This is a genomic window from Micromonospora sp. C97, assembly GCF_018070385.1.
In the GTDB taxonomy this organism is placed as follows: Bacteria; Actinomycetota; Actinomycetes; order Mycobacteriales; family Micromonosporaceae; genus Micromonospora; species Micromonospora parva.
The window spans coordinates 395,020-452,014 of sequence record NZ_JAGPXU010000002.1 but is presented as its reverse complement, the minus strand read 5'-3'; the positions used below and the strand labels follow the sequence as shown (position 1 = coordinate 452,014).

Sequence of the window (56,995 nt, the reverse complement as noted above, 5' to 3'; positions counted from 1 at the left end):
GCAGCGTCGACGGCACGGTGGTGACGTGCGACATCGTCATGTGCTGCTCCCGCGGTGGTGGTTGACAGTGCGCGCTCACGGTAGGTCGACGCGGGAGACCCGGGCAACGTATTTCGATCGGCCGGTGTCTTCGGGTCGCCGCTGGCGGCGGGTGCGGGGTGCCGCTTTCACAGCGACCCGGGCGGTGGTCAGCGGCCGGTTCAGCCGCAGGGCCATCCTGGTGGTGAGTTCGCTGTCCAGCAGCGGCCGGTTGACCTCACCGGCGACGGCCAGGGCGGGCCCGGAGACCGAGCGCCAGATCGCGGCCAGCCCGGCGCCGAGGCCCACCAGGGCGACGGTGGCCCGGGTGGTCGGTGAGCCGGCGGCCGCGGCGGCGCTCACCCCGACGACCGCGAAGAGCACCAACAGCAGGGGTACGAGCACCGGCCAGAAGATGCCCCGGGCGGCCTGCGCCACCAGCCGCCGGTCCCGGATGATCAGGTTTCTGGCGATCACCGCGTAGTCCTCCTCGTCGAGCAGGTCGCGCGGGTGCAGGCCGCCGGTGAGCACGTCCCGCCAGAGGTCACCCTGGCCGCGTAGGGCCCGGCTCAGCGCGGCCGGCGTCGGCTCGGTCGGGTCGCCGTGGCCGGCGCGGTCGACGGCGCTCGCCCAGTCGGCCAGCGACCGGCGCACCACCGCGGCCGAGTATGGCGGCAGCACGCTGGCCAGCTCGTCCAGCCACCGGCTGATCTGGACGTGCCGGCCGCCGAACTGCCGCAGCAGCTGCGTGACATCACCGGCCCGGACGGTGTCGGCCACTGATCGGCCCAACCGGTAGGCCAGCCCGACCCGGTGGTTGGCGGCCATCGCCCAGCGCAGCACCTCCACGTTGAGGTCGTCGAGGGCGAGCAGCAGCGGCACCGGGTCGGCGGGGTCCGGCTGGCCCGGGTCGGGTAGCAGGGTCCGGGCGGCCGAGGTGTCGGGCACCGGCCCGGTGTGCCGGGTGAGTTCGACGATCTGGGCCACCGCGACGTCCACCCCGTCGAGGTACATCCGCATCCGCCGGTGCGCGGACATCTCGGTGAGGTTGGAGAGCTTGGCCGGCGGTACGGCGGGGCGGGTCTCCGCGAAGGCGCGGGGCTGCGCCTGCTGCCCGTGGTGGTAGGCGTCCGCCATCCACCAACCGAGCCGCAGCGCGGTGACGATGCAGGCGCGCTCGTCGCGGATCAGCGGGTACGTGTCGTCGCGGCCGATCTCGTCGATCGACGAGCCGTGGTCCGCGCCGGCGCGGTGCAGTGGTGACATCTCCCGCTGCCCTCCCGCCCGGCCGATCGACGGTTGATCATTCGAGCGTACGGCAGCGTGCCGGGGCTTATGTGGTGTTTTGTCGATTCAGCCTGCCGGCCAGCAGCCCACGCGGCCGGATCGAGCGCACCGGCTCCGCGGCGGCGCCCTCGGCCCGCAGGATGTGGTTCGCGGCGATGATCCCGGTCGCGGCAGAGCGTTCCATCAACGCGCTCGGGAAGTCCGTGGCGATGCCGTCCCCGGCCAGGTAGACGCCGGTCGCGTCGGTGCGTACCCCCGGCCGCCAGGAGTGGCTGCCCGGCGTGAAGGCAGGCGCCTGCGCCTCCACCCGCGTGCGCAGCTCGCGGACCCGCAGGTCGCCGGCCTCCGGCCAGAGCGCGACCAGCTCGCGGCGCATCCGCTCGGCCAACTCCTCGGCCGGCACGCCGGGTTCGCAGGCGTACGCGTGCAGCTCGATGACCGACCCGCCGGTCTGCCGCGCCCAGCGGCGCGACTCGTTCTCCAACCGGTGGTAGAGCGTCACCGAGTCCAGAGTGGGCTGCCGGGACACCCCGCTGAACACCGCGCGCTCGGCGGCGACGTCCCCGTCACACCAGTACCGGGCCACCGCGTACGGCGGACCGGGGGTGCCGAAGGCGGGCATCCGTGCCGCCAGCTCGGGTGCCCGCTCGGCCAGGTCCGGCGAGGCCGCGACCAGTGCGGCGAGCGCCGGTGGGTCGACGGCGAGCACCACGTGGCCGGCCGGGTGGCTGCCGCCGTCGGTGGTGGTCACCCGCCAGCCCTCGCCGTCGTGGTGCACCCCGGTGGCGGCGCAGTCGGTGAGGATCCGACCGCCGTGCTTCTCCACGTACCGGGTCAGCGGCTGCCAGATCGCCGTGGCGTAGTCCTCGTCAGGGCAGTCGAAGGCCAACCCCTCCGGGTTGCCGAGCAGGTAGAAGTGGAACTGGGCGACCATCTCGGCCGCCGACATCTCCGCCTCGTGGTTGAAGAACGAGTGCGAGAAGACCTCGAACAGCATCGCCCGCGCCCGGTCCGGCAGTCGCAACGACGCCAGCAGCTCGTCGGCGGTGGTGTCGTCCAGGTCGGCGTAGGTGCGCACCGGGTCGTAGCTGAGCAGCGGCAGCGCGGCGTCCCGATCCATCACCCGCAGGTCGGCCAGACGCAGGCTGGGGCTGCGCAACAGCAACGCGAGCAGGTTCGCCGGTGGGGCGGGCGGCAGCTTGCCGAACTCCTCGGTGGGCCACTGCTCGCTGAGAATCGGGTAGCCCGGAATGGCCTTGAGGAAGCCCAGATCACCGTCGACCCGGCGGAGGATGGACCGCCAGTTGTAGTACTGCCGGAAGAACGCGTGGAAGCCGTGCTCGTTCTGCTGGCTGCCGTCGGCGAGCGCCTCCGGCCAGGCACCCAGTCGACCGCCCAGCGTGGGCGCCGCCTCCAGCACGGTGACCGCCACACCCCGTTCGGCGAGCACCACCGCCGCCGACATGCCGGCGATGCCGCCACCCACCACCAGCGCCGTGGTCGGTCGCGGCACCCGGTCGGCGCCACCGCCGCCCGGGTCCACCAGGTGCTGCCGTACGCCGATCAGCCGACCTACCACTTGCGACAGCGCCATGGGCCCAGTCTGCCCCACCTGCGGCCCAACGGCCTGTTCAGAGCCCTAGTCGGTCGGCAGGCATCGGCGGGGGCGGTCGGAGGCGGGCCAGACGTACTCCAGATCGTCTGGCACGTCGTCGCCGAACAGTGGGCGGTAGTGCGCCGGGTCCTTGCGCAGCAGCGACGAACGGTGACTCAGGTGCAGGTCGTCGCGGCCCAGCCAGGGTGGCAGCTCACCGGCCTCGGCCAGCTCGTCCTGGGTCCGGATGACACCCGGCCCGCAGGCGGCCGTGAGGTCGACGGTCATCGTGGTGGCACAGGTGTCGGCCCGCCCCGGCTCGGTCCAGACCGCGCACATGTCCAACCCGTAGCGGACGAGCGCCTCCTCGTACCCGGCCCACATCTTGACGGCCGGGTGGTTGCGCCAGCCGTACCCGGGTCGGGTGAGCCCGCGCAGCACCTGGATGGCCTCCACCCGCTGCTTGCCCAGCCGCTTCTGGTCCAGCGTGCGGGCGCTGGCCAGAAAGCCCGGGTACGGGAGGAACGTCTGCATGGCGCTGCTCTACCCGCCGTCGGAGTGGGCATGCCTGGCTCGGGGATGATCCGGACAGGGTCGCCCAGCATGGCCGTGCTGATTACGATCCGGGCATGGCGGAGCCGTGGCGGGACCGGGCGCGACGGGCGGTCGAGTGGAACTGGCGGCTGCGATCCGTCGGTGATCCGCGCCCGCACTACGTGATCTGCGGGAAGGACGCCCTCGCCTACTACGTGGCTCGGGCGATGCTCGAATCCGACCTGCCGGCCGGTGGGGCCCGGGTCACCGTCGTGGTGCCGGAGCGCTACCGCAGCAACGGGCCGGACGTGGCCGGGCTGCGTGGGGTCCGGGTGGTCCGCTCGGACCGGCTGGACGTGGACACCTTCGAGGCCGCCGGTCTGGCCGGGGCTGCCGGGTTGGCCCTGCTGAACCAGGACGACGTCGGCAACCTGCACGCGGCGCTCTGCGCGCAGGCCGTCGACCAGCGGGTCCGCCAGGTGCTGCGGATGTTCAACGGCACCCTCGCCGACGGCGTACGCAAACTGCTGAAGGCGCCGGTCGAGGTGCTCTCCGACGCCGAGATGGCCGCGCCGGCCTTCGTGGCCGCCGCGCTCAACGAGGTCGACCCCAGCTCCTTCCAGCATCGGGACAAGACGCTGCGGGTGGCGCGGCGAGCCGACGTCCGACCGCAGGACGTGGTCTGCGCGTTGGCCCACCTCACCGAGGCGCAGGGCGTGGAGTTGCTGCCCGCCGAGCAGGCCGGCGCGGACCTGGTGCTCGCCGAGGCGACCGGGCAGCCCCCGGGCACCGAGGTCGCCGCCCGTCGGCTGGTCCGCGCGCGCCGGCGGCGTCGTCCGGTCGCTGTGGTGATGGGAGCGGTTCGCGGCTTCGCCACCCGCAAGATCGGCGTCGCGGTGATGGCGGTGCTCGCGCTGATGGCGGTGCTGGGGGCGCTGATCTCCCGGGCCGAGGACGTCTCCCCGTTGGAGGCGCTGTACCTGACGCTGGTCACCACCCTCAGCGGCGCCGACCCGGACACCACCAAGGCACCGGACGCGCAGATCATGCAGGTGGTGCTCAACCTGGCCGGGTTGGCGCTGATCCCGCTGATCACCGCGGTCGTGGTGGACGGCATCGTCAACGCCCGGCTGGCCCTGCACACCGGCCGGCTGCAACCGGCGCGGGTCGGGCACGTGGTGGTGATCGGCTTGGGCAACGTCGGCACCCGCGTGATGGCGCAGCTGCGCGAGTACGACGTCGAGGTGGTGGCGATCGACAAGGCCCCGGAGCCGCGCGGTGCGGCACTGGCCCGCCAACTGGAGGTGCCGCTCATCGTCGGCGACGCCGCGTTGCCGGAGACGCTGGTGGCCGCCTCGGTGGCGGACTGTCAGGCGCTGGTGGTGGCGTCCACCGACGACGTGGCCAACCTGGAGGCAGCGCTCGCCGCTCGCGACCTCCGCAACGACCTGCGGGTGGTGCTGCGGTTCTTCGACGGTGACTTCGCCGAGCGGGTGGAGGAGACCTTCGCCCTCGGGGTGTCCCGGTCGGTCTCCTACCTGGCCGCACCGGCCTTCATCGGGGCCCTCACCGAACGCGCCGTGATCACCACCATCCCGGTCGACAGGCACGCGCTGCCGGTCGCCGAGGTGCCGGTCGCCGCCGGCTCCGAACTGGACGGCCGGCCGCTGGACGTGGTCAACCGGGACGGGCAGGTCCGGTTGATCGCACGCACCCCGGCGGGCGGTGCCAAGACGATCTGGTGGAAGGACCTCGACCCCCGACAGGTGATCTTCGCGGGTGACCGGCTGACCGTTGTCGCCCGGCGGCGCGGGCTGGACTGGCTGACCCGGCAGTGCGCCCCGCCGGCCCGACCGGGCCCGATCCCCCGACCGGCCGGGGCGGTCCACGGCGGGGTGCACGCCACGGCGGCGGCACCCCCCTCGGTGCCGGGCCCGACCGACTCCGAGGTCGCCGCCTCGGCGCCCGGCGCGGCGCATCCCGTTCCTGCCGCCGGGGAGGCGCCCTGGGCGACCAACGGCGACCAACCCGACGGACGTGAGCTGCCCCTCCGGAATGACGGCACCCGCGAGGAGGGCTGACGCCATCCCGACGCGGGCTGAGCCTCCCGATCCGTGAGGTCGGCTGGTCGGGCCGTGGGAACCGGCCGGCACTGCGCGACAATCCATGGCATGCGTTTCCGCATCCTGGGGCCGACCCAGGTGGTGCTTGCCGACGGGCGCGAGGTCCCCGTCGGCGGTCCGCGGCTGCGCACCCTGCTGGCGCTGCTCCTGCTCGACGCGGGCCGGGTGGTCTCCGCGGAACGGCTGATCGACGGCCTGTACGGGGAGCATCCGCCCCGGGGAGCGGCAAACGCGTTGCAGTCCCAGGTGTCACGGCTGCGCCAGGCCCTGCCCGTCGGGCACGACCCGGTCGAGTTCCACCCGGCCGGTTACCGCCTCGCCGTGGATCCCGACGACGTCGACGCGTACCGGTTCGAAGGGCTCGCCGAGGCGGGACGCCGCGCGCTCGTCGACGGCGACTGGAGCCGGGCGGCGGCCCTGTTGCGCGAGGCGCTGGAGCTGTGGCGAGGCCCTGCGCTGGCCGATGCCATCGGCGCCTCCGCGCAGGCCGCCCGGTTGGACGAGCTGCGGTTGGCCGCCGTCGAGGACCGGGTCGAGGCGGACCTGGCGTTGGGCGCGGACGGCGCACTGATCGCGGAGCTACGGGAGTTCGTGGTCGCGCATCCGTTGCGGGAGCGGGCGCGTGGTCAGCTCATGCGGGCCCTGGCCGCAGTGGGTCGGCCTGCGGAGGCGCTGGCCGAGTTCGAGGACGCCCGGCAGATCCTGGCCGAGCAGCTCGGCGTCGACCCGTCGGCGGGGCTGGCCGCGATCCACCTGGCGGTGCTGCGCGGTGCGGAACGCGGGTCCGCCCAACCGGTGCTACCCGGTCAACTCACCACCTTCGTCGGGCGGGAGGAGGAGCTCAAGCGCGTTGGCGAACTGCTCGGTGAGCGCCGGCTCGTCACCCTCACCGGCCCCGGTGGCGCGGGCAAGACGCGCCTGGCGATCGAGGCTGCCGGACACGTCGACGGGGAGGTCCGTTTCGTCGAACTGGCCGGGCTGGCCGACGGTGCGGACGTACCGCAGGCGGTGCTGAGCGCGCTCGGCCTGCGCGACGCGGGTCTGCGCGCCTCCGCCGAGCCGGGCCGGCACCCCACCGACCGGCTGGTCGAGGCGCTCGCCGAGCGGCGACTGCTGCTGGTGCTCGACAACTGCGAGCACGTCATCGCCGACGCCGCCCGGCTGGCCGCCCGGTTGCTGGGCGCGTGCCCGACGCTGCGGGTGCTGGCCACCAGTCGCGAACCGCTCGGGCTGGCCGGTGAGGCGTTGTGCCCGCTCTCCGGGCTCACGGTGCCACCGCCGGGCGCGTCCGCGCTGGACGCCGACGAGTACGCCGCCGTCCGCCTCTTCGCCGAGCGGGCCACCGACGTCGCACCCGACTTCACCGTCACGGCTGCCAACGTCGACACGGTGCTGCGGATCTGCCGCACCCTCGACGGCCTGCCGTTGGCGATCGAGCTGGCCGCCGCCCGGCTGCGCGCGTTGCCCGTCGCCGAGGTGGCCGCCCGCCTCGACGACCGGTTCCGGCTGCTGTCGATGGGCAGCCGGGCGGCGTCGCCCCGGCACCGCACACTGCGGGCCGTGGTCGAGTGGAGCTGGGACCTGCTCGGCGACGCCGAACGCCGACTGGCCCGCCGGCTGACCGTCTTCGCCGGCGGCGCGACGCTGGAAGCGGCCGAACGGGTCTGCGGCCTGCCCGGCGGGGAGTTCGTGGACGCGCTCACCGGCCTGGTCGACAAGTCCTTCGTGGAGATGTCCGGCGGCCGGTACCGGATGCTGGAGACGGTGCGGGCCTTCTGCGCCGAGCGTCTCGCCGACGCGGGCGAGGCCGACGACCTGCGTCGGGCGCACACCGCGTACTTCCTGGAGTTCGCCTGGACCGCCAGCGACCACCTCCGGCGCGCCGAACAGCTGCACTGGTTGCGACTGCTCGACGCCGAGCGGGACAACCTGCACGCGGCGTTGCGCCGGGCCACGGCCGCCGGTGACGCGTCCGACGCGGCCGGGATGGTCGCCGCCCTGTCGTTCTACTGGTGGCTGCGCGGCATGCGCGGGGAAGGGGCCCGGCTGGCGGCCGACGTCCTCGGTGTGCTCGGCCCCGAAGCGCCTGCGGGGCTGCGCGAGGAGTACACGCTCTGCGTCTACAACGCCTCGCTCGGTGGATCGGGGCCGCTGGACTCGCTGACGACGCAGCGTTCCGTCATCCGCAGTCTCGACCGTCCGCCCCGGCAACCCTTCCTGCTGTATCTGTCCGGGATCTCGGCCGGACCGCCGTCCGGCGGGTCCGAGCACGTCAACGAGCTGATGCGGGAGCTGCGGCGGCTGGTCGGCTCCGACGTGTGGATCAACGCGCTGGGCGCGATGGGCAGTGGCTCGGCGCAGATGTGGAGTGGCCGGTGGGACCAGGCCGCGACGGCACTGGAGACCGCACTCGACGGCTTCCGGCAGGCCGGGGACCGCTGGGGGTCCATGATCACGCTGGGCGTGCTCGGCGAACTCGCCGCCTGGCGTGACGATCCGGAAGCGGCGGGTGCACACATGGACCAGGCCATGAGATTGGCCGAGGAACTCGAATCGACTGTCGACCGGGCCGACATGCTGCGTACCCGGGGCGAGATCAGGCTGCGCGCCGGTGACCTCGGCGCCGCGGGCGACGACTTCGCCGCCGCCCTGCTCCTCGCGCAGCGCAGCGGCGCACCGGAGTTCGTCTCCGGCGCCCGGCTCGGCCTCGCCCAGGTTGCCCGGCTGCGCGGTGACCTGGCCGAGGCGAGGCGGTTCTGCGAAGCGGCGCTGACCGGCGGACTCACCGGCTGGTACGTCGGCGACGCCACCCGTACGGAGATCATGTTCGTTCTCGAACAGATCACCGAGGCGGAGAAGGCCGGCCCTGGTGCGCCGCCGTCAGCGGAGCGTGCGTGACCCGTCAGCGAGCCACCGCACGGTGGGGGCATGACGACATTCGACGTGGTGGCCGAAGGGCTGGGTAAGCGCTACGGCCCCACCCGCGCGCTGGACACCTTCCACCTGGCCGTGCCGGCCGGCACCGTGTACGGGCTGCTCGGCCCCAACGGCGCGGGCAAGACGACGGCGGTACGGATCCTCACCACGCTGCTGCGCTTCGACAGCGGCACCGCCAGCGTGGCCGGGTACGACGTGCTGCGCCAGCCCGACGAGGTGCGCGCCCGGATCGGGCTGACCGGGCAGTACGCCGCGGTGGACGAGACCCTCAGTGGTCGGCAGAACCTGGAACTGTTCGGCCGGCTGTTCCGGCTCGGCCGAGGGGCTGCCCGCCGACGCGCCGACGAACTGCTGGAACGGTTCGGGCTGAGCGAGGCGGCGAACCGGTCCGCGGGCGAGTACTCGGGCGGGATGCGCCGCCGGCTGGACCTCGCCGCCAGCCTGATCCGTACCCCTCGGGTGCTCTTCCTCGACGAGCCGACGACCGGCCTGGACCCGCGCAGCCGCAACCAGGTGTGGGACCTGGTCCGGGGCCTGGTCACGGACGGGACCACGGTGTTGCTCACCACGCAGTACCTGGAGGAGGCCGACCAGCTCGCCAACCGGATCTCGGTCATCGACGCCGGGCGGGTGGTCGCCGAGGGGACGCCGGACGAGCTGAAGTCGATGACCGGCGGCGACCGGATCGAGGTGGTGGTCCGCGACCCCGCCGCCCTGACCCGGGCCGCCGGCGTCGTCGCGCCGATCTGCGGTGTCGAGCCCGCTGTCGATCCGGAGATCCGGCGGCTCAGCGTCCCGGTGGCCGACCGGGTCGCCGGGCTGGTCGACGTGGTGCGGGCGTTGGACGACGCCGGGATCGCTGTCGAGGACATCGGTCTGCGGCGCGCCACGCTGGACGAGGCGTTCCTGTACCTGACCGGGCACCGGCCCGACGAGACCGGCGAGCCCGTCGGCGCCGGACGAAAGGCGGGAGTGGCATGACCACGGCGATCACCGACGGTTGGACGATGACCCGGCGGAACATGCTCCACGTGGTCCGCGCGCCGGAGGAACTGATCCTCTACTTCTCCCTGCCGATCATGTTCGTGCTGGTCTTCGGGTACGTGTTCGGCAGCGGCATGCAGGTGGCCGGCGGTGGCAACTACCGCGAGTTCCTGCTGCCCGGCGTCTTCGTGATGACGATGCTGTACGGACTCGGCGCCACCGCGACGGGCGTGGCGCTGGACCTCAGCCGGGGCGTCGTGGACCGGTTCCGGTCGATGCCGATGGCCCGGTCCGCCCTGATGACCGGTCGCAGCGCGGCTGACCTGCTGCGCGCGTTGCTGGAGATGTCCACCCTGCTGGTCTGTGGCCTGCTCGTCGGATGGCAGTGGCGACTCGGGGTGGGCAAGGCGTTGCTCGCCGTCGGGCTGCTCCTGCTGCTCCGGGTCGCGATCACCTGGGTCGGGATCTACCTGGCGTTGCTGGTCCGCAACCCGGACACGGTCGGCGTGATCGTCTTCCCGGCCGCGTTTCCACTCACCGCGATATCGAACGTCTTCGTGTCGCCCGAGCTGATGCCGTCGGTCATCGGTGCGATCTCGGAGTGGAACCCGCTGTCGGCCACCGTCGCGGCGATCCGCGAACTGTTCGGCAACCCGGGCCTGGGCGGCGACTCCTGGCCGGCGGAGCACGCCATGCTGCTGGCGGTGCTGTGGCCGGTGCTGCTGATCGCGACCTTCGCCCCGCTGGCGGTGCGCCGCTACCGGCGGTTGAGTCGCTGATCGAGGACGTGACGGGGGTCAGCGGCGGGCCCGCAGCGCGTAGACGGCCGCGCCGAGGGCGAGCACGCCGAATCCGGCGAGGACGCTGCTGAGCGGCAGGTTGACAGCGAGCAGCAGGCAGCCCACCAGACCCAGAGCGGCGAGGACCTGGACCGGCAGCCGCCGGTCCAGGTCCCGGCCGAGGGTGAGCGCCGCCGCGTTGGTGATCGCGTAGTAGACCAGCACCGTGCAGCTGGAGAAGCCGATCGCGCCGCGTACGTCGCCGAGCAGCACCACCACGATCACCACGGCGGCGACCGCCAGTTCGGCCCGGCGCGGCACCTGGTGCACCTGGTGCACGGCGGCCAGCGCACCGGGCAGGTCGTGCCGGCGGGCCATCGCGAGGGTGGTCCGGCCGACCCCGGCGACCAGGGACAGCAGCACCCCGACGACGGCGATGGTCGCACCGGCGCGGACCACCCACGCCAGGCCGGGCAGCCCGGCGGCGGTCACCACGTCGACCAGGGGCGCGGCGGAAGCGGCCAACCGGTCGGCGCCGAGCACACCCAGCGCGACCACGGCCAGCACCAGGTAGATCGCGAGCACCACCCCGAGCGCCAGCGGCACCGCACGCGGGATGGTCCGCTGCGGGTCGCGGACCTCCTCGCCGAGCGTGGCGATCCGGGCGTACCCGGCGAAGGCGAAGAACAGCAACCCGGCGGCGGTGAGCACACCCCGCGCCGAACCGCCGCTCTCACCGAGCCGGTCCAGGTGCACCGGCCCGCCCAGCAGGCCGACGACGGTGACGAGGGCCAGCACCGCGAGCACCAGCGCGACCAACGCCCGGGTCACGGCGGCGGTCTTGCCGATGCCGCGCAGGTTCACCGCGGTCACCGCGAGCACCGCGGCGGCGGCCACCAGCCGGGCCTGACCCGGCCACAGGTACGCCCCGATGGTCAACGCCATCGCCGCGCAGCTGGCCGTCTTACCGACCACGAAGCCCCAGCCAGCCAGGAACCCGGCGAACGGCCCGAGGCGTTCCCGCCCGTAGACGTAGGTGCCGCCGGACTCGGGGTACCGGGCGGCCAGCCGCGCCGAACTCGTCGCGTTGCAGAAGGCGACGAAGCCGGCCAGCACCAGCGCCGGCAGCAGGCCGGCGCCGCCGGCCGCCGCCGCGGCCGGGCCGAAGACCACGAAGACGCCCGCGCCGAGCATCGAGCCCAACCCGATGACAACCGCATCGGGTACGCCCAGTCGCCGCGCCAGTTGATCCACAGGCCAAACCTAGGAGTACGAGGTGAACGGCCGGTCCCATTCGCGTAGCCGGCCGGGAAGCGGGATGCCGTCCCAGGGCACCCGGTGCAGCAGCCGGTCCAGGAACAGCCCCAGCAGCAGCCCGGCCACCGAATCGGTCAACCAGTGCCAGCCCAGGTAGGTGGTGGTGGTGAGAACGACCAGCGGCGGCACGATGCGGATCACGGTGACGAGTCGGGCCGGTAGGTGCCGGCCGAAGCTGCGGGCCAGCGGGGCGAGCAGCAGCGCGATGACGCCGTACCAGACGATGGCGTTGGCGACGTGCCCCGACGGGTAGGACTGGGCGAATCGGACCGGCAGGTCGTCGTGGAACAGCGGCAGGGTCTGCTCGGGTGGCAGGAACGGCTCCTTGATGCTGGCGCTCGGTGCCGTCCGCGCGGTCCAGACCTTGAGCGGACCGATCGTGAAGGTGGTGACCACGAATCCGACCACCGGCAGCAGGATGGGCCGCACTGACCGCAGCCGAACGGCCAGCAGCACGCCCAGCCCGGCGCCGATCAGGGTCAGCGGGGTGCCCTGGCCGAGGAAGTTCAGCACCCGGGCGACCCAGTACGCGGCGGTCGGTCGATGCCCGTCGGCCCAGTCGGCGACCGCCCGGTCCAACCCGAAGAGCTGGCCGGTGGCGAGGGCGACTGTCAACCCGGCCAGACCGACGAGCAGGAGGGCGTCGAACCACCAGCCGGCCGGGCGGACGGGCCGTAGCCGCAGGTCACGTCGTACCGCCGTGGGTTTGAACACGCGACCACGCTACCGGCCCGGTGCGAGGCCGGGATGTGCGGCGCTGTGGGCCCAACCACGATCAGGAGCGGATACCGGGGGCGAGGCGTCATGCTTGTGCCCGTGCGGATCACGTCTGCCCTCGTGGACCCGGCGCTGCTCGACCTGCCCTGGTCGACGCCGCTGGAGGAGTGGCCTGCCCAACACCTGGTCGCGCTGCCGCAGGGCATCTCCCGGCACATCGTCCGGTTCGTCCGGTTGGGCGATTACGTGTACGCGTTCAAGGAGACCCGCGAGCGGATCGCCGAGCGGGAGTACGACCTGCTGCGGGCCCTGGAGCGGATCGACTTTCCCTCGGTCGAGGCGGTGGCGGTCGTCGCCGACCGGCAGACCGAGGACGGGGAACCTCTCGAATCGGTGCTGATCACCCGGCACCTGCAGTTCTCCCTGCCGTACCGGGCGTTGTTCTCGCACACCCTGCGGCCGGAGACGATGAGCCGGCTGCTCGACGCGCTCGCCGCCCTGATCGTGCGGATGCACCTCACCGGCTTCTTCTGGGGCGACTGCTCGCTGTCGAACACGCTGTTCCGGCGGGACGCTGGCGCGTTCGCCGCCTACCTGGTGGACGCGGAGACGGGCGCCCTGCACAACTCGCTCTCCAACGGGCAGCGCGGTGAGGACCTGGAGATCGCCCGGGTGAACATCTTCGGTGAGGCGCTGGACCTGCAGGCCGCCGGCCTGCTGCACGAGTCCATCGACCCGGAGGTGGTCTGCGAGGAGGTCGTGCAGCGTTACGAGCGGCTCTGGCACGAGATCACCTACGAGCAGGCGATCGAGCGGGAGGCCCGGCACGACATCGAGGGTCGGATCCGCCGCCTCAACGAGCTGGGCTTCGACGTCGCCGAGGTGGCCATGTCGTCCATCGACGGTGGGCGTTTCCTGGTCCGGCCAAAGGTCGTCGACGCCGGCTACCACACCCGGCGGCTGCTGCGGCTGACCGGGCTCGACGCCGAGGAGAACCAGGCCCGCAAGCTGCTCAACGACCTGGACGCCTACCGGGCGGAGAGCGACCTGATCGACGAGCAGCAGGCCGCGCACCGCTGGCTCACCGAGGTCTTCGAGCCGGTGGTTCGGGCCGTCCCCACGCACCTGCGCCGCAAGCTGGAGCCGCAGGAGCTGTTCGCCCAGATCATCGAGCACAAGTGGCTGCTCTCCGAGCAGGCCGGCCGGGACGTCGGGATGCGCCACGCGGTCCAGTCGTACCTGTCCGACGTGCTGGTGCACCGCCCCGACGAGCAGGCCGTCCTCGGCGTGGAAGTCGCCAGCCTGAGCTGAGGCCCGGCCCGGTTGTTCCTGGCCTGGTCATTACTGGCCTGCGCGGCCGGCTCGTTCATACGGTTGCTGGTCTGCTCGGCGGCCGGACTTATCCAAGCGGCTGCCTTTGGAGCTGATGCCGCAAACGATTCAGCTCCAAAGGCCCTCCAGGTGCACTGTGGGGCTAGCCGCGGGCGGGCAGCCTGCGGCCATGGGCCGACACCGGGCGCGTCACTCCACCCAGGAGCCGCCGCGCAGCACCCGCACCACGTTGAGGTCGTCGTCCAGCACCACCAGGTCGGCGCGCAGGCCCACCTGAAGGGCGCCCACCCGGTCGCCCAGGCCGATGGCCCGCGCCGGGGTGGTGGCCACCATCCGGGCGGCGTCGGCGATCGGGATTCCGGCGTTCACCGCGTGCCGCAGCGCGGCGTCCATGGTCAGCGTGCTGCCGGCGATCGCGCCGTCGCGGGCGAGTCGGGCCACCCCGTCGGCGACGGTGACAGCCTGGCCGCCCAACTCGTACTCACCGTCGGACATTCCGGCGGCGGCCATCGCGTCGGTGATCAGCGCGGCGCGATCCGGCCCGGCGGTCGCGGTGACGAAGGTCAGCATGCCGTCGTGCAGGTGCACCCCGTCGGCGACCAGCTCGCAGATCACCGTGGGCGCGTCGAGCAACGCCACCACCGGTCCCGGCTCGCGGTGATGCACCGGCCGCATCCCGTTGAACAGGTGGGTGCCGACACTGGCGCCGGCGGCGACCGCGGCGCGGGTCTGCTCGTACGTGGCGTCGGTGTGGCCCACGGCGGCCACCACCCGCTGCGCGGTGAGCAGCTTGATCGCCTCCAGCGCGCCGTCGCGCTCCGGGGCGAGGGTGACCATCCGGACCGCGCCCCGGCCCAGCTCGATCAGCTCGGACAGCTCGTCGGTCGACGGGTCGCGCAGGTACTCGGGGTTCTGCGCGCCGCAGCGGGCGGCCGACAGGTACGGCCCTTCGAAGTGGACGCCCGCCAACACGCCCTCCTCGACCAACGGGGCGAACGCCTCGGTGGCCGACCGCATCAACGTGAAGGGCGCGCTGACCAGGCTGGCCAGCAGGGTGGTGGTGCCGTGGCTCAGGTGGAAGCCGGCCGCCGCGCGGGCCTCGTCGGCGTCCCCGGTGGTGAAGGTGTGGCCGCCCCCGCCGTGCGTGTGCATGTCGACGAAACCGGGCAGGATCCAGTGCCCGTCGCGCACCGATGGATACTCGGCCACCGCCGTGATCCGATCCCCGTCCCACTCGACGCAGCCCTGTCGGACGACTCCGGTCGGGGTCACCACTCGGCCGTTCACCCGTACGGTCATCGCTTCTCCTGATGGTCACGGACACCCACGGCGTCCAGGGCGAGCAGGGCGGCACCGAGGCAACCGGCCTCGTCGCCGAGGGCTGCCGCGACCAGGTGCGGCTCCCGGTGGAAGGTCATTCGTTCTCGCATGGCCGCCCGCAGCGGGGTCAGCAGCCCGTCCCCGGCCTGGGCCAGGCCGCCGCCCAGCACGATCGTCGCCACGTCGAACAGCGCCTGCCCGCTGGCGAGACCGTCGGCGAGCGCGTCGATCGCCTCCTGCCAGACCTGGCCGGCGAGCGGTTCGCCGGTTGCGGCCCGTTCGGCCACCTCCGCCGCCGTCACCGCGGCGTCGGCGCTCGGCCCGGCGAGTTCGGCGTAGCGGCGGCCGATCGCGGCGGCCGACGCGATCGCCTCCAGGCAGCCCGGACGACCGCAGCCGCAGCGCGGACCGTCGGGCCGGACCAGGATGTGGCCGATCTCCCCGGCGGCGCCGTGGGCACCGACGGCGGCCGTGCCGTCGACGACGTGCGCGGCGGCGATGCCGGTGCCGATCGCCACGAACAACACGTGCCCGCTGCCGCGCCCGGCGCCGAGCCGGGCCTCGGCGAGACCACCGACCCGCACGTCGTGGCCGAGCGCCGTCGGCAGGCCGAGCCGCGCCACCGCCAGGTCCCGCACCGGTACGTCCCGGAAGCCCACGTTCGCCGACCAGACCGCGACGCCGCGCGCCTCGTCCACCACTCCGGGCACGGCGATGCCCACGGCGATCGGGGTGAGCCCGTCGGCGCGGGCCTTGTCGGCCAGCCCTTCGGCCACGTCGAGGATGGTGCCGACCACGGCGGCCGGGCCGCGCGCGGCGTCGGTGGGATGCCGCTCGGCGCGTACCACGACGCCGTCCGGTCGGACCACTGCGCACTTCATGCCGGTGCCGCCGACGTCCAGCGCAACGACCACGCGGTCATCGGTCATGGCGCGAGAACCACTGACCGGGTCAAATGACGGGGCGCGTCCGGGTCGAGGCCCCGGCTGGTCGCCAGCGCGACCGCGAAGCGTTGGGCCAGGATCAGGTCGGCCATCGGGTCGACCGGGGTACGGCCGGCGGACCAGCTGCCCAGCACCGTGCGCCACCCGTGTGTGCGGCTGTGCACGAAGGCCGCGCCGGTGGCGGCCACATCCTCGGGCAGCCCGTCGGGTAGCTCACCGAACGCCCACACCAGCCGGCCCGGCGCGGCGACCGAGATGGGCCCGTGCCGGTAGTCCATCGCCGGGTACGCCTCGGCCCAGAAGGTGGCCGCCTCGCGGCACTTCAGCGCCGCCTCCTGCGCCAGCCCGATCGTCCAACCCCGACCGAGGAAGGTGGCCTGCTCGATGGTGGCCGGGTCGATCGGCAACGGGGATCGCACCGCCACCTCGGCGTCGGCGGCGAGCGCGGTCACCGGGTCGCCGAGCTGGGCCCGCAGCAGGGCCAACGCGGTGGTGGCGAAGCGGGTCTGCACCACCGACCGCTCGTCGGCGAAGGGCATGGTCACGGTGGCGGTGGCCAGGTCGACCGCCGGGGAGGCCGGGTCACCGACGATGACGGTGGTGGGTGTGTGCCCGCGCAGCGCGGCGAGCAGGTCCAGCACCTCGGTGGTGGTGCCGGAACGGGTGATCGCGATCAACCGGTCGTAGCGGCGGCCGGCGGGGAACTCGGACGCCTGGAACGCGTCGGTCTCACCCTGGCCGGCCTGCTCGCGGCGGGCCGCGTACGCCATCGCCATGAACCACGACGTGCCGCAACCGACGACGGCGACCCGCTCACCGGGGCGCGGCAGGTCACCGCGTACGACCTCGGCCAGCCTGGCCGCCTCCCGCCAGCAGTCGGGTTGGCTCGCGATCTCCGCGTCCACGTACGCCATGGGAAACTCCTCGCAGGGCCGATCGGTGCGCAATACGGCTCGTTACACCCGCATTTCGCGCGTTATTCTGCGCGAACGCAGGTGACCATGGCAACCGACCAGTCGATCGCGCAGGTCAGTCTTTTGCGCCAGCCTAGTTTCGCGCACTAGTGTGCACGCAATCAATCACCGTCCGTGCAGTTGCTGGGAGGGCCCCCGCGGTGGACCGGTACGCCAGATGGAACGCCCTGCTCGAAATGCTGACCGACAACGGCCGGGTCAGCGTCGAGGCGGCGGCCGAGCGGCTTGACGTCTCCCAGGCCACCATCCGGCGTGACTTCGACCAGCTCGCGCAACAGCAGATGATCACGCGGACCCGGGGCGGCGCGGTCGCCAACGGCGTGTCGTACGACCTGCCGCTGCGGTACAAGACGGCCAAGCACTCGGCCGAGAAGCAGCGGATCGGGGCGGCCGCCGCGGCGCTCGTCACGCCGGGCACCGTGGTCGGCCTGAACGGTGGCACCACCAGCACCGAGGTGGCGCGGGCGCTCGCCGTCCGGCCGGATCTCAACACCAGTGCCGAGGGCGCCCAGCTCACCGTGGTGACCAACGCGCTGAACATCGCCAACGAGCTGCTGGTCCGATCCCGGATGAAGGTGGTGGTGGCCGGCGGCGTGGTGCGTCCGAAGTCGTTCGAGCTGGTCGGCCCACTGGGTGGGGCGTTGCTGCGCGAGGTCACCCTGGACGTCGCCCTGCTCGGTGTGGACGCGATCGACCCGCAGCTCGGCGCCGCCGCCCACCACGAGGGGGAGGCGGCGATGAACAACCTGATGGTGGCCCGCGCCAAGCGCGTGGTGATCATCGCGGACTCGTCCAAGCTGGGGGGTCACGCCTTCGCCCGGATCTGCCCGGTCGAGCGGGTGGAGACGCTGGTGACCGACTCCGGTGCCGCGCCGGAGATCGTGGACGCGTTCCGCGCCGCCGGAGTGCAGGTCATCTGCGCCTGACCGGTCACGCTCCGTCAATGAAATAACCTGATCGGCGCGTCAATGCATACCGCGTATTGCGTGGCCCTGCATACCGCGTATGGTGTCGGCTGTCACGCCCACCCATCGGGGGAGGTGCAGCTTGCCAGCTGTCCTGGAGATCGAAGGTCTACGTAAGACGTACAAGAGTCGTCGACGCGGCACCCGCAACGCGCTCGACGGCTTCGACATGCGGGTCGACGCGGGGCAGGTGCACGGCTTCCTGGGTCCCAACGGGTCCGGCAAGACCACCACGCTGCGTACCCTGCTCGGCCTGATCCGACCCGACGGCGGCCGGATGGTGCTGCTCGGGCACGAGGTCCCCGACGCGCTGCCCGCCGTCGCCGGCCAGGTCGGCGCGATCGTGGAGAGCCCGCAGTTCTTCCCGCACTTCACCGCACGCGACACGCTCTCCCTGCTCGCCGGGGCGGGCGAGGTGCCGGCCACCCGGGTCGACGAGGTGCTGGAACTCGTCGGGCTGCGCGACCGGTCCGGCGAGCGGGTCAAGACGTACTCGCTGGGCATGAAGCAGCGGCTCGCGGTGGCCTCGGCCCTACTGAAGAACCCGAAGCTGCTCATCCTCGACGAGCCCGCCAACGGCCTCGACCCGGGCGGCATCCGGGAGATGCGCACGCTGATGCGTAACCTCGCCGAGTCCGGAATGACAGTGGTGCTGTCCAGCCACATCCTCGGTGAGATCCAGCTGATCTGTGACTCGGTCACCATCATCTCGCTGGGCCGGCGGGTCGCGTTCGGCCCTGTCGACGAGGTGCTCGCGCAGCACTCGTCCGGTGCGGTGCGGATCCGGCTGGAAGCGGTCAGCGACCTGCCGGTCGCCACCGACGTGCTCACCCAGGCGGGGATCCGGGTCACCGGTCACCCCGACCACCTCATGCTGGCCGGCGTCGACAAGCCGGCGTCGGTGACCCGGCTGCTCGCCGAGAAGAACCTCTACGTCAGCGAGTTGGCGCCGATCGCCGTCGACCTGGAGAGCGTCTTCCTCGAACTGACCGCCACCGCGCCGGTCCCCGGCCAGCACCGGCAGGTCGACGAGTCCATGAAGGTCGGCGGGACGGCTCAGCCCGGTCCCGCCGGGGGAGGGTGGGGCGCGTGAGCCTCTTTCGTACCGAACTGCGCCGGCTCAGCAAGCGGCGCTTCACCCGTTACATGACGCTGCTCGGCCTGGTGGTGCTGGCCGCGGTGGTGGTCGGGGTGTTCTTCACCAACCAGAAGATCGACGCCGGTCAGCTCGCCCGGGCCGAGCGTCAGGCCGACCAGCAGTACCAGGAGCAGGTGCGCTGGAGCGAGCAGGAGCGCGCGGCCTGCGAGCAGGCCAAGGCGGCCGGCACTCCGAGCGACGGCCGCTACCCGGACGACTGCTCGATGATCGCGCCGCCGCCTCGGGACCAGATCGAGGCGAAGTGGTTCCTGCCCTCGACGTTCAACTTCAAGGAGACGTTCGACGAGACGCTGATCCCGTTCGCGGCGATCCTCGCCCTGGTCGGGTTCGTCATCGGCGCGTCCTTCGTCGGCGCCGAGTGGAGCACCGGCGGCATGATGAACCTGCTGCTCTGGCGGCCGAAGCGGCTCACCGTACTGCTCACCAAGCTGGCCGCGCTGCTCACCGGCATCCTGGCGGTGACGCTTCCGGCCGCGGTGCTGTGGTTCGCCGGGTTCTGGGCGGTCGCCACGTTCCGGGGCAGCACCGAGAAGATGACCTCGGGGGTCTGGCAGTCGTTCGTGCTGACCGGCGTACGCGGCGTCGCGCTGGTGGTGGTGTTCACCACCATCGGGTTCGCCCTCGCCTCGCTGGGTCGGCACACCGCGATGGCCCTCGGTGGCGTGGTGGCGGTGATGGTGGTCGGCCAGTTCGGCCTGGGCATCCTGCTGGACATGGCGGGAGTGCGTTTCGCCGAGGCCTGGCTGCTGCCCACCTACGCGCTGGCCTGGATGACCAAGAAGATCACGTTGGAGGACTGGAACGCCTGCAACGCGACCTACTACGGGGAGTGCAAGCCGGCCACGATGGACATCACCTGGCAGCAGTCCTCCGTGCTGCTCTCGGTCGGAGTGGTGGTGATCCTCGGGGCGGCGCTCTGGGCGATGCGCCGCCGCGACATCTCCTGACGTTCGGCCCCCGACGGCCCCCGGCGCGCGCCGGGGGCCGTCGGGCGTGCGGCACCGCCGCGCCGGCTGCTGCGACCCGGGCCCAGGCTGGCTAGGCTGAGCGAATGTCCGCCGACGCCACCACCCCGGAGCCGTCCACCGACGCTCGTCCGGGTGGCGTCGGCCAGACCGTTCCGACTCCCCGGCCCGCTCCTGCGATCGAGACCGCCGACGAACCGGCGTTGCCGGTCGAGCCGGTCGAGACCGCTGACGATCCGGCGTTGCCGGCCGAACCGGTGGACGTCCAGCCCGTCGACCCGGCGGCGGCGTTGACCGAGCGGGAGCGGGCCATCCTCGCCTTCGAGCAGCAGTGGTGGCGGCACGCCGGCGCCAAGGAGCAGGCCGTCCGGGACACCTTCGGGCTCTCGTCGACCCGCTACTACCAACTGCTCAACGGTCTGCTGGACAATCCCGCCGCCCTCGCCGCCGACCCCGTGCTGATCAGCCGACTCCGCCGGCTGCGCTCGTCGCGCGCCCGCAACCGTCGCCGCTGACCGAACGCCCCGCGATCTTGCACCTTCTGCGGCCGTTTCGCGCCTTCTGCACGCCTTTGTCGCGACTCAAAGTGCAAGATCGCCGGCGGCGGTCGTGGGCCCTGCTGTTGGCGGCCCGCCGTCCGGCGGTCGGCCCAGCCGCATGCCGCCTGACCTGGCGGGTAGGCGGGAGGCGTTCCGGGGTCGCACGCGACCTCGGGCCCAGGAAGGGAGCGGGGTATGACGGCAACGAACCAGAGCGGTACCGGACAGCAGGCGCGACAGGAGGCCTCGCGGGTCGGCCAGCAGGCCGCGCAGGCCGGGGGTCAGGTCGCCCACACCGCCGCTGCGCAGGGCGGGCAGGTGGCCGCAGAGGCGCGGCGACAGGCCCCAGCAGTTGACCGGGGAGGCCACTGGGCAGCTTCGGGATCAGGCGCAGACACAGCAGCGGCGGGCCGCTGCGGGACTGCGCGACCTGGGCCAGAACCTCAGTTCGATGGCCGAACGGGACGGCGATTCCGGGCTGGCCGGTCAGGTGGTGCGCAGGGCCGCCGACGCCGCCCAGCAGGCCGCCGGCTGGCTCGACGAGCGCCAGCCCGGCGAGGTGCTCGACGAGGTCCGCACGTACGCGCGGCGCCATCCGGCGACGTTCCTCGCGGGCGCGGCGGTGGCCGGGCTGCTCGTCGGGCGGCTCACCCGTGGCCTGACCGCGCCGACCTCGGCCAACGGTCAGGGCGGCGGCGCGTCCGGTGCTCCGTCACCAGCGCAGGGCGCACCGATGGACGCCGGTCAGCAGCCGTACGTGGGCACGGCCCGGGCGCAGAACGTCTCGCCGGCCGGTCAACCGGCGCGGGACCTGCCCGGCGGGGTGGCACCGTGAGCGCCCCGGAGAAGGAACGGACCCAGGCGTCGGTCGGCGAGCTGATCGGCGACGTGAGCCGGGACATGTCCACCCTGGTGCGCAAGGAGATCGAGCTGGCCAAGGCCGAGCTGCGCGAGGAGGCCGCCCAGGCAGGCAAGGCCGGCGGGATGTTCGGCGGCGCCGGACTGGCCGGGTTCCTGGCGGTGCTCTTCGTGTCGTACGCCCTCTGGTGGGGGCTGTCCAACACGATGGACCAGGGGTGGGCGGCGCTGATCGTCGCGGTGCTCTGGGCCGCCGTTGCCGGTGGCCTCTTCATCAACGCCCGGACCCAGCTGAAGCGGGCACGTGCGGTTCTGCCTCGAACAAAGCAGACTGCCCGGGAGTTGCCGGACGCCCTGCGGGGCCGGTGAACGAGTCGGGAGGAACAGATCATGTCCACTGATCCGGATCGGATCCGGCGGGAGATCGAGACCACCCGCAACGAGTTGAGCAGTGACGTCGACGCGTTGACCGACAAGGTCAACCCGCGTCGGATCGCCGGTGACCGCGTCGGGCAGGCCCGCGGGGCGTTCACCCGAGCGAAGGAGAAGATGATGGGCAGCTCGAACCACTTCGGGCAGGAGGCCAGCCAGCGGATGTCGCACGCGGTCGGCTCGGTACGCGACGAAACCCGTTCACTCGGGCAGCACTCCCGCGAGCAGGCTCAGGGCAACCCGATGGCAGCCGGCCTGGTCGCCTTCGGAGTCGGTCTGCTGGCCGCCTCGTTGATCCCGCCGAGCGGGCGTGAGCGGCAACTCGCCGGACGAGCGCGGACCATGGTGAGTGAACATTCCGATCAGCTGCGTGAGCAGGCGAGCCAGGTCGGCCACCAGATGCAGGACAACCTCCGGGAGCCTGCGCAGCAGGCGGCGCAGTCGGTGCGGTCCAGCGCCCAGCAAGGCGTGTCCGCGGTCCGCGACCAGGGCCGTTCGGCCGCCGGTCGGGTGCAGGGAGAGACGCATGCGGCCGTCGACGACCTTCGACAGCGCTGACCCGGTCGGCGTGCCGGGGCCGGCGTCGATGATGCGGGTACGCTCCGCGTCCGCGCCGGCCCCGGGCCGGCCGGTCAACGAGGATCTGGTCTTCCGGTTCGGCCCGCTGGTCGGTGTCCTGGACGGCGCGACGGTGCCGGACGGCTTCGACACCGGCTGCGTGCACGGGCCCGAGTGGTACGTCCGGCACCTGGCCGCCCGGATCGGCGTCGCCGAGGCGGTACGCCCGGCGGCCCGGCTGACCAGCAACCTGGCCGCTGCCATCCTCGCGGTGCGCGCCGACCACGGCGGTCAGTGCGACCTCGACCATCCGGGCACCCCGTCCAGCACGGTGTGCCTCCTGCGGGACTGCGGCGACCAGGTCGACTACCTGGTGCTCTGCGACAGCCCGCTGGTCCTCGACGCGGGCGGGCAGGTCAGCGTGGTCACCGACAACCGGCTGGACGCGGCGATGACGGAGCTGCGGGAGACCGTGGCGATCGTGCCGGGCGGCGCGGCGGACCCGGTCACCCGGTTCCGGCACGCGGTGAGCGTCCAGCGGGAGCGGATGAACCGCACCCACGGCTACTGGGTGGCCGCCGCCGACCCGGACGCGGCCTTCCACGCGGTGACCGGGACCGCACCCCGGTACGGTCCGGGGGCGCTGCGTCGGGCGGCGTTGCTCAGCGACGGGGCGTCCAGCGCGGTGGAGCAGTTCGGTCTGACCGACTGGGCCGGTCTGCTGGACCTGCTGAGCGTCGACGGTCCGGGCGCGTTGATCGACCGGGTGCGGGACGCCGAGCGCGACCACCCCGACCGACTGCGCCGGCACAAGTCCACCGACGACGCGTCGGTGGTGTTCTGCGAGTTCGGGTAGGCGGTTCGCGCGTTAGACACCCGGTCGGGTGACAACAGAGCGTGATGCGGAACACCCATACCGCCCGACCGGCCGGTACCGCTGTCCGGACCGCCAGTGGATGGCCAATGGGGTGGACTTCGGCCGATGAGGGCGGCAGACTGCGGCACGTGGCGGGTGCGGTCCGGCTGGAGCCGGTGGACGAGCGAAACCTGGAGCCGTTGCTCTCCGTAGCGGCGGCCGAGGCGGAGCCCGGCGACGTCATGCCCCCGGTCGAAGCGCCCGCCGGCTGGTCACTCGCCCGTCGCGAGGCGTTCCGGGAGTTCCACCGAGCCAGCTTCGGCGGACTGGACGGCCCGACCCGTTCACAGATGTACGCCATCCTCGTCGGCGGCGAGGTGATGGGCATGGTGCGGATGACGCGCTGTGACGAGCCCGGCACTGTGGAGACCGGGATGTGGCTCGGCCGCTCGGCACGCGGGCAGGGGATCGGTGCGGCAGCCCTGCGGGAGTTGCTGAACGCCGCCGCTCGGGCCGGCATGCGGGTGGTGGTCGCCGAGACCACCCCGGACAACATCGGTGCGGTCGCCGTCCTGGAGAAGTGCGGCGCGAAGCTGCACGAGGACGACGGCAAGATCCGCGCCCAGATCTGCCTCGATTCGACGCCGCCCACCTTCTGAGCTGCCGTTGGGCCGGCGGTGACCGCAGGGCCGCCGCCGGCCGCCCCGGCTCAGGCCGGCAGCCGGACGATGTCGTAGTCGGTGCTCGGCGTCGACTCCACGTCGAAGCGGCCGTTCACCACGTACAACGCCGAGCCGAGCAGGTCGCCGGTGGCCGGGGACCGCAGCTGCGGGCCGGTAATCTCCCGCTGCACCACCCCGGAGGTGTACCCGGCGTTCAGCCGGACCACCGCGACGACGTTGGACAGGTTGCGGATCACGTGCAGGGTGCGTCCGCGCAGCACCAGCCCGTCGGCCCGGTCCACCGAGTAGCCGCCCAGGTCGAACAGGGCGCTGCCGCCGGTACGCGGGTCGACGCGGACCAGCTGCCCGGTCAGCATCTGCGCGACCAGCAGGTCCCCGTTCGGCAGTGCCACGATCCCGTTGTTGAACGCGTCCGGCGTCGCGCCCGGACCGGTGAGTGGCAGCACCCGGAACGCGTCCGGGGCCGGCAGTCGACCACCGGGGCCCAGCGGCACCACGTACAGCACCGGGCGGACGGAGTCGGTGAAGTAGATCGCCCGCTCGGTGATCACCATGTCGTTGACCAGGGTGTTGGCGTCGGTGGTGAACTGGTAGTGGGCCAGCCGGGCGCCGCTGCCCGGGTCGTACACGCTGGCCCCACCGCCGAAGAAGTCGGCGCTCCAGAGCCGCCCCTTCGCGTCGAGCTTGATGCCCGCCTTGGCGGTGCCCGGGGTGCCGGGGATCAGCACCGAGCCGCGTCCGGTGCGTAAGTCACCCCGCCAGACGGCACCATCCAGGACGGAACCCACGTAGACGGTGGTGCCCCGGCCGATCGTCAACCCTTCCGGGGTGAACCCGTCCGGCAGCGCGATCCGGGCCGGGAACGGCTTCGCCGGATGAGCCGTCGCCGGTGCGCCGACCGAGACCAGCGTCGCCGCCGCCACGAGGGGGACGAGGAGAAGAGAGAGCCGCTTGCGCACCGAACACCACCTGACGTCGCAGTGGATGACTCCACTGAGGAATGTGACGTACTAGGAACGTTCGGGGCGCGACAAAAGGTTGTGCTGGTCTGATCACTCCCGGTTGGCGGCGTACGCGGCCAGCCAGGCCACCTGGGCCGGGTCCAGCGACGGGCGTACCCGGGACCGGGCCGCCGACACGTGCTCGGCCGTGACGGTGGCAGCGGCGAGCGACTCGCGCATCGCGGCCAACGCCGCCTCGCGGACCAGCGCCGCGCAGTCCGCTGCCGAGAAACCGGTCAGCTCGTCGCCCAGGGCGGCCAGGTCGACGTCCGGTGCCAGCGGCACCTGCCGGGACGCGGCCCGCAGGATCTCCGCCCGGGCCGGCCCGTCGGGCGGTGGCACGTAGACCAACCGTTCCAACCGGCCCGGCCGCAGCAGCGCCGGGTCGACCAGGTCCGGCCGGTTCGTCGCGCCGACCACCACCACGTTGCGCAGCGTCTCGATCCCGTCCAACTCGGTGAGCAGGGCGGCGACCACCCGGTCGGTGGTGCCGCCGTCGGTGGCCTGACCGCGTACCGGGGCCAGCGCGTCCACCTCGTCCAGGAAGATCAGGGTGGGAGCTGCCTCCCGGGCTCGACGGAACAGCTCCCGGACCGCGCGTTCGCTCTCGCCGACCCACTTGGAGAGCAGTTCGGCGCCCTTGACCGACAGCACGTTGGCCCGCCCCGACCCGGCCAGCGCGGTGACCAGGTAGGTCTTGCCGCAGCCCGGCGGCCCGTAGAGCAGCACACCGCGCGGCGGCTGCACGCCGAGCCGGGCGAAGGTGTCCGGGTAGGTGAGCGGCCAGAGCACCGATTCGGTCAGGGTCTGCTTGACCTCCTCCAGCCCACCCACGTCGTCCAGGGTCACCGACGCCAGATCCAGGGTGGAGGACGCCATCGTGGTCGGCCGCACCACCTCCCGGGCGGCGGTGAAGTCCGCCATCGACACCGTCGGCGTCTCGGCGGACTTCTGCCGCAGCGCCGCGCGTACCCCGGCCTCCCGGACCAGTGCGGCCAGGTCCGCCGCGACGAACCCGGGGGTACGCGCGGCCACGTCGTCCAGCCGGACGTCGTCGGCCAACGGCACCTGCCGGGTCAGCACGGTGAGCTGTTCGCGGCGCAGCGCCTGATCCGGAAGCGGGACGCTGATCCGCAGCGACAGCAGGTCGGGCGCGCGCAGTACCGGGTCGACCGCCTCCGGTCGGCTGCTGGTGCAGACCACTGCGACGCCCGCGCGGACACTCTCGGCGAGCACCTGACGGAACACCGTCGCCACCGGGCCGGGATCGTCAGCGGGTGCGAGCGCCTCGACGTCGGTGACCAGCAGCACCGCCGGGCCGCCGGCTCGGGCCGCCGTCGCCGCGTCCCGCAACCGCTCGGCGGCGGCCTGACTGGCCAGCGCCGCCACCTCCGGGGCCCAGAGCGGGTGCACGCGGGCACCGACCCGGGCGGCCACGGCGCGGACCAGCGCCGCCTTCCCGGAACCCGCCGGACCGACCAGCAGCACCCCCAGCGAGACGGTGGTGCCGAGGCGGCCCAACACCTCCCGGTGGTGGAAGCCGAGGTCCAGCAGCTCGGTCAGCTCCTCGGCCTGGGCCCGCAGCCCGGGCAACTCGTCCACGTCCGGTGCGTCGTCCGGCGCAACGGCGTCGGCGCTCGCACCCGGCCGGGCCGGCGCCGCGCCGCCCGGAGCAGGCCCGCCGTGGGTGCTCGCGCCGTGCTGCCAACCGACGGACGTGCCCATGGTGACCAGCGCGCCGGCCGCCGGCTCGACAGCGACCACGGTGAGCAGGGTGCTGGTCCAGGCGAAGCCCACGGTGTTGGCGAGGCTGTGCCGCGCCGCCTCGACCAGGCTGCGGACCGAGGCGTCCGGCAGCACGTCCTGCGGCAGCAGCGACACGTCGTCCCCGACGGTGAGCACCTTGCCCAGCAGCGCGAGCCGGAGCATCTCCGGGCTGACCGCCGCGACCACCCCCGCCGGCCCGGCCAGGACGACCCGGCTCGCCGGGACCAACGGCACCGGGCTCACCCGCACCTGACCGCCGTCGCGCAGACCCAGGTTGCCCAACGTCAGGTCGTCGGCGTACAGCAGAGCGCTGCTCGCGCCCGGCCCGGCAGCCGCCGCGATGCCGGCCGTCTCCCGGCGGCCGGCGAGGCGGACCGGGTCGCCGGGGCGCAGCCCCAGCGCGGTCAGCGCCTCCGGGTGCAGCCGCACGATGCCCCGTCGGGCGTCCAGCGCCGCCGGTCGCAGGCTCGCCGTCAGGGTCAGGTCGGGTTGCGCCACCGCCCGACCGTAGCCGCCCGCGGCCAACCCCGTCGGTCAGCGCCGCGGATCCAGCTCGTCCAGCAGCGTCGGATCGCGCCGGATCAGCTCGGCCAACCGGGCCGCCGGGTCCGGGCTCAACCCGTCCGGGCCGGGCGCCCAGGCGGGCACCGTCCGCCCGGAGAGCGGCCAGGCCGGCGGGGGTTCCACCGGGGTCGGTGCGGGGACCGGTCCGACCGTGACCGCGGGCCCGTTCCAGGAGACCCGCATCGGGTACGCCCGCCCGCCGTGCTCCACCTGCACTGTGACCGCCAGCCCGGGGTGGGCCCCGACGACCTGACGGACCGCCTCGGCCACCTCCTCGACCGGTCCCCATCCGGCCACGTCGCTCGGGGCCTCCACCCCCGCGTGCCGCGGGTCGTGCCGGCCCGAGGTGTTGCGGGTGCCGCTGCCGGGCGGGCTCGACGGTGCGGTGGTGTCGTCACGGTCGGCGGCCCGACGGCGCGACGCCTCCTCACGTCGGGCCAGCCGGGCCAGCGTCTCGTCCAGGTCGCCCCTCACCAGATCACCTCTTCCCGCCACGGCCGGAGCTGACCAGCTCAGGCCTTCCTCTCCCGGGTAGCACGGTCCAGCGCGCGGTCCAGGACGACCAGGAGGGCGTCCCGCACCGAGAGTCGGTCGCGGGCATCGAACTGCACCAGAGGTACATGATCGCCGATGGCCAACGCCCAACGGATCTCACCCAGCTCCAGGGCCAGCCGCCCGTCGAAGGCGTTGACCCCGACGACGAACGGCAGCCCGGCCCGCTCGAAGAAGTCGATGGCGGGGTAACAGTCGTCCAGCCGTGCGCTGTCCACCACCACCAGCGCGCCGAGTGCTCCCCGCGCCAGGTCGTCCCACATGAAACCGAACCGGGTCTGCCCCGGCGTGCCGAACAGGTAGAGCTTCAGGCTGCGGTCGATCGTCACGCAGCCGAAGTCCATCGCCACCGTGGTGGTGGTCTTGGTGGACCGGACACCCGGGTCGTCCACGCCGATCCCGGCGCTCGTCATCTCGGCCTCGGTGGTCAGCGGCGCGATCTCCGAGATGGCCCCCACGGTGGTGGTCTTACCCACCCCGAACCCGCCGGCGATCAGGATCTTGACCGGGATCGGCGGTGCGGCCGGCCTACCGACCGGAGGCGGCACCGACCCCTGCTCCGAGGAGGGCCGGTACGGCGGCGGTGCGGTCGGCGGTGGCCCGGCCCGACCGACTATCGGCCCGGTGCCCGAAGACATGCCGTAACGCGCGGTGGCGCTGTTCGCGGCGACCCCGCCGAGCGGGGCGGCCGGCCATTCAGGAGATCGCACGGAGTCCATCAATCACTCGCAGGATGAGATCGGGGTCGACAGCGTCGTCGGTGTCGGTGACGTGCACGTCCAGGTGCCCGGCGGCGCGCAGGTCGCCGACCAGGACCCGGACCACGCCGAAGTGCAGTCGGGCGCGGGCCGAGATCTCGGCCACCGAGATCGGCTCGACGCACAACGCGATGATCGTCTGAAGTTCCGGTGCCAGCAGGGCCCCGGTCGGGCCGCCCCACCCGGGGCTGTCCATGCGAATGGTCACCTGGGTCTCCAGCCCGATCGCCGGGTCGGCACCCGCCACCCGCCCGGCGGTGAGCACGAACGGCCGGGGACCGGCCGGCTGGTCCCCGGCCGGCTCCGGCCGCCCCGGTGTCGCCGCCGCGCCGTCGCCGAGCGATGGTGGCGTGCGCAGGTACGGGCGGATCCGAACCCTGGGTTCCGGATCCGGATCCTCGCCGGCGACGTCGGGGGTCACTGCTGAACGGCGTTCTTCAACTCGACGATCAGTCGCGGGGTCAGGGCGCCACCGGCCCGCCCGGCGAAGAGCGTCATCTCGTACGCGACGGTGCCCAGGTTCGCCGACCGGTCGGCGACCACCCCGAGCACGGAACCGCTGCTGATCGCGCTGATCAACAGATAGCCGTCGGCCATGTCGACGATCACCCGGTTCAAGCCGCCGAGCGCGTACCAACTGGCGGCCCCACCGGCGAGGCTGGTCATCCCGGACACGACGGCGGCCAGCCGTTCCGCGTTGGACCGGTCCTTGATCGCCGACATGGCCATCAGCAGACCGTCCGAGGAGACCGCGATCGCCTCCAGGACCCCGGCGGTGCTGGAGGTGAAGGAGTCCAGCAGCCAGTTGAACGTCCGGGCCTCCGGGCTGAGGTCCCCACTGGCGCTGGGTTGGGTCTGGTCGACGTTTTCGTGCAGGAAGGGGCTGGTCACCGTGATGATCCTTCTTCGTTCCGGTGGTCGGGGCTGACTTCGCGGAGAGCGCGGGCGACGCCCGCCTCGAACTCGCTGATGAGGTCGCGGACCTCGGCCGGGTCGCCGAGGTGGGTACTGGGCGGTTGGCAGGCCGGGACGGCCGTGAGGTTCGCCCCCGGTACCCGTCGGCTCAACCGGGGCCGCCCCGCGGCGGCATCTGTCGAACCGTCACCGCCGGGCACCGTGGGGCCGGCGCCTCCCGGTGTGCTGGGCAGGTCCGCTGTCGTGTCCGGGTCCACCACGGCCGCCCCGGCCCGGGCCGACGGGTCGCTGGTCGTCCGCGCCGACGCACCGTCGGGGGCGGGTGCCCCGTGCAGTTCGGCACGGCGTACACCGGCTTGGAAGGCCTCGACCAGCGCGCGGGCGGCGGCCGGGTCCGCCCCGGTGGCGTCCACCGGCCGGGTCGTCGCAGCGGTGGTGTGCAGAGTGGCCCCCGGCACCCGCTGCCGTACCCGTGGCGTGGCCGGCTTGTCCGCCTGCTCCGGGCTCTGGGGTTCGGCAACGGTCTCCTCCGGCTGGCCCCGACCGAACGCGTTCCAGGACGGGCCGGCGTCCAGGCTGCGGGTGGCCCGACTGAGCAGGTCCGAGTCGAAACGGGCCGGTACGGCGACGGCCGCCGTGCGGGGCTTCTCGGGATCGCGGGTCGCAGTGGTACGCCGATCCCGATTCGGCACCGCGGCGCGGGCCACGGCGGCCCCGGCGCGGTCGGCGCGGCGCAGCACCAGCGACGCCGACGGGATCTCCAGCTGTGCTGTCACCCCACCGCCGCCCGTGGCGGCCAGGGCGACCTGCCAGCCGTGCCGACGGGCCAACCGGCCCACCACGAAGAGGCCGAGCACCTCGGTCGGGGCCAGGTCGAGCCGCTCCCGGCGGGTGAACCGGGCGTTCTCCTCAGCCAGCCGTTGCTCGCTCATGCCGATGCCGTGGTCCACCACTGTGAGCCGCGCACCGAGGCCGGACGTCTCGGCGCTGACCAGCACCCGGGTGTGCGGCGGGGAGAAGACGGTGGCGTTCTCCATCAGCTCGGCCAGCGCCAGGACGAGGTCACCGACCACTGCCGGCGCGGCCGAGACGCCCGCCGGCACCTGCACATCCACCCGGGTGTAGTCCTCGATCTCGCCGAGCGCCAACCGGACCACGTCGGCCAGCGGCACCGGCGCGGTGTGCGCGTCGGCCCCGGCCGAGCCGGAGAGCACCACGAGGCTGCCGGCGTTGCGCCGCAACCGGCTGGAGATGTGGTCGAGTCGGTACAGGTGCTCCAGGCGGCCGGGGTCGGCCTCCTGCTGCTCCAGCCGGTCGATCAGCGCGATCTGCCGACCCACCAGGTTCTGGGTACGCCTCCCCACGTGGCCGAACATCTGCGCCACGTTGCGTCGGCCGGCGACCTGCCGCTCGACCAGCTGCGCCGCGGTGTTCTGCACCCGGTCGAAGGCCCGCGCCAGGTCGCCGATCTCGTCGTTGGCGCGGATGTCCACCGGCTCCAGCCGGACCGACTGATGTTTCTCCGTCTCGTCGTCGGTGACCCGGACCAGCTCCTCCTCGGCGACCCGGGCGACCCGGTCGGCCGAGCGGGTGAGTCGGGTCAGCGGTCGGGCCACCGTCCGCGCCACCGCCACGCTGAGCAGCACCACCAGCGTGAGGATCAACGCCGCCAGGGCACCGACCAGGTAGGCGGCGGTCAGCGCCCGCCGCTGCTCGGCGGTCACCTCGGCGAGCACGTCAGCGACCAGCTTCTTCTCGACGAACTGACCGAGCCGGATCATCGTGCGGACGGCCGGGAAGAGCGCCTCCATCGGCACGTCGCGAACCGCGGCGGCCGGATCCCGGGCACTTCTGACCAGGAAGTCGGGGCTGGTACGCGCGGCCACCGCGGCGTCGTTGAGCTGGGACACCGTGAGCTGCTCGGGCGTGATCAGGCTGCGGAAACGCGAGTTGTCGACCTGGAGCGCGGCGATGCACGCCACGTACCCGGCGGTGGTGTCCGGGGTGCCGATCGCCTTGACCAGCAGGCTCAGGGTGGCGCAGGCACCCAGCCCCTCGTCGGCGCGCAGCAGCCCGTCGAGGGCGAGCACCTGCCGGCCCGGCAACGTGTCGGTGTCCACCCCGAACACCAGCCGCAGTGACTCGATGATGCCCTTGTTGACCGGGCCGAACGTGTCCATCACCTGACCGGGGTTGGCGGCCCTGGCCAGGACGGCGGTCCGCAGGTCGATGAGGCTGGACACCCGGTCGAGGGCGCTGTCGACCTCGTCGGTCAGCGCGTCGCTCCGCGCCGCCCGGAGGTCGGCCACCCGGTCGTCCACGTCGGCGGACTTACGGATCAGCTCGCTGCGTTCGACCCGGCCGAGCAGGAGGCCGACGGAGAGGATGCGTTCCTGCTGGAGATCCTGGACCAGGCTGCCGACCCGGCTGGCGAGCCGGACCCGTTCGGCGGTGTCGCCGGCCCGCTGTGCCGCGGCGACCCGGTCGAGCATCACCGGCACGGCCAGGCCGACCATGCTGAGCAGCGGAATCACCACGAGCAGTGCGAGCTTGCCGCGGATCCGGAGCCTACTGAGCATCGAACGCCCCCCACTGTGTGCTCTCCGGATCACGGGCCGCGCCGACCGGTTGCAGCGCCCGCGACTCGTCGGCAAGCGGTTGCCAGGGGTCGCGGTGCGGCGGGGTGTCGGCGCCTTCGGCGTGGGTCGCGGCCAGGGCGGCCCGACGCCGGGCCCGGCGGCCGGCGGCGACCTGCAACGCGGCGAGCCAGCCCAGCAACAGCGCGGCGACGACCGCCGCCCCGGCGGTCAGCCAGCGGTCCCGGTTGAGCCGGTCGATGCGCTCGACCAGCAGGGCGTCCAGCTCGGTGAGGATGACCGGCTGAAGTTGGCGGGCCGAGCGGTGCGAGTTGAGCGCGGCGGCACTCAACTGACCCGGGCTGACCACGCCGCTGTCCTTGTCCGGCAGGGAGTACCCGGCAAGCGCCTCCACCGACCGCTGGTAGGTGTCCAACGGGGTGAGCACGTTGGCGCCGAGGTCGGTGCTCTCCGAGCCGTCCACGGCCGAGCGCAGGTTGTCGACGAGGTCGGTGGCGGGTGTCAGGGCGGACACCCGGACGCCGCTGAGCTCCATCAGGCCGCGCGGCTGCTGGGCGGCCGGCCGGCGGGAGACCAGCACGCCGAGGTCGGCGAGCCGACCGGCGGCGACCACCGCCTCGGGCAGCTCCTCGCCGGCGCTGTCCTGGAGGAAGAACGAGTCCGCCTCGGGGTCGCGGACCAGCCCGGAGCTTTCCCGGACCTTCCGGTGCAGGGCCAGCAGCAGGTCGGCGACCTCGCCGTAGGCGGTGTAGGCGGCCTCCGGGTCGGTGGCGCTGCGGCCGCGCAGTGCCTCCAACTTGGCCCGTACGCCGGCCCAGCGTTCCTGGCTGAGCAGTTCCCCGCCGATCCGGGCGTCCACCGCGGCGGCCTCCTCGACCGCGTTGTCCAACGCCTCGCGTGCCGCGGGGCGGCCGTTGACCGCGTTGGACTGGGCCTCCACGAGGGCGTCGGTGACCGCCGCCAGCGCGGTGAGGTACTGCACGCCGAGCCGTTCCCGGGCGGCGAAGTCCCGATCGTCGGTGATCCGCCCCCAGTTCGAGGTGGCGAGCAGGCCCAACGGTGCCAACAGTGCTCCGATGAGCAGCAGGGGCAACAGTCGGCCCAGCATGGACGGCCGTCGACGGGCCCGCGGCGCGGGGACTGTCATGTGTGTCTCCTCCGGCGTGGGCGCGAATCGGGGCGGCGTCGGGCTAGCCCGACAAGTCCCGTCCACCGGACCGGAAAACTAATCGAACCCCCGACTGGTCAGACCCGACTGAACGAGTCAGGTTCGCGTCAGTTCGAGTCATGTCACCATTTGTCCGCGTTGCCAGCACGCTCTGTGTCAGCTGTGTGTGTGACATGGAGGGATCGAGGTGGATATCCGCGGAAGATCGGAATTCACGAAATCCGAACTCAACTCGCTGTGCCGCGTCGGACGTTGCGCGCTCGCACCCCCACCCGGCACCGATCGGGGCAACCGGACAGACGTACGGCGGATCTCAGCCAACGCTCAGCCTCCGCGCCGTACCGTGTGCCGCATGACATCGCCGTCGCCGGCCGCGTGGTTCCGGCGTGCCCTGCCCACCCGTCGCCGCGCGACCGCCGCCGCGGTGGTCGTCGTACTGTTGGCCGCCGCCGTGACCTGGGCGGTGTGGCCACAAGGGTCGGGCGTACGCGCCGAGAGCGCGATGCTCACCGTCCGCTCCGGACCGTCCGGCGACGAGCCGGTGGACCTGGACACCACTCTCTACCTGCCGGCCGACGCCTCATCCGCCCGGAAGGTGCCGGCGGTGCTGTTGGCGCACGGGTTCGGCGGCACCAAGGAGTCGGTGCGCTCCGACGCGGAGGAGTTCGCCGGCCGCGGCTACGCGGTGCTCACCTGGACCGCGCGCGGGTTCGGTAGGAGCGGCGGCGAGATCCACCTGGACAGCCCCGACTACGAGGTCCGCGACGCCGAGCGACTGCTGGACTGGCTGGCCGCTCGGCCGGAGGTGCGCACCGACGCCGCCGGCGACCCGAAGGTCGGTGTGGTCGGCGGCTCGTACGGCGGCGGTTTGGCGTTGCTGCTGGCCGCCCAGGACCGGCGGGTCGACGCGATCGTCCCCATGATCACCTGGAACGACCTGTCCCGGGCGTTCCTGCCGGAGAGCACCGGCGGGGCGCCAACCGAGGGCGTGTTCAAGAAGGGTTGGGCCGGCCTCTTCTTCGGCGGGGGCGGCAACGTGGGCTCCGGCCCGGCGGGGCTCTCCGGCGGGACCGCCGCCGCGCCGCAGGGCGCACCGGAGTCGGCCGGCCCGCCCAGCCCCGGGCCGGGTGCCGGCCCGGGTACCGCCCCCGGTGGTGCCCCAACCGGTGCCGCCGACCCGTCCTGCGGTCGGTTCGCCGCCGACGTGTGCGCCGCGTACCTGCGGATCGCCACCACCGGTCAGGCCGACCAGGCCGCCGTGGACCTGCTGCGCCGCTCCAGCCCGGCCGGCGTGCTGGACCGGATCAAGGCCCCCACCCTGCTGGTGCAGGGCGAGGCTGACACGCTCTTCCCGCTCGGCGAGGCCGACGCGAACGCGAAGGGCATCGCCGCCGCCGGCACCCCGGTGCGGGTCGCCTGGTTCACCGGCGGCCACGACGGCGGAGCCGGCCCCCGCTCGGACTCGGACCGGGTGAAGTTCCTGACCGTCCAGTGGCTCGACCACTACGTCAAGGGCGAGGGGGACGCGCCCGGCGACGACTTCACCTGGTCGCGGATCGCCGGCTTCGACGCGCTCGACCGGGGCCTCGTCGCCACCGGTTTCCGCCGCGCCGACTACCCGGGCCTGGCCGGCACCGACCGCCGGGAGGTGACTGTCACCGGCCCGGCGCAGCCGATCGCGAACCCGCCGAACGGCAACCCGGCCGCCATCTCCTCGATCCCGTTCGCGGGCGGGCTCACCTCGCTGCTGGACGGGGTGGCCAGCGACGTGCCCGGCCAGCACGCCCGGTTCGAGTCGGCCCCGCTGACCGAGGCGGTCGACGTGGCCGGTGCGCCCACCGTCACGGTGCGGGCGGCGTCGCCCACCGGCGAGGCGGTGCTCTTCGTGAAGCTCTACGACGTGGACAAGGACGGCGCGGCCACCCTGCCGAACGGCCTGGTCGCCCCGATCCGGCTGACCGGCCTGCCGCAGCGGGCGCAGGACGCCCGCCCGGTCACCGTCACGCTGCCCGCGATCGTCCGCCGGGTGGAGGCCGGGCATCGGCTGCGGCTGGTGGTGGCCAGCTCCGACCAGGCGTACACCACCCCCGCCGAACCCACCGTCTACACGGTGGCCGCGGACGGCCCCGTCAGCCTGCCCACTGTCGCCGGCGAGCCGATCCCCACCGCGGCCACGGTCTGGCGTTGGGTGCTCGCCGGCCTGCTCGCCGCCATCGTGATCGGGCTCGTCGTGGTCGTCGCGGTGGTCCGCCGCCGGCACCGCCGCCAGGACCGCTCCGTGCATCCGGAGTACGCGGACACCCCGCTGGCCGTGCGCGCACTGCGCAAGGAGTACGCGGACGGCTTCGTCGCGGTGTCGAACGTGGACTTCGAGGTGCACCCGGGTCAGGTGGTGGGTCTGCTCGGGCCGAACGGTGCCGGCAAGACCACCACCCTGCGGGTGCTGATGGGGCTGACCCAGCCGACCGCCGGGGAGATCTACGTCTTCGGTCGGCGGTTGGTGCCCGGCTCGCCGGTGCTGTCCCGGATCGGGGCGCTGGTGGAGGGGCCGGGCTTCCTGCCGCACCTGTCGGGCCTGGACAACCTGAAGGCGTACTGGCGGGCCACCGGGCGGCCGTGGGAGGACGCCCAGTTCGACGCGGCGCTGGAGATCGCCGGGCTGGGTGACTCCGTGCACCGGAAGATCAAGAACTACAGCCACGGGATGCGTCAGCGTCTGGCCATCGCCCAGGCCATGCTCGGCCTCCCCGAGTTGCTGGTGCTGGACGAGCCGACCGACGGGCTCGACCCGCCGCAGATCGCCGAGATGCGCCGGGTGCTGCAGCGGTACGCCACGGACGGCCGGGCGGTGCTGGTCTCCAGCCATCTGCTGGCCGAGGTGGAGCAGACGTGCACCCACGCGGTGGTGGTGAACAAGGGCCGGATCGTGGCGTCCGGACCGGTGGAGGAGATCGTGGGCGAGTCGCCGAGCGTGCTCTTCGACGTCACCGACCCGGTGGCGGCGCGGGCGGTGCTGGACCGGCTGCACGGCGTGCGGGTGTTGCCGGAGAGCGACGGCCAGTTGGTGGTCGACACCAACGGCACGGCCCGCAGCGAGGTGGTGGCCGAGCTGGTACGCGCCGGCATCGGGGTGGACCGGGTGGTGCCCCGGCGGCGCCTGGAGGACGCGTTCCTCGCCCTGGTGGGCGACAACTCTCGGGGAAGCGGTGACCGGTGATGGCAGTTGTCGACGCAGGTGAGGCACGCGGCTACCGGCCGTCGGCCACGATGCCGTTCAAGGCGGAGTTCCGCCGGCAGGCATCCCGACGGCGGACCCAGCTGGCGCTCGGGTTCATGGTGCTGCTGCCGCTGATCATCCTGATCGCGTTCCAGTTCAACTCGGGTGGCGACGACGACAACGGGCGCAACGAGTTCTCCAGCCTGGTCGACCTGGCCACCACGGGTGGGCTCAACTTCACCCTGTTCTCGATCTTTGTGTCGGCGTCGTTCCTGCTGGTGGTGGTCGTCGCGCTGTTCTGCGGCGACACGGTGGCCAGCGAGGCGAGCTGGGGCAGCCTGCGGTATCTGTTGGCGATCCCGGTGCCCCGGGCGCGGTTGCTGACGGTGAAGCTGGTGGTCGCGCTCGCGTACTCGGGACTTGCCCTGCTGCTGTTGGCCGGCACCGCGTTGCTGGCCGGCACCCTGCGCTACGGGTGGTCGCCGCTGCGCAGCACCGTCGCCGCCGAGCTGGAACCCACCGAGGGGTTGCTCCGGTTGCTGGCCGTGCTGGGTTACCTGGCGATCGTCCTGCTGGTGGTGGCCGGCCTGGCGTTCCTGCTGTCGGTGACCACGGACGCCGCGCTGGGCGCGGTGGGTGGTGCGGTGCTGCTCTGGATCCTGTCGAGCATCCTGGACCAGATCACCGCCCTGGGCGCGTTGCGTGACTTCCTGCCCACCCACTTCAGCACCGCCTGGCTGGGGCTGCTGTCGACTCCGGTGCAGACCGACGACGTGGTGCGCGGCTGCATCTCGGCGATCAGCTACGCGACGTTGTTCTGGGGATTGGCGTTCTGGCGGTTCACCCGAAAGGACATCACGTCGTAGCGGGGCGGCTCACAACCGGCTGTCGGGTGGGCTCACCGACGACGGCACCACGCTCGGCGCCGGCGGTGGGGCCGGCCGGGTCGGTACCGGCGCGGACGGGTCGGCCTTCTTCCAGGCGCTGACGCCGATCCGGCCGGTGTTGCCGAGGTCGATCGGCCCGTCCGGGTCGACCTCCTCGGCCGGCTGCCCGGCGGCAGGCGCCACTGTCAGAAACGCGCCGTTGGTGGCCACCACTGTCGAGTCGGTGACCAGGTTGCGCCAGAGCACCACGGCGGTGGCCCGCTCACCGGCAGCGAGGGTGATCTTCCGGGGCGGTTGGTCGAAGCCCATGGTGATCTCCTTGGCGCCGTTGACCACCCGAAGCATGATCGGCTCGCGTTCCTCGTCGAACACGTGCAGCACCGGGTAGCCGTTGAGCTGGTAGGGATGCTCGCCGCAGTTGACCAGCTCGATGCCGAGGGCGCGCAGGCCCGAGGCGGCGTCCCCGCCGGTCGCCCGGATCCGGACGCCGGAGGCCGGACACTCGGCCACCGGAGCGACGCTGGGCGACTGGGTGGGGCTCGACGGGGTCGGTGGCGGGCCCGTCGGGTCCCCACCCTGGCCGCGATGGTCACCGGGGGTGCAGGCGGCGAGTGCGAGAGGCACCGCGACCACTGCGCTGAACCATCGCCGTGCTGCCGTGCAGCTGAAGATCATGTGTCGATCCTCACCCATCGAGGTGCCTCACCGCTGCCTGGCCCCGCAGCAGCGCTGGTGTGCACCTGCCGTCTGCTGGTCCGGGCCTCTGGAGCTGCCCCGGATCCGGGGCGGTGACGCTGTCCCTGGCCGGCTGATGTGCCGTCCCGGTATGCCTTTCGAGCTGAATCGTTCAGGGCATCGCTCGGGCGTCCGCCCAGCTCGGCCAGCGCCGCGAGCAGCCGGTCCGCCGGTGTCTGAGGTGGGGTAACCGGCCGTACCCACACTGTGGGAGCGTGCCCATGGCGGTCGGAGCGACGCGACATCGATTGTTTTCGCAGCTCAGGGGATCGGGTGGCCGGCTCCGTGAGGCGGCGAGCGCTCGACGAGGGCCCTGCACGCCGGTACATTCCAACCGGGGACTTTCCCACTAACAAGGAATCTATAACCTTCGATACTTTCATGCCTCACATTGAGGGAATCCAATCCCTTCGATGGAGGTACCGATGAACGTTTCTCGGCTCGGCGGGCCGACCCTGTCCCTGTTCCGCATCGTGATCGGCCTGCTGTTCGCTTTGCATGGTGTGACCTCGGTGTTCGGGTTGTTCGGCGGCAACCCCGTGACCGGTGCGGCGATAGCCCCCGGCACCTGGCCGGGCTGGTGGGCCGCGTTGATCCAGCTGGTCTGCGGCGCGCTGGTGCTGGCCGGCCTCTTCACCCGACCCGCCGCTCTGCTCGCATCCGGCTCGATGGCGTACGCCTACTTCGTCGTGCACCAGCCGGATCATCTGCTGCCGCTGCACAACGGTGGTGAGCTGTCGGCACTCTTCTGCTGGTCGTTCCTGCTGATCGCGGCCCTCGGTCCGGGTTCCTGGGCGCTCGACACGCTGCTCGCGCGTCGCCGCGAGGTTGAGTCCGCGCCGGCGACGCCGATGGCTGAGAGCAGCTCGATCGTCGTCTGACCGCACCCGTTCCGCGTCGCCGGGGCCTCGACGAGGCGGCCCCGGCGACGCGCCGGTCAAGGGCGGTCGTCCGCAGCCCCGGCTCTGTGCCCCGCGCGCCGGCCCGGCTCTGTGCCCCGCGCGCCGGCCCGGCTCTGTGCCCCGCGCGCCGGCTCCCAGCTGGGCGCTGATGTCGTAAACGATTCAGCTCCAAAGCGTGCGCGAATGGTAGGTGTCACCCGCTCCGCAGCCGTGACCGTCAGCGACACGTGCGGGAGGGGCCGAGGCGGGAGCGTCAGGCCGGTCGGTGGTGGGCGAGGACCGCGTCCAGCAGGCCGGGGTAGAGCTTGTCCAGCTCGTCGCGGCGCAGCCGGACCAGCCGGCTCGTGCCGGCGGCGCGGGTTCGGGTCAGGCCCGCCTCGCGCAGCACCTTGAGGTGGTGGCTGCGGGTCGCCTTGGAGACGCCGAAGTCGAAGCTGCCGCAGGGGGACTCGCCGCCCTCGGCGAGCGCCCGGACGATCTGTAGCCGCACGTCGTCGGCGAGCGCGGCCAGCACGCTGGTGACCGGTACGGCGGTCAGGTCGGGTTCGTGCGGCTCCATGTGACCAGTGTAACCGTTGTTCGACAATTGTCGAACAAGCTCCTACTGTCGGTGTCGTTGGTTCGACGATACTCGAACATTGGAGTTGCCGATGCGATCCCGCGCCACCGCTTACCCACTGGTCGCCGTGCTCGGCTGGGGCGTGATGTTCCCGATCCTGGCCAGCGCGCTCGACCGGGTCGACCCGCTCAATTTGACCACCGCGCGCTACCTGCTGGCCGCCGTCGTCCTGGTCGCCATCCTGCTGCTCCGCGAGGGGGCCGGCGCGCTGCGGCACGGTGGAAGGGCGCTGGAGGTGGTGGTGCTCGGCGTGGTCGGCTTCGCGGGGTTCAACCTGCTCACGAACCTGGCGCTCGAACACGCCGCCCCGCAGCAGGTCTCCCTCTTCGTGGCCACCACCCCGGTGATCACCCAGCTCGTCCGCTGGGCTCGCGACGGCGTACGCCCGAAGCCGCTCCTGCTGGCCCTCTCCCTGGTGGCGCTCATCGGAGTCGGCCTGGTGATCACGCGCGGCAGCCTGGCCGGGCTCGGCCAGTTCGGCCTCGGCGGGCTGATGATGATCGGCGCGGTGCTGGGCTGGGCCATCTACACCCACGGCGCCAGCCGGTTCGGCGAGTGGACGCCGCTGCGCTTCACCACACTGACCGCGCTCGCCGGCACGGCCGCCATGCTCGTCCTGAGCATCGGCGCCGACGCCGTCGGCTGGCAGCACGCGCCAGGCGCCGCCGACCTCGTGGCGGTCACCCCGCAGCTGGCGTACGCCGTCGTGGTGGGTGCCGTCATCGCGGTCCTGGCCTGGAACACCGGCGTGCAGCGACTCGGTGCCGCCAACGCCGCGCTGTTCATGAACCTGGTTCCGGTGACCACCTTCGCGGTGCAGATCGCCCGTGGCTACCGCCCGGAACCCGTCGAACTGGTCGGGGCCGCCATCACGATCGCCGCCCTGATCGCCGCGAATCTCGCCGCCCGCCCCCGGACCACGCCGCTGCCCCAGTCGGGTGCGGTGACGGACCCGATCGCGGTGACCGACCCGGTGGCCGTGAACGCCCGCTGACCCACTCCCTGGGATTCGCCCTGGAGGCCACGGCCAGCTTTGCCTAGACTCGGCGGCACAACTGAATACCTCATCCAGAGGGGCTGAGGGATACGGCCCGACGACGCCCCGGCAACCACCCCGCGCGCTCACCGCTGAGCGACCCGCGGGGCAGGTGCCAATTCCGTCCCCGCCGCACGGTGCGATGCGGGGAAAGATGAGAGGACTCTCGACATGACGTCGACGCTCGTCAGCTCCGGCATCGACACCTCTGCCAGCCCGGCCCGCGCCCTGGTCTGCCGCGCCTGTTCGGCCCGCTACCCGCTCGCCGCCCAGCACGCCTGTTACGAGTGTTTCGGCCCGCTGGAGGTCGACTACGACACCTCCGCGCTGGCCACCGTCACCCGTGAACAGATCGAAGCCGGCCCGGACAACATCTGGCGGTACGCTGCACTGCTGCCCGCCGGTCAGGACCCGGCCAGCCGGGTCACCCTCGACCCGGGGCTGACCCCGTTGGTGGCGGCCCCGCACCTCGCCGCCGAGTTGGGCATCACCGCGCCGCTGTGGGTCAAGGACGACAGCGCCAACCCCACCCACTCGTTCAAGGACCGGGTCGTCTCGGTGGCGCTCACCGCCGCCAAGGCGCTCGGCTTCACCCGGTTCGCCTGCGCGTCGACCGGCAACCTGGCCAACTCGGTGGCCGCCCACGCCGCCCGCGCCGGCGTGCCCTCGGTGGTCTTCATCCCCAGCGACCTGGAGCAGGGCAAGGTCATCACCACCGCCGTCTACGGTGGCGAACTGGTCGCCATCGACGGTTCGTACGACGATGTCAACCGGCTCTGCGGCGAGCTGGTGGAGACCGACGAATTCGAGGACACGGCGTTCGTCAACGTGAACGTCCGGCCGTACTACGCAGAGGGTTCCAAGACCCTCGGCTACGAGGTGGCCGAGCAGCTGGGCTGGCGGATCCCGGCGCAGGTGGTCATTCCGATGGCCAGCGGCGAGCTGCTCACCAAGATTGACAAGGCGTTCTCCGAGCTGGTCGAGATCGGCCTGGTCGAGGCGCCGGCCGGCGGCTGGAAGGTCTTCGGTGCGCAGTCCGCAGGCTGCAACCCGATCGCCACCGCCCTGCACGGCGGGACCGACACGATCATCCCGGTCAAGCCGACCGGCATCGCCAAGTCGCTCAACATCGGCGACCCGGCAGCCGGCCTCTACGCCCTGGAAGCGGTCCGCCGCACCGGCGGCTGGATGGAGTACGTCGACGACGACGAGATCCGGGCGGGCATCCGCGACCTGGCCCGCACGACCGGGGTCTTCGCCGAGACCGCGGGTGGGGTGACAGTGGCCGTGCTGCGCAAGCTGGTCGAGTCCGGTCGGCTCGACCCGTCGGCGGAGACCGTCGTGTTCAACACCGGCGAGGGTCTGAAGACCATCGACGCGGTGGCCGGCCAGGTTGGCCCGACCCACCACATCAAGCCCTCGCTGCGTGCCGCCCGCGACGCCGGCCTCCTCGGCTGACCCACGGGCCAGGTGGATCAGCCAGTAACTGGGTTTTCGCTGTGAGTGTGGAAAACCCGCCGCTACGGACTTGACGGCAGGAACCGGACGGCGCAAGATGCTCCGTGCGGGAGGGCATTTCGCCGAAGACTTTTGAAGTTCTTGCGACCCAACGCCGGAGGCGTTGTGCGAGTGTCCCTCCCGACCACGTTCGATCGGGCCAGCGATTAATTCGCTGGCCCGATCGCTTTTGCCTGGTGCACCCTCAGCGCAATGAGCATCACTATCGCGTCGTTCGACGGCGCCGACCGGACCGCGGTCGACGAGGCGTACCGGATCGGGTCAGCGGTCAACCACGCCGACCTGCCGGACTTCCCGCCCTCCTGCCGGCGCCGCTTCGACGCGCTGTTCCACACGCCGATGCCCGGCACCCGGTCACTCTGGGCGCTGGCCCGACTGGACGGCGTGCCGGCCGGCTACCTCCAACTGGACCTGCCGCAGCTCGACAACACCGACAACGCCACCGCCGACCTGCTGGTGCATCCCCAGCTGCGGCGTCGTGGAGTCGGCCGGGCCCTGCACGAGTACGGCGTGCGTCTGCTCCGCGAACACGGCCGCAAGCGGGTGGTGGGGATGGCGGTCTCCGCGCTGCCCGGCGGGCCGGCCCGAAGCGTGGCCGGTGACGCGTTCGCCGCCGCTACCGGAGCGCAGCCCGCCCTCGCCGAGGTGCGCCGACGGCTCGACGTCAGCAAGCTCGACCGGGTCGCGCTGCGGGCTTCGCTCGCCGAGGCCCGCCCGCGGGCCGAGGGCTACCAGTCGGTCTGCTGGCAGGGGGCCACCCCGCCGGAGTACGTCGCCGACATCGCCTACCTCGACGGCCGGCTGCTGATGGACGCGCCCATGGGCGACGTGCAGTGGGAGCCGGAGCGGGTGGACGCCGAGCGCATCCGCGGCAACGAGCGGGCGCTGGACGCCCGGGGCCGGCGGCGCTACCACCTCGGGATGCGCCACGAGGCGTCCGGTCGACTTGTCGCCTGGACGCTGCTGGACGTGGGTGCCTCCGCCGACTGGCACGCGTTCCAGCAGATCACCATCGTCGACCCGGCCCACCGTGGGCACCGGCTCGGCCTCATCGCCAAGGCGGAGAACCTGCACCACCTGCTCACCCACCAGCCGGCGATACAGGTGATCGACACCTGGAACGCGACAAGCAACAGCTACATGGTGGCGATCAACGAGCAGCTCGGCTTCCGCCCGGTGGACTCCTGGACCGACTGGCAGCTCACCCTCTGACAGGTATCGGCGCTACTGCTCGCGGACCTGACTCAGGCATGCGCCGCTGCCGGGCATTCGCGCTACTGCTCGCGGACCTGACTCAGGCATGATGGCGGGCATGACGGAGACCCCGCATCCCCTGTACGACAGGCACGCCGACACCCTCAACCGTGCGCTGACCGCGATCACGGAGCGGGGCTACTGGTCCGCCTATCCTGAATCCCCCAGCCCCCGGGTGTACGGCGAGACCGCCGCCGCCGACGGTAAGGCCGCCTTCGAGGCGTACCTCGGTGGTGATTTTCCGCTCGACCAGCCCGGCAGCGGCGCTCGGGTCGCCACCGAGACGAGCCCGTTCGGTGTGGAGTTGGCGGTGCGGTACCCGCACGCCGGCCCCGGCGAGCTGGTCAGCGCCGCCTCCGCCGCGCTGCCGGCGTGGCGTGACGCCGGCCCGCAGGCCCGGGTGGGCGTCTGCCTGGAGATCCTCGACCGGCTGCACAAGAACATCTTCGAACTGGCCAACGCGGTGCAGTTCACCAGCGGGCAGGCGTTCGTGATGGCCTTCCAGGCCGGTGGCGCGCACGCGCTGGACCGGGCGCTGGAAGCCCTGGCGTACGCGTACGCCGAGATGACCCGGCACCCGGGCACGGCGGGCTGGGAGAAGGCCGCCGGCAAGGGCGACCCGCTGCGGATGACCAAGACGTTCCACGTGGTGCCGCGTGGGGTGGCGCTGGTGATCGGCTGCAACACCTTCCCGACCTGGAACTCGTACCCCGGGCTGTTCGCCTCGCTGGCCACCGGCAACCCGGTGATCGTCAAGCCGCACCCGCGCGCCGTGCTGCCGCTGGCCATCACCGTGAAGTACGCCCGGGAGGTGCTCGCCGAGGCCGGCTTCGACCCGAACCTGATCATGTTGGCGGCGGAGGCGCCCGGCGAGAAGCTCGCCAGCGACCTGGCCCTGCACCGGGCCGTGAAGATCGTCGACTTCACCGGCTCCACCGAGTACGGCGACTGGCTGGAGACGCACGCGCGGCAGGCCTCGGTCTACACCGAGAAGGCCGGGCTGAACACCGTCGTCATCGACTCCACCGACGACTTCGCCGGCATGTGCCGCAACCTCGGTTTCACGCTGACCCTCTACAGCGGTCAGATGTGCACCACCTCGCAGAACATCCTCATCCCGGCCGGCGGCATCGAGACCGACCAGGGGCACAAGAGCTTCGACGAGGTGGCCGGCGGGATCGCCGCCGCCGTCGGCAAGCTCACCGCGGACCCGGCCCGGGGTGTCGAACTCACCGGCGCCATCGTCAACGACGGGGTGCTGGAGCGGCTGGCCGAGGTGACCAAGGTCGGCGAGCCGGTGCTTCAGTCGCGCGCCGTGGAGCATCCGTCGTACGCCGACGCGGTGGTGCGTACCCCGACGATCGTGAAGCTGACCGCTGACGACGCGGAGACGTACGGCCGGGAGTGGTTCGGGCCGATCTCGTTCGCCATCGCCACCGACTCCACAGCACACAGCCTGGAACTGCTGCGCCGGACGGTCGGCGAGAAGGGCGCGCTCACCGCCGGGGTCTACTCCACCGACGAGGCGGTGCTGGACGCGGCCGAGGCGGTGGCGGTCGAGGTCGGGGTGCACCTGTCCTGCAACCTCACCGGAGGTGTCTTCGTCAACCAGTCGGCGGCGTTCTCCGACTTCCACGGCAGTGGGGCCAACGCGGCGGCCAACTCGGCGCTGACGGACGGGGCGTACGTGGCGAACCGGTTCCGGATCGTGCAGTCCCGGCGGCACGTCTGAGCCTCGGTCGCGGTTGAGGGTTTCCGGGGCTGCCTCGCGTTTCCTTGCGGTTGAGGGTTTCCGGGGCAGCCCGCCCCGCTCCGGGCGGTCAGGCTTGATCCCTGCGCGGGTCGGGCTGCCCCGGAAACCCTGACGTGGGCACGGTTGTCGCTGACGTGTCCGGCCGGGGCCTCTTTCTATCCATGATCGTGCTCGATCCAGGGTCTGGTGGCCTTCCGGCGAATGGTTACCACTACATCGCAGATCGAGCACGATCATGGTGCTCCGGCATGCTGCGCGACCGGGGCGGCGGGGGAGCGGGGTGTGGTGGCTGTGCGGGTCTAGGCGGGGCGGCGCATGTGCAGTTCGGTGAGGGCTGGGATGGTGGGGTGCGGGACGCGTACCCCGGTGTCCTGGAAGCCCAGGCGCTGGTAGGCCCGGTAGGCGCGGTCGTTGCCGACCACCACCTCCAGCAGCAGCTCCGGTCGGCCACAGGCGCGCGACCAGGCGGCCACCCCGTCGATCAGCTCGCCGAGCAGCCCGCTGCCGCGCCAGGTCGGCGTGACGTAGACGGCGTAGATCACGGTTACGCCGGGTTCGTTCGGGGCGGTGGTGCCGCCGGCGTGCCCGACCAGCCGGCCACCGGGGTCGGCGATGAACTGCGCGTTGCTGGAACCGGCTGAGGTGTACGCGACCCGGGCGGCGTACTCGTTGTGTGGCCGGGCCGCCGCGTCCGCCAGGGTCTCCAGGAAGGCCAACGGCGCGTCGGCCAGCATCTCCAGGCGCAGCGCCCGCATCCGGGCGGCGTCCTCCGGCCGGACCCGGCGGATCTCCGCCAGCCGCACCGCCGGCGAGCCCATGTCGGTGGTCATGTCCGCATGCCTACCACAGGGGATGGCCGCCTTCTCGTGAGCTGTGCCCGCTCGCCGTCACCTCGGCGCGGCCCCGGAGTGTGTCCGATTTGTGGCCGTGCGCGGCCGTCACTCCTCGTGTAGCGTGCGATTTCGGTCACCTCACTCAATGGCGGTCATCGATCGCTGAGTCGGTGGTCGGGGCGCCCGGCTGCGCCGTGCGCCGGGTCAGGCAAGGCCGCGCGAGTAAGGGAAGTGCACCGTGGCACAGGGCACCGTGAAGTGGTTCAACGCCGAAAAGGGCTACGGCTTCATTGCCGTCGACGGCGGTCAGGACGTGTTCGTCCACTTCTCCGCTATCGAGATGGACGGTTACAAGGCGCTGGACGACGGTCAGCGGGTCGAGTTCGAGATCGCCCAGGGTCAGAAGGGTCCGCAGGCCGAGCACGTACGCGTCACCGGCTGAGCTTTCGGACTGATCGGCCCCGGTGAGTCGGGGCTGCGGCAGGGGCACCCAGCCGGGAAGATCGTGACCGTTCCAGCCGATGCCGAGGAGCGTTCATGACCGACCAGCCGCCCCCGCCCACGTCGTCCGCCGGGTCCGGGGAGCCGGACCCGTCCTCGCCCGCCGGCAGCCCCGGCCACTCCGGTCCGCCGCCCGGCTGGGGCCCGGGCCTGCCCCCGGCCGGCCCGCCGCCCGGCTGGGATCCCGTAACCGGGTCCTGGGGCGCCGGTGCGCCTCAGCAGGGTTGGACGTTCCCGCCCACCGGGGGCTACCCGCCCGGGTCGGGCCCCTACGGCGGGCAGCCGTGGTATCCGGGGCCGCCGGCCGGCTGGTACCCGCCGGGTTACGGGTTCGACCCGAACGACGCACTGGTCACGCCGCCCGGCGCCGGCCTCGGCGGTTGGTTCGACAGATGTGGCGCAGCGTTGCGCCGGGGCTGGCGGCAGTTGGTGCCGATCGTGCTGCTCACCCAGGTGCTGCCGGCGGCGGTGCTCTCGGTGATCTCGCTCGGGCTGGACCCGTCGGCGCAGTGGGCCGCCCAGGCCGAGTCGAGTCCAAACCCGGCGCTTCCTGACAACTTCGCCGCCGAGCTGCTGAACCTTCTGGTCCTGCTGGTCGGCGGCAGCCTGCTGGTCGGGTTGGTGCAGGCCGTTGGATGGGCCGCCGGCACCTGGGTGATCACCAAGCAGGCGGCCGGTCAGCCGGTCAGCCTGGAGTCGGCACTGCGCTACGGCCTGCGCCGGGCCCTCGGGCTGTGGGGTTGGACCCTGCTGATCGGCCTGCTGATCGGCGTGGGCCTCTGCTTCTGTGTGCTGCCGGGCATCTACCTGGCCCTCGCGCTGAGCATGGCCGGCCCGGTCTATCTCTTCGAGCGGCACAACCCGATCGGCCGATCGTTCCGGATGTTCCATGATCGGCTGGGCCTGCTGCTCGGTCGGGTCGCCCTGGTGGCCGCGGCGGTGATCGTCGGCACGGTGATCCCCGGTGTGCTGGAAGGGGTGGGCACCTCCCCGCTCGGAACGGATCCGTTCGCCTCGGCGGGCACCGCGGTCGGCGCGGTGGTCGTGATCGGGATCACCGCCGTGCTGGCCCTGCCCGCTCACCTGGCCCAACTCATCGGTCTGCTGGTGACGTACGCCGAGCAGCGGGCCCATGAGGCGCCGGTGAACACCGCCGTACTGGCTGCGGAACTCGGCTGAGCGGCGGCATCGTGCTTGCACTCGGCATGGGAGAGTGCTAAACAAGTCATTGGCACTCGCATACCGTGAGTGCCAATGGTCGGGACGGTGGGGCCAGGTTGCACCGGCGTGGAGACGCCGGGGTGACACATGGCCGGTCGTCGCGGGCTATCCGGCCCGGCCGAAGGACGTCGTCGTCGCCAGGTGGCGACGTCCCAAGGTGCGTACACCAGGCGGCCCATCCGGGGCACACATCTCGGGTGGCCCGTGAGTGTCCAGGAGGACAACGCCGTATGGCCAAGATGATCGCGTTCGACGAAGAGGCGCGCCGCGGCCTCGAGCGGGGCATGAACCAGCTCGCCGACGCCGTAAAGGTGACCCTCGGCCCCAAGGGCCGCAACGTCGTGCTCGAGAAGAAGTGGGGTGCCCCCACCATCACCAACGATGGTGTGAGCATCGCCAAGGAGATCGAGCTCGAGGACCCGTACGAGAAGATCGGCGCTGAGCTGGTCAAGGAGGTCGCCAAGAAGACCGACGACGTTGCCGGTGACGGCACGACGACGGCGACCGTCCTGGCCCAGGCCCTGGTTCGCGAGGGCCTGCGCAACGTGGCCGCCGGCGCCAACCCGATGGCCCTGAAGCGGGGCATCGAGGCTGCTGTCGCGAGCGTCTCGGAGGAGCTGTCCAAGCTCGCCAAGGACGTCGAGACCAAGGAGCAGATCGCCTCCACCGCCTCCATCTCCGCTGGCGACAGCACCGTCGGCGAGATCATCGCCGAGGCGATGGACAAGGTCGGCAAGGAAGGCGTCATCACCGTCGAGGAGAGCAACACCTTCGGGCTGGAGCTTGAGCTCACCGAGGGTATGCGCTTCGACAAGGGCTACATCTCGGCCTACTTCATGACCGACCCGGAGCGTATGGAGGCCGTCTTCGACGACCCGTACATCCTGATCGCCAACAGCAAGATCTCGTCGGTGAAGGACCTGCTCCCGATCCTGGAGAAGGTCATGCAGTCGGGCAAGCCGCTGCTGATCATCGCCGAGGACCTGGAGGGCGAGGCCCTCGCCACCCTGGTGGTCAACAAGGTCCGTGGCACCTTCAAGTCGGTCGCCGTCAAGGCGCCGGGCTTCGGTGACCGCCGCAAGGCCATGCTGACCGACATCGCCATCCTCGCCGGTGGCCAGGTCATCAGCGAGGAGGTCGGCCTCAAGCTCGACGCCGCCAGCCTCGACATGCTGGGCCGCGCCCGCAAGGTCGTGGTGACCAAGGACGAGACCACCATCGTCGACGGTGCCGGTGACGCCGAGCAGATCCAGGGCCGGGTCAACCAGATCCGGGCCGAGATCGACAAGAGCGACTCCGACTACGACCGGGAGAAGCTGCAGGAGCGGCTGGCCAAGCTGGCCGGTGGCGTTGCGGTCATCAAGGTCGGCGCGGCCACCGAGGTCGAGCTCAAGGAGCGCAAGCACCGCATCGAGGACGCCGTTCGCAACGCGAAGGCCGCCGTCGAGGAGGGCATCGTCCCGGGTGGTGGCGTCGCGCTGGTGCAGGCCGGCAAGACCGCCTTCGACAAGCTCGACCTGGTCGGCGACGAGGCGACCGGTGCGAACATCGTCAAGGTCGCGCTGGACGCCCCGCTGCGGCAGATCGCCGTCAACGCCGGCCTTGAGGGCGGCGTCGTGGTGGAGAAGGTCCGTAACCTCGAAGCGGGTCACGGCCTCAACGCCGCCAACGGCGAGTACGTCGACCTGCTGGCCGCGGGCATCATCGACCCGGCCAAGGTGACGCGCTCGGCGCTGCAGAACGCCGCTTCCATCGCGGCGCTCTTCCTCACCACCGAGGCTGTTGTCGCGGACAAGCCGGAGAAGACCCCGGCTGCCCCGGCTGGCCCGGGTGGCGGGGAAATGGACTTCTGAGTCCAGTTCCGACACACCGAACGGGGCGGGCCGCTGACGCGGTCCGCCCCGTTCGTCGTCAGGTCGGTAGGGGGCGCTGGTTGCGCCGTTTCTGTGCCCTGCTGTACGGCGGAAGCAGTTGGATCGGCGCGTCCACCATCTCCTGAGGTTCCTCGGCCATCGACGGCTCACCGTCGGTGGTCATCTCGGCCAGTTGCTCGGCGTCGCCGTAGTCGAGCCGGTCGAACGGCAGTTGACCGGGGAGTTCACCCACCGGCTTCCAGGTGATCGGCGGGCCGTCCTCGGTCTGGTTGTCATCCGTGGTCATGGCTGCCTCCTCTACCGAAACGGTAGGGGGCGTCGATGGCCGACGCGGGCGAAAGGATCTACGTCCTGTTTGCCCCGGTTAGGTGGTTGGTAGGGCTCGCCGGTACAGGAAGAAGACCCGCTCGATCCGTGCGCCCGCGCTGCCCGAATAGAACGGCACCGGCCCGACCCAGCCAATCTGTGCCCGGTCCAGCCCCGCCGCCCGCAGGTCGCGCAGGCAACGCCGCAACAGCACCCCACCGATGCCCGACCCCTCGGCGGCCGGCGCGGTGCCCATCGGCCCGAACCAACTCGGCCGCGACGACCCGTACGCCGCGAAGCCGAGCAGCTCGCCGTCCCGCTCCGCCAGGTGGCAACCGGCGTCCGCGCGCCCCACCGACCCGGCCAACTCACCGTCCCAGGTACCGCCGAAGGTGGACCTGGCGAACGCCGTCAACGCCGGCAGGTCCGCCGGCTCCGCCCGCCGTACGGTGACGCCCTGGTCGGCCAGCCGCCGCTGGGCAGCCTCGGTGGACCGCAGTGCCGGCGACCCGTCGTACGACAGGTCCGCTGTCATGTTCCAGGCGGTCCGGTCCTGCTGGTAGCCGAGCGCGAGGGCGGCGCAGACCGCCGGCGTGTAGCGGACGTCGATGCCCGGCCACGCGTAGTACGGCGGATTCCCGGCCAGCAGCACCTCGGTCACCCCCCGCTCGGCGAGCACCCGCTCGGCCCGCTGGAGCAGGGCCCGGCCGACACCCCGACGCCGCTGATCACTGTGAACCGCGACCAGGTCCACGTGCCCGATCCCCGGCTCGGCCGACGACACCGAGCAGATCAGCACCCCCACCAGGTCCGCGCCCCGGTACGCGCCGAGCCCGACCACCGGCCGGTCGGCGGAGGCCCGCGGCCAGAGCACGTCCACGATGGAAGCCGCCTCGGCGGCGTCCTCGGGCAAGTCGAGCGCCTGCTGGCAGAGCCGTACCACGGTGGGGGCCAGGTCGGCGGTCAGCTCGGTGACGGTGATCTCGGCGTCCATGGTCGCCGACCCTAGATCACCGGCTGTCGGGTCGCACCCCCTACTACCGCCGGGCGGCGCGCACGGCGGCGTACGCGTCGACCTGGCCGGCGCCGGTCACGTTCGACGGCCCACCGCAGGCGTCGGAGGGGCTGTCGGAGCGGTAGGTGGGCGTCGCCGCCGTGGCGGTGTCCCGGAGGATCTGCCGGGTCCGGTCCACGTCGCCGACCAGCGCCGGGTTCGCCGACCACATCAACGCGACCACCCCGGCCACCTGCGGGGTGGCCATCGACGTGCCGTCCAGTGCGGCGTACGTGCCGCCCGGCATGGCCGACACCACACCCACCCCCGGTGCCAGCACGTCCGGCTTGCCCGAGCCGCCCGGCACCGGCCCGCGCGAGGAGAACTCCGCCACCCGCCGCTGGGCGTCCACCGCGCCGACGGTCAGCACGTCCGGGTACGGGGCGGGCGGGTCGTCGATCGAGGCGCACCAGGGGCCGGTGTTGCCAGCCGCGGCGACCACGAAGATCCCGGCCGCGTCCAGGGCGGCGGTGGCCGGCCGCAGGACCCGCTGGTCGCAGCCCTCAATAGGCGGGCAGCCCCACGAGTTGGTCAGCACCTGCGGGGCGCGCTCCGGACGGCCGTCGGTGAACGGGTCGCCACCTGCCGGGAACGGCGCCAACATGAACTGGAGGCAGTCCAGGTAGTGCGCGGGGCTGCCGAGGTTGCGGTCGAGGTTGACGCAGCCCACCCACTTCGCGTCCGGTGCCACGCCGATGCCGTCCCGCCCGACCGCGCTGCCCACCGTGTGGGTGCCGTGCCCGCCCTGGTCGGTCGGGCTCCGGGTGTCGTCCCACGGGTCGTACCAGGAGTCGTCTCCACCACGGAACCCGGCGCTCAGCGCGGGATGGCTGCCGTCCACCCCCGAGTCGGAGCTGCCCACCACGATGCCCGTGCCGGTGACCCCGAGCTGGGACCAGACCCGGTCGGCACCGATCTGGCGGATGTTCCACTCCGGGGCGGTGGGTCTGGGCACGTCGCCCCGGCTCTGCCCGGCCGGGGCCGGCAGCGGGCGTAGACGCTGGCTGACCAGCACCCGCGCGACCTCCGGCCGGCCGGCCAGCCAGGCCCGCACCGCCGGGCCGCCGTCGACCTCCACCGCGTTGACCAGGTAGTACGACACCGGGTCGAGGCGCAGCCGGTTCACCTCCCGCAGCAGGTCGCCCTGGCTGCGTTCGGCGGTCGTCACGAGCCGCCGGTAGACCTCCGCCGCGCGGGCGTCCCGCCCGGCCTGACCCGGCGCGCCGGCCGGAAGATCATTCAGGTCGGCCTGGGCGCGCAGCACCACGAACAGCCGCTCGCCGTACAGGCCCGGCTGGCCGGGGCCGAGGTCGACCACCCCGAACGCCACCAGCAGCACCACCGCCGCCACCGCGGCGACCCGCCGGTTCGGGGTGCGTGCCGTCGGCCGGGCGAGCAGCACCGCGTACCCGATGGCGACCACCACCGCGACGGCGAGCCCGACGCCGGCCGCGGCCGCCACCCAGAACGGGATGTCCCGGGTGCCGACCAGCAGCAGGGTGATCTCTTCCGGGTCGGTGAAGGCCAGCGGGCCGAGCGCGGCCAGGCCCACGAGCCAGCCGGTCGCCGCCCGACCCGCCCGCCTGGCCTCGGCCGGATTGGCGCCGGACCGCCAGGTCGCCGCCCAGAGCGCGGCCAGCGCGAACCCCACCGGCGGCACTGTCAGCAGCCCGGGAAGCTGTCCGCCGGACTGGCCGGCCCCGGCCGCGAGCAGCAGCAACGCCACCCCGGCGACCAGGCCGCCGACCAGCACCAGTCGAGCCGGCCGGGGCGGTCGACCAACCGCGAACACGGACCAGAAGGGGGCATCCAGCAGGGTCGCGGCGAGCACTCCCAGCGCGGCGGCCGCCAGCAGCGCGAGCGCGGTCTCCAGGAGGCCACCGAGCGCACCCAACCACGCCCACGGCAGCAGCAGCGCCAACCCGGCGGCGACCGCGAGCAGCGGCACCGGGCCGGGCCGGCGCGGGCGTCGCTGGGGTGCGACCGGCTCCGCGTTCCCGGTGGCCTCGGGCCGGGTGGCGTCGCCGTTCCCGGTGGTCTCGGGCCGCGTGGCGTCGCCGTTCCCGGTGGGTGCCGGGCCGCCGACCGGGCCAACCAGCCCGGGGTACGCCCACCGGCGCGCCGCCCAGCGGACGGCGAGTGCACCGAGCAACGCGACGCCGGCCAGCGCGGCGAGGTACGCCTCGTGGTGCACCGGTGGCACGACCCGCAGCAGGGTGAGCACGCCGAGAGCGAGTGCGCCGAGCAGCCAGACCCGCCCGGTGGCCCGGACCGCCGCCGACCGGGGTGCAACGGCAAGCAGCAGGGCGGGCGTGCCGAGCAGCGCCACTGTGGCCAGGCCGAGCACCGGCCAGAGCCAGCCGAACCGGTCCCGTCCGAAGCCCAGCAGCACCTGGTCGGTGAGCCAGCCGCCGGTCTGGGTGCCCACGGTGACCGCTACCGTCCAGCAGCCGACCAGCACTGCCGCGACCACCGGCCATGGGGACGTTCGAGAGCTGACTGCGGGGTACCCGGGTTGACCGTGCATCCGAGAACCTTACGACCACGGTGAACGGTTCCGGACCGAGTGCCACCTCGAAGAATCGTCGAGATCTTGGACAGTTTCCGTTAGCAGCTAACGGAAACTGTCCAAGATCTCCGACAGGCGAGGGTCGCGAAATGGGCATTTGGGGCTATGCGGCGCGGGCGGCGAAATGTCGACACGTCGGCCCGGCGGTTACGGTGGACGGGTGCGCGACCCCAATATCTCCCGATCCGTCGCCGGTCAGCTCTCACCGGTCCGCCGTGCGTCCGACCTGCGTCGACTACGTGCCGAGCGCTTCGATGTGCTGGTCATCGGCGGTGGGGTGACCGGTGCCGGTGCCGCGCTGGACGCGGCGTCCCGGGGCCTGAAGGTGGCGCTGGTCGAGGCGCGTGACCTCGCGGCGGGCACCTCCAGCCGGTCCAGCAAACTCATCCACGGTGGCCTGCGTTACCTGGAGCAGTTGGAGTTCCACCTGGTCCACGAGGCGCTCACCGAGCGCGGCCTGCTGGCCACCCGCCTCGCGCCGCACCTGGTCCGCCCGGTGCCGATCATGGTGCCGCTGCCGGCGGGGCGGGGCCTGCGGGACCTGCCGGCCCGGGTCTTTCGTCGCTCGTACTACGGCGCGGGCGTGGCCGCGTACGACGCCTTCGCGGGGGTCTTCGGCGGTGGCCGGGGTATGCCGCTGCACCGTCACCTGACCCGGGAGGGTGCCCGGCGGATCTTCCCGAGTCTGCGGGCCGACGCGCTGGCCGGGGCCATCCGCTACTACGACGGGCAGGTCGACGACGCCCGGCTGGTGGTCACCCTGGCCCGCACCGCGGCCAGCCTGGGCGCCACCGTGGTGAGCAGTGCCCGCGCCGTCGGGCTGATCCGGCAGGCGCGCGAGGTGACCGGCGTCCGGGTCCGGGACCTGGAGGCCCCGCCCGGTTCACCGGACGCGGAGTTCGAGGTGCAGGCCCGCACCGTCATCGCCGCCACCGGTGTGTGGAGCGACGACATGTCCCGGATGCTCAACGACGTGGGCCTGCGGCCCGGGGTCCGGGTGCGCGCCTCCAAGGGGGTGCACCTGGTGGTGCCCCGCTCGGCGATCACCGGCGAGACGGGGCTCATCCTGCGGACGGCGAGTTCGGTGCTCTTCGTCATCCCGTGGGGCGGGCACTGGATCATCGGCACCACGGACACCGACTGGCGGCTGGACCGCTCCCACCCGGCCGCCTCGGCCCGGGACATCGACTACCTCCTCCAGCAGGTCAACACGGTGCTGGACCGGCCGCTGACCACCGCCGACATCGAGGGGGTGTACGCCGGGCTGCGGCCGCTGCTGGCCGGCGAGGCCGACTCGACCTCGAAGCTCTCCCGTGAGCACGCGGTCTTCGAGCCGATGCTCGGGCTGTTGCTGGTCGCGGGCGGCAAGTACACGACGTACCGGGTGATGGCGTCGGACGTGGTCGACCGGGCCGCTCGCCGCCTCGGTGGGGCCCGCGCGTCGCGCACCGCCGACCTGCCGCTGCTCGGCGCCGACGGCTACCCGGCGATGTGGCGGGACCGGGCCGACCTGGCTCGCCGGCACGGCGTGCCGGTGGGCGTTGTGGAGCACCTGCTGGAGCGGTACGGCACCCTCACCCTGGACCTGCTGGCGCTGGTGGACGCCGATCCACTGCTGGCGTCCCCGCTGGCCGGTGCTCCGGAGTATCTGGCGGCCGAGGTCGCCTACGCGGCGCGGGCCGAGGGTGCGCTGCACCTGGAGGACGTGCTGACCCGACGGACCCGGATCTCGTTCGAGACCAGCCACCGGGGGTTGGAGTCGGCGGAGCACACCGCCGAGTTGATGGGGGCGGTGCTCGGTTGGGATGCGGCCACCCGGGCCCGCGAGGTCGAGCACTACCGCGCCCGGGTGGAGGCGGAGCGGCAGTCCCAGTTGATGCCGGACGACGCGGCGGCGGACGCCGCCCGGTTGGGCGCTCCGGACGTCCGGGGTTACGCGGCCGACCGGGGTGGTGACGGTCAGGCGGAGCTGCGACAGTCCGCTCGGTGACGAATTGCGACGTTACCAATGGGTAACTATCGATACCGACCCGGATGGTGGTTTCGAACGCTACCTACGGTGGGGTAGGTTTCCGCGCGTGCAACACCGCGCCCGCCCTCGTCTGCTCGGACCCCTGCTCGCCGTCGCACTCGCCAGCGCCCTGACCGGGTGCTCGCTCTTCGACCGGGACAAGCCGAGCAGCTCGGTGGAGCAGACGACGGGCACGGCGGGTGGCGGATCGCAGCTGGAGATCCCCACCACTGTCGCCGCCGGCCAGGTCAGCCTGCTCCAACGCCTCGGTGAGGACGGGCCGATGCGCACCCTGAGCGTCGAGCGCAACGGCGCGTGGCAGTGCGTCGACTGCGCCGGCGACGGGGTGACCTCCCGGGGCACCCTCGCACCGGAGTTGACCGAGCGGCTCCAGGTGCTGCTGGCCAACCCGGCGCTGGCCGACGAGACCGATCAGGCCCGGCGGTACCGGACCACCTGCATCGACGCGCTGACGTCCAGCCTCATCACCTCGACCGGGCTGATCACCTCACAGGACTGCCCCGGTGAGGAGCTCACGCCGGTCGCCGGGGAGATCCTGCTGCTGCTGACCCAGGCCACCCCGGCCGAGGTCAAGGGCTGACCGCAGCCGGTCAGAGCACCTTGCCCGGGTTGAGCAGGCCGGCCGGGTCGAGCGCCGACTTGATCGCCTGATGTACCCGGACGCCGACCGGACCGACCTCCTGGGCCAGCCAGTCCCGCTTGAGCAGCCCCACCCCGTGCTCGCCGGTGCAGGTGCCGCCCAGGTCCAGGCCGAGCCGCATGATCTCGTCAAAGGCTCGCCGGCCCCGCGCCACGCTCGCCGGGTCGGCCCGGTCGACCACGATGTTCGGGTGCATGTTGCCGTCCCCGGCGTGCCCCACCACGCCGATCGGCACCTCGCACTCGGCGGCGATCCGGGCGACCCCGTCCAGGAGCGCGGCGAGTGCGCCCCGCGGCACCGCCACATCGTCGATCACCAGGCCGCCGTTGCCGCCCGGGTAGGTGTCCGCCGCGAACTTCTCCATGGCCGGGTGGGCCAACCGGCGGGCCTGTAGCAGTGCCGCCGCCTCCACCGCGTCGGTGGCCGCGTAGACCTCGTCGGCACCGACGGCCTCGCACACCTCGGCCAGCACCGCCAGGTCGTCCGCCGCCCGGGTGCCGGTGTCCGCGGCGGCCAGCAGCAGGGCCTGCGCGTCGGTCCGCAACCCCATCGGCTGGTACGCCTCGATTGCCCGCAGGTGGGTCTGGTCCAGCAACTCCAGCAGGCTGGGGGTGAGTCCGCGAGCCGCGATCTCGGCCACCGCCGCGCCGGCAGTGGCGACGGACGGAAAGACCGCCACCAGGGTCAGCGAGTCGGCCGGGGCGGGCCGCAGCGCCACGGTCACCTCGGTGATCACGCCGAGGGTGCCCTCCGAACCGACGAACAGCCGGGTCAGGTCGTAGCCGGCCACCCCCTTGGCCGTCCGCCGCCCGGTGCGCAGCACCTCGCCGGAGGCGAGCACCACCTC

Annotated in this window: 49 protein-coding genes and 1 riboswitch (1 of these 50 cut by a window edge); of the genes, 26 read left to right on the top strand and 23 right to left on the bottom strand. The window is 72.6% G+C overall.

Annotation, left to right across the window (positions count from 1 at the left end):
* Nucleotides 1-75: 75 nt before the first annotated feature.
* The 3 genes from KBX26_RS05285 to KBX26_RS05275 form a co-directional block, all read right to left on the bottom strand.
* Nucleotides 76-1,284, bottom strand: a complete 1,209-nt coding sequence (locus KBX26_RS05285) for a hypothetical protein (RefSeq protein WP_051708116.1) — start codon at nt 1,282-1,284, stop codon at nt 76-78.
* 67 nt (nt 1,285-1,351) lie between these two features.
* The gene (locus KBX26_RS05280; protein ID WP_210864835.1) at nt 1,352-2,899 is read right to left on the bottom strand and encodes an FAD-dependent oxidoreductase; all 1,548 of its coding nucleotides are present in this window, start codon (nt 2,897-2,899) and stop codon (nt 1,352-1,354) included.
* A 45-nt stretch (nt 2,900-2,944) separates the two neighbouring features.
* Nucleotides 2,945-3,433, bottom strand: a complete 489-nt coding sequence (locus KBX26_RS05275) for an MSMEG_6728 family protein (protein WP_030327842.1) — start codon at nt 3,431-3,433, stop codon at nt 2,945-2,947.
* Nucleotides 3,434-3,528: 95 nt separating this feature from the next.
* Between KBX26_RS05275 and KBX26_RS05270 the strand changes: the two genes are divergently transcribed.
* The 4 genes from KBX26_RS05270 to KBX26_RS05255 all read left to right on the top strand — a co-directional run bounded on the left by KBX26_RS05270 (nt 3,529) and on the right by KBX26_RS05255 (nt 10,256).
* Nucleotides 3,529-5,514, top strand: a complete 1,986-nt coding sequence (locus KBX26_RS05270; protein ID WP_051708115.1) for a TrkA family potassium uptake protein — start codon at nt 3,529-3,531, stop codon at nt 5,512-5,514.
* 90 nt (nt 5,515-5,604) lie between these two features.
* Entirely contained in the window at nt 5,605-8,454 is a 2,850-nt protein-coding gene (locus KBX26_RS05265; RefSeq protein WP_210864834.1) for a BTAD domain-containing putative transcriptional regulator, read from the top strand.
* Nucleotides 8,455-8,484: 30 nt separating this feature from the next.
* Nucleotides 8,485-9,474, top strand: coding sequence for a daunorubicin resistance protein DrrA family ABC transporter ATP-binding protein (locus KBX26_RS05260; RefSeq protein ID WP_030327839.1), 990 nt, complete (start codon nt 8,485-8,487; stop codon nt 9,472-9,474).
* On the top strand, nt 9,471-10,256 hold the full coding sequence (locus KBX26_RS05255; RefSeq protein WP_210864833.1) for an ABC transporter permease: 786 nt from the start codon (nt 9,471-9,473) through the stop codon (nt 10,254-10,256). The genes KBX26_RS05260 and KBX26_RS05255 overlap by 4 nt, the downstream gene beginning before the upstream one ends.
* A gap of 18 nt (nt 10,257-10,274) precedes the next feature.
* Here the strand turns inward: KBX26_RS05255 and KBX26_RS05250 are convergent, their stop codons facing one another.
* Nucleotides 10,275-11,510, bottom strand: coding sequence for an APC family permease (locus tag KBX26_RS05250; protein ID WP_210864832.1), 1,236 nt, complete (start codon nt 11,508-11,510; stop codon nt 10,275-10,277).
* 9 nt (nt 11,511-11,519) lie between these two features.
* Nucleotides 11,520-12,257 carry a phosphatase PAP2 family protein gene (locus tag KBX26_RS05245; protein ID WP_210858069.1) on the bottom strand — a complete coding sequence of 246 codons (738 nt, stop codon included), beginning with the start codon at nt 12,255-12,257 and terminating at the stop codon, nt 11,520-11,522.
* A 120-nt stretch (nt 12,258-12,377) separates the two neighbouring features.
* Here KBX26_RS05245 and KBX26_RS05240 point away from each other — a divergent pair, with 120 nt between their 5' ends.
* A complete protein-coding gene (locus KBX26_RS05240; RefSeq protein WP_051708113.1) occupies nt 12,378-13,601 on the top strand; it encodes a DUF4032 domain-containing protein in 1,224 nt (407 codons plus the stop codon).
* Between the two features lie 210 nt (nt 13,602-13,811).
* On the opposite strand, the gene nagA is transcribed toward KBX26_RS05240, so the two are convergent.
* From nagA to KBX26_RS05225, 3 genes are read right to left on the bottom strand one after another with little or no spacing between them, the layout of a single operon-like run.
* Nucleotides 13,812-14,921: an N-acetylglucosamine-6-phosphate deacetylase gene (gene nagA / locus KBX26_RS05235; RefSeq protein ID WP_210858063.1), complete on the bottom strand. Its 1,110-nt coding sequence runs from the start codon at nt 14,919-14,921 to the stop codon at nt 13,812-13,814.
* The gene (locus tag KBX26_RS05230) at nt 14,918-15,871 is read right to left on the bottom strand and encodes an ROK family protein (RefSeq protein WP_210864831.1); all 954 of its coding nucleotides are present in this window, start codon (nt 15,869-15,871) and stop codon (nt 14,918-14,920) included. Before KBX26_RS05230 ends, nagA begins: the two co-directional genes overlap by 4 nt.
* Nucleotides 15,868-16,800 carry an SIS domain-containing protein gene (locus KBX26_RS05225; RefSeq protein ID WP_030327832.1) on the bottom strand — a complete coding sequence of 311 codons (933 nt, stop codon included), beginning with the start codon at nt 16,798-16,800 and terminating at the stop codon, nt 15,868-15,870. Before KBX26_RS05225 ends, KBX26_RS05230 begins: the two co-directional genes overlap by 4 nt.
* A 200-nt stretch (nt 16,801-17,000) precedes the next feature.
* Between KBX26_RS05225 and KBX26_RS05220 the strand changes: the two genes are divergently transcribed.
* The 9 genes from KBX26_RS05220 (at nt 17,001) to KBX26_RS05180 (ending at nt 23,851) form a co-directional block, all read left to right on the top strand.
* On the top strand, nt 17,001-17,786 hold the full coding sequence (locus tag KBX26_RS05220) for a DeoR/GlpR family DNA-binding transcription regulator (protein WP_030327831.1): 786 nt from the start codon (nt 17,001-17,003) through the stop codon (nt 17,784-17,786).
* A 121-nt stretch (nt 17,787-17,907) separates the two neighbouring features.
* Nucleotides 17,908-18,918, top strand: a complete 1,011-nt coding sequence (locus KBX26_RS05215; protein WP_036410615.1) for an ABC transporter ATP-binding protein — start codon at nt 17,908-17,910, stop codon at nt 18,916-18,918.
* The gene (locus KBX26_RS05210) at nt 18,915-19,931 is read left to right on the top strand and encodes an ABC transporter permease subunit (protein WP_210864830.1); all 1,017 of its coding nucleotides are present in this window, start codon (nt 18,915-18,917) and stop codon (nt 19,929-19,931) included. Before KBX26_RS05215 ends, KBX26_RS05210 begins: the two co-directional genes overlap by 4 nt.
* Before the next feature lie 104 nt (nt 19,932-20,035).
* Nucleotides 20,036-20,464 carry a DUF3263 domain-containing protein gene (locus tag KBX26_RS05205; protein ID WP_210858066.1) on the top strand — a complete coding sequence of 143 codons (429 nt, stop codon included), beginning with the start codon at nt 20,036-20,038 and terminating at the stop codon, nt 20,462-20,464.
* A 475-nt stretch (nt 20,465-20,939) separates the two neighbouring features.
* Nucleotides 20,940-21,323, top strand: a complete 384-nt coding sequence (locus KBX26_RS05200) for a hypothetical protein (protein ID WP_210864829.1) — start codon at nt 20,940-20,942, stop codon at nt 21,321-21,323.
* Entirely contained in the window at nt 21,320-21,715 is a 396-nt protein-coding gene (locus tag KBX26_RS05195) for a phage holin family protein (protein ID WP_210864828.1), read from the top strand. Before KBX26_RS05200 ends, KBX26_RS05195 begins: the two co-directional genes overlap by 4 nt.
* Before the next feature lie 21 nt (nt 21,716-21,736).
* The gene (locus KBX26_RS05190) at nt 21,737-22,336 is read left to right on the top strand and encodes a DUF3618 domain-containing protein (RefSeq protein WP_210864827.1); all 600 of its coding nucleotides are present in this window, start codon (nt 21,737-21,739) and stop codon (nt 22,334-22,336) included.
* A complete protein-coding gene (locus tag KBX26_RS05185; RefSeq protein ID WP_210858068.1) occupies nt 22,305-23,192 on the top strand; it encodes a hypothetical protein in 888 nt (295 codons plus the stop codon). Before KBX26_RS05190 ends, KBX26_RS05185 begins: the two co-directional genes overlap by 32 nt.
* Before the next feature lie 149 nt (nt 23,193-23,341).
* Nucleotides 23,342-23,851 carry a GNAT family N-acetyltransferase gene (locus KBX26_RS05180; protein ID WP_030327823.1) on the top strand — a complete coding sequence of 170 codons (510 nt, stop codon included), beginning with the start codon at nt 23,342-23,344 and terminating at the stop codon, nt 23,849-23,851.
* 50 nt (nt 23,852-23,901) lie between these two features.
* Here KBX26_RS05180 and KBX26_RS05175 read toward each other — a convergent pair whose 3' ends face one another.
* The 8 genes from KBX26_RS05175 to KBX26_RS05140 form a co-directional block, all read right to left on the bottom strand.
* Nucleotides 23,902-24,834 (bottom strand): superoxide dismutase, encoded by a 933-nt coding sequence (locus tag KBX26_RS05175; RefSeq protein ID WP_156057235.1) that lies wholly within the window; start codon nt 24,832-24,834, stop codon nt 23,902-23,904.
* Nucleotides 24,835-24,927: 93 nt separating this feature from the next.
* Nucleotides 24,928-27,141: an AAA family ATPase gene (locus KBX26_RS05170; protein WP_030327821.1), complete on the bottom strand. Its 2,214-nt coding sequence runs from the start codon at nt 27,139-27,141 to the stop codon at nt 24,928-24,930.
* Between the two features lie 36 nt (nt 27,142-27,177).
* Entirely contained in the window at nt 27,178-27,681 is a 504-nt protein-coding gene (locus KBX26_RS05165) for a hypothetical protein (protein ID WP_030327820.1), read from the bottom strand.
* Between the two features lie 38 nt (nt 27,682-27,719).
* Nucleotides 27,720-28,478, bottom strand: a complete 759-nt coding sequence (locus KBX26_RS05160) for an ATP/GTP-binding protein (RefSeq protein ID WP_209444459.1) — start codon at nt 28,476-28,478, stop codon at nt 27,720-27,722.
* Nucleotides 28,456-28,938 (bottom strand): DUF742 domain-containing protein, encoded by a 483-nt coding sequence (locus KBX26_RS05155; protein WP_030327818.1) that lies wholly within the window; start codon nt 28,936-28,938, stop codon nt 28,456-28,458. Before KBX26_RS05155 ends, KBX26_RS05160 begins: the two co-directional genes overlap by 23 nt.
* A complete protein-coding gene (locus KBX26_RS05150; protein ID WP_030327817.1) occupies nt 28,935-29,408 on the bottom strand; it encodes a roadblock/LC7 domain-containing protein in 474 nt (157 codons plus the stop codon). The genes KBX26_RS05155 and KBX26_RS05150 overlap by 4 nt, the downstream gene beginning before the upstream one ends.
* Nucleotides 29,405-32,011, bottom strand: a complete 2,607-nt coding sequence (locus KBX26_RS05145) for a nitrate- and nitrite sensing domain-containing protein (RefSeq protein ID WP_210864826.1) — start codon at nt 32,009-32,011, stop codon at nt 29,405-29,407. The genes KBX26_RS05150 and KBX26_RS05145 overlap by 4 nt, the downstream gene beginning before the upstream one ends.
* Complete coding sequence (locus KBX26_RS05140; protein ID WP_210864825.1) at nt 32,001-33,176, bottom strand: hypothetical protein; 1,176 nt, start codon at nt 33,174-33,176, stop codon at nt 32,001-32,003. Before KBX26_RS05140 ends, KBX26_RS05145 begins: the two co-directional genes overlap by 11 nt.
* Before the next feature lie 373 nt (nt 33,177-33,549).
* Here KBX26_RS05140 and KBX26_RS05135 point away from each other — a divergent pair, with 373 nt between their 5' ends.
* On the top strand, nt 33,550-36,414 hold the full coding sequence (locus tag KBX26_RS05135) for an alpha/beta fold hydrolase (protein ID WP_210864824.1): 2,865 nt from the start codon (nt 33,550-33,552) through the stop codon (nt 36,412-36,414).
* Complete coding sequence (locus KBX26_RS05130) at nt 36,414-37,280, top strand: ABC transporter permease (protein ID WP_051708110.1); 867 nt, start codon at nt 36,414-36,416, stop codon at nt 37,278-37,280. The genes KBX26_RS05135 and KBX26_RS05130 overlap by 1 nt, the downstream gene beginning before the upstream one ends.
* A 9-nt stretch (nt 37,281-37,289) precedes the next feature.
* Here the strand turns inward: KBX26_RS05130 and KBX26_RS05125 are convergent, their stop codons facing one another.
* Nucleotides 37,290-37,976: a DUF4232 domain-containing protein gene (locus tag KBX26_RS05125; protein WP_245233486.1), complete on the bottom strand. Its 687-nt coding sequence runs from the start codon at nt 37,974-37,976 to the stop codon at nt 37,290-37,292.
* Between the two features lie 485 nt (nt 37,977-38,461).
* On the opposite strand from KBX26_RS05125, the gene KBX26_RS05120 reads away from it, so the two are divergent.
* Complete coding sequence (locus KBX26_RS05120) at nt 38,462-38,917, top strand: DoxX family protein (RefSeq protein ID WP_210861511.1); 456 nt, start codon at nt 38,462-38,464, stop codon at nt 38,915-38,917.
* A 274-nt stretch (nt 38,918-39,191) separates the two neighbouring features.
* Here the strand turns inward: KBX26_RS05120 and KBX26_RS05115 are convergent, their stop codons facing one another.
* On the bottom strand, nt 39,192-39,497 hold the full coding sequence (locus KBX26_RS05115; protein ID WP_210862139.1) for a helix-turn-helix transcriptional regulator: 306 nt from the start codon (nt 39,495-39,497) through the stop codon (nt 39,192-39,194).
* 91 nt (nt 39,498-39,588) lie between these two features.
* On the opposite strand from KBX26_RS05115, the gene KBX26_RS05110 reads away from it, so the two are divergent.
* The 4 genes from KBX26_RS05110 to paaN all read left to right on the top strand — a co-directional run bounded on the left by KBX26_RS05110 (nt 39,589) and on the right by paaN (nt 45,097).
* Nucleotides 39,589-40,551: a DMT family transporter gene (locus KBX26_RS05110; protein WP_051708109.1), complete on the top strand. Its 963-nt coding sequence runs from the start codon at nt 39,589-39,591 to the stop codon at nt 40,549-40,551.
* Between the two features lie 67 nt (nt 40,552-40,618).
* Nucleotides 40,619-40,754, top strand: a riboswitch (SAM riboswitch).
* Between the two features lie 10 nt (nt 40,755-40,764).
* Entirely contained in the window at nt 40,765-42,051 is a 1,287-nt protein-coding gene (gene thrC / locus KBX26_RS05105; RefSeq protein ID WP_030327808.1) for a threonine synthase, read from the top strand.
* A 252-nt stretch (nt 42,052-42,303) separates the two neighbouring features.
* Nucleotides 42,304-43,323: a GNAT family N-acetyltransferase gene (locus tag KBX26_RS05100; protein ID WP_030327807.1), complete on the top strand. Its 1,020-nt coding sequence runs from the start codon at nt 42,304-42,306 to the stop codon at nt 43,321-43,323.
* 100 nt (nt 43,324-43,423) lie between these two features.
* Nucleotides 43,424-45,097, top strand: coding sequence for a phenylacetic acid degradation protein PaaN (gene paaN / locus KBX26_RS05095; protein WP_210860658.1), 1,674 nt, complete (start codon nt 43,424-43,426; stop codon nt 45,095-45,097).
* Nucleotides 45,098-45,417: 320 nt separating this feature from the next.
* On the opposite strand, the gene KBX26_RS05090 is transcribed toward paaN, so the two are convergent.
* Nucleotides 45,418-45,948 (bottom strand): GNAT family N-acetyltransferase, encoded by a 531-nt coding sequence (locus tag KBX26_RS05090; RefSeq protein WP_030327805.1) that lies wholly within the window; start codon nt 45,946-45,948, stop codon nt 45,418-45,420.
* 241 nt (nt 45,949-46,189) lie between these two features.
* Here KBX26_RS05090 and KBX26_RS05085 point away from each other — a divergent pair, with 241 nt between their 5' ends.
* The 3 genes from KBX26_RS05085 (at nt 46,190) to groL (ending at nt 49,526) form a co-directional block, all read left to right on the top strand.
* Nucleotides 46,190-46,393 (top strand): cold-shock protein, encoded by a 204-nt coding sequence (locus KBX26_RS05085; protein WP_030327804.1) that lies wholly within the window; start codon nt 46,190-46,192, stop codon nt 46,391-46,393.
* A 95-nt stretch (nt 46,394-46,488) separates the two neighbouring features.
* Nucleotides 46,489-47,631 (top strand): hypothetical protein, encoded by a 1,143-nt coding sequence (locus KBX26_RS05080; protein WP_210864823.1) that lies wholly within the window; start codon nt 46,489-46,491, stop codon nt 47,629-47,631.
* Nucleotides 47,632-47,903: 272 nt separating this feature from the next.
* Nucleotides 47,904-49,526, top strand: coding sequence for a chaperonin GroEL (gene groL, locus KBX26_RS05075; RefSeq protein ID WP_030327802.1), 1,623 nt, complete (start codon nt 47,904-47,906; stop codon nt 49,524-49,526).
* A gap of 58 nt (nt 49,527-49,584) precedes the next feature.
* Here the strand turns inward: groL and KBX26_RS05070 are convergent, their stop codons facing one another.
* The 3 genes from KBX26_RS05070 to KBX26_RS05060 form a co-directional block, all read right to left on the bottom strand.
* Complete coding sequence (locus tag KBX26_RS05070; RefSeq protein WP_030327801.1) at nt 49,585-49,833, bottom strand: hypothetical protein; 249 nt, start codon at nt 49,831-49,833, stop codon at nt 49,585-49,587.
* Nucleotides 49,834-49,911: 78 nt separating this feature from the next.
* On the bottom strand, nt 49,912-50,847 hold the full coding sequence (locus KBX26_RS05065) for a GNAT family N-acetyltransferase (RefSeq protein ID WP_030327800.1): 936 nt from the start codon (nt 50,845-50,847) through the stop codon (nt 49,912-49,914).
* Nucleotides 50,848-50,890: 43 nt separating this feature from the next.
* Complete coding sequence (locus tag KBX26_RS05060; protein ID WP_210864822.1) at nt 50,891-53,434, bottom strand: S8 family serine peptidase; 2,544 nt, start codon at nt 53,432-53,434, stop codon at nt 50,891-50,893.
* Nucleotides 53,435-53,651: 217 nt separating this feature from the next.
* On the opposite strand from KBX26_RS05060, the gene KBX26_RS05055 reads away from it, so the two are divergent.
* Together KBX26_RS05055 and KBX26_RS05050 are read left to right on the top strand one after the other, a co-directional pair.
* Nucleotides 53,652-55,466, top strand: a complete 1,815-nt coding sequence (locus KBX26_RS05055; RefSeq protein ID WP_210864929.1) for a glycerol-3-phosphate dehydrogenase/oxidase — start codon at nt 53,652-53,654, stop codon at nt 55,464-55,466.
* 88 nt (nt 55,467-55,554) lie between these two features.
* Nucleotides 55,555-56,088 (top strand): hypothetical protein, encoded by a 534-nt coding sequence (locus KBX26_RS05050; protein ID WP_210864821.1) that lies wholly within the window; start codon nt 55,555-55,557, stop codon nt 56,086-56,088.
* A 10-nt stretch (nt 56,089-56,098) separates the two neighbouring features.
* Here KBX26_RS05050 and KBX26_RS05045 read toward each other — a convergent pair whose 3' ends face one another.
* Nucleotides 56,099-56,995 carry the 3' portion of an FAD-binding oxidoreductase gene (locus KBX26_RS05045; RefSeq protein WP_030327796.1) on the bottom strand. 504 nt of this gene lie beyond the right edge of the window, so 897 of the gene's 1,401 nt are visible here — the last part of the coding sequence; its start codon lies off the right edge, out of view; it ends in the stop codon at nt 56,099-56,101.

Coding starts and splice junctions, on each gene's coding strand:
- paaN (WP_210860658.1), top strand. CDS start 43,424: ATGACGGAGACCCCGCATCCCCTGTACGACAGGCACGCCGACACCCTC.
- KBX26_RS05145 (WP_210864826.1), bottom strand. CDS start 32,011: ATGCTCAGTAGGCTCCGGATCCGCGGCAAGCTCGCACTGCTCGTGGTG.
- KBX26_RS05060 (WP_210864822.1), bottom strand. CDS start 53,434: ATGCACGGTCAACCCGGGTACCCCGCAGTCAGCTCTCGAACGTCCCCA.
- KBX26_RS05185 (WP_210858068.1), top strand. CDS start 22,305: ATGCGGCCGTCGACGACCTTCGACAGCGCTGACCCGGTCGGCGTGCCG.
- KBX26_RS05270 (WP_051708115.1), top strand. CDS start 3,529: ATGGCGGAGCCGTGGCGGGACCGGGCGCGACGGGCGGTCGAGTGGAAC.
- KBX26_RS05070 (WP_030327801.1), bottom strand. CDS start 49,833: ATGACCACGGATGACAACCAGACCGAGGACGGCCCGCCGATCACCTGG.
- KBX26_RS05260 (WP_030327839.1), top strand. CDS start 8,485: ATGACGACATTCGACGTGGTGGCCGAAGGGCTGGGTAAGCGCTACGGC.
- KBX26_RS05265 (WP_210864834.1), top strand. CDS start 5,605: ATGCGTTTCCGCATCCTGGGGCCGACCCAGGTGGTGCTTGCCGACGGG.
- KBX26_RS05240 (WP_051708113.1), top strand. CDS start 12,378: ATGCTTGTGCCCGTGCGGATCACGTCTGCCCTCGTGGACCCGGCGCTG.
- KBX26_RS05115 (WP_210862139.1), bottom strand. CDS start 39,497: ATGGAGCCGCACGAACCCGACCTGACCGCCGTACCGGTCACCAGCGTG.
- KBX26_RS05255 (WP_210864833.1), top strand. CDS start 9,471: ATGACCACGGCGATCACCGACGGTTGGACGATGACCCGGCGGAACATG.
- KBX26_RS05090 (WP_030327805.1), bottom strand. CDS start 45,948: ATGACCACCGACATGGGCTCGCCGGCGGTGCGGCTGGCGGAGATCCGC.
- KBX26_RS05065 (WP_030327800.1), bottom strand. CDS start 50,847: ATGGACGCCGAGATCACCGTCACCGAGCTGACCGCCGACCTGGCCCCC.
- KBX26_RS05205 (WP_210858066.1), top strand. CDS start 20,036: ATGTCCGCCGACGCCACCACCCCGGAGCCGTCCACCGACGCTCGTCCG.
- KBX26_RS05230 (WP_210864831.1), bottom strand. CDS start 15,871: ATGACCGATGACCGCGTGGTCGTTGCGCTGGACGTCGGCGGCACCGGC.
- KBX26_RS05100 (WP_030327807.1), top strand. CDS start 42,304: ATGAGCATCACTATCGCGTCGTTCGACGGCGCCGACCGGACCGCGGTC.
- KBX26_RS05285 (WP_051708116.1), bottom strand. CDS start 1,284: ATGTCACCACTGCACCGCGCCGGCGCGGACCACGGCTCGTCGATCGAC.
- KBX26_RS05135 (WP_210864824.1), top strand. CDS start 33,550: ATGACATCGCCGTCGCCGGCCGCGTGGTTCCGGCGTGCCCTGCCCACC.
- nagA (WP_210858063.1), bottom strand. CDS start 14,921: ATGACCGTACGGGTGAACGGCCGAGTGGTGACCCCGACCGGAGTCGTC.
- groL (WP_030327802.1), top strand. CDS start 47,904: ATGGCCAAGATGATCGCGTTCGACGAAGAGGCGCGCCGCGGCCTCGAG.
- thrC (WP_030327808.1), top strand. CDS start 40,765: ATGACGTCGACGCTCGTCAGCTCCGGCATCGACACCTCTGCCAGCCCG.
- KBX26_RS05130 (WP_051708110.1), top strand. CDS start 36,414: ATGGCAGTTGTCGACGCAGGTGAGGCACGCGGCTACCGGCCGTCGGCC.
- KBX26_RS05190 (WP_210864827.1), top strand. CDS start 21,737: ATGTCCACTGATCCGGATCGGATCCGGCGGGAGATCGAGACCACCCGC.
- KBX26_RS05225 (WP_030327832.1), bottom strand. CDS start 16,800: ATGGCGTACGTGGACGCGGAGATCGCGAGCCAACCCGACTGCTGGCGG.
- KBX26_RS05140 (WP_210864825.1), bottom strand. CDS start 33,176: ATGACAGTCCCCGCGCCGCGGGCCCGTCGACGGCCGTCCATGCTGGGC.
- KBX26_RS05125 (WP_245233486.1), bottom strand. CDS start 37,976: ATGATCTTCAGCTGCACGGCAGCACGGCGATGGTTCAGCGCAGTGGTC.
- KBX26_RS05200 (WP_210864829.1), top strand. CDS start 20,940: ATGGCCGAACGGGACGGCGATTCCGGGCTGGCCGGTCAGGTGGTGCGC.
- KBX26_RS05110 (WP_051708109.1), top strand. CDS start 39,589: ATGCGATCCCGCGCCACCGCTTACCCACTGGTCGCCGTGCTCGGCTGG.
- KBX26_RS05280 (WP_210864835.1), bottom strand. CDS start 2,899: ATGGCGCTGTCGCAAGTGGTAGGTCGGCTGATCGGCGTACGGCAGCAC.
- KBX26_RS05275 (WP_030327842.1), bottom strand. CDS start 3,433: ATGCAGACGTTCCTCCCGTACCCGGGCTTTCTGGCCAGCGCCCGCACG.
- KBX26_RS05120 (WP_210861511.1), top strand. CDS start 38,462: ATGAACGTTTCTCGGCTCGGCGGGCCGACCCTGTCCCTGTTCCGCATC.
- KBX26_RS05080 (WP_210864823.1), top strand. CDS start 46,489: ATGACCGACCAGCCGCCCCCGCCCACGTCGTCCGCCGGGTCCGGGGAG.
- KBX26_RS05160 (WP_209444459.1), bottom strand. CDS start 28,478: ATGGACTCCGTGCGATCTCCTGAATGGCCGGCCGCCCCGCTCGGCGGG.